This is a genomic window from uncultured Microbulbifer sp. (assembly GCF_913055755.1).
Taxonomy (GTDB): domain Bacteria; phylum Pseudomonadota; class Gammaproteobacteria; order Pseudomonadales; family Cellvibrionaceae; genus Microbulbifer.
Genome location: NZ_CAJXKH010000003.1, coordinates 57,672 through 112,219, shown reverse-complemented (window position 1 = coordinate 112,219; position 54,548 = coordinate 57,672). Strand labels below are relative to the sequence as shown.

General features: G+C 59.6%; 47 protein-coding genes and 1 tRNA gene (1 of these 48 only partly in view). 17 read left to right on the top strand and 31 right to left on the bottom strand.

From position 1 onward, the window contains the following. Window positions 1-76 (top strand) — tRNA-Asn (locus QZ511_RS01650). Window positions 77-271: 195 nt separating this feature from the next. Here QZ511_RS01650 and QZ511_RS01645 read toward each other — a convergent pair. The 14 genes from QZ511_RS01645 to gyrA all read right to left on the bottom strand — a co-directional run bounded on the left by QZ511_RS01645 (window position 272) and on the right by gyrA (window position 17,381). Continuing rightward, window positions 272-2,260 carry a nucleoside-diphosphate sugar epimerase/dehydratase gene (locus tag QZ511_RS01645; protein ID WP_295797987.1) on the bottom strand — a complete coding sequence of 663 codons (1,989 nt, stop codon included), beginning with the start codon at window positions 2,258-2,260 and terminating at the stop codon, window positions 272-274. Window positions 2,261-2,346: 86 nt separating this feature from the next. Then, window positions 2,347-3,237: a glycosyltransferase family 4 protein gene (locus tag QZ511_RS01640; RefSeq protein ID WP_295797982.1), complete on the bottom strand. Its 891-nt coding sequence runs from the start codon at window positions 3,235-3,237 to the stop codon at window positions 2,347-2,349. Beyond that, a complete protein-coding gene (locus QZ511_RS01635) occupies window positions 3,237-4,184 on the bottom strand; it encodes an NAD-dependent epimerase/dehydratase family protein (RefSeq protein ID WP_295797979.1) in 948 nt (315 codons plus the stop codon). Before QZ511_RS01635 ends, QZ511_RS01640 begins: the two co-directional genes overlap by 1 nt. Window positions 4,185-4,271: 87 nt before the next feature. Further along, on the bottom strand, window positions 4,272-4,568 hold the full coding sequence (locus QZ511_RS01630; RefSeq protein ID WP_295797976.1) for a ComEA family DNA-binding protein: 297 nt from the start codon (window positions 4,566-4,568) through the stop codon (window positions 4,272-4,274). Between the two features lie 146 nt (window positions 4,569-4,714). After that, on the bottom strand, window positions 4,715-5,431 hold the full coding sequence (gene pyrF / locus QZ511_RS01625; protein WP_295797974.1) for an orotidine-5'-phosphate decarboxylase: 717 nt from the start codon (window positions 5,429-5,431) through the stop codon (window positions 4,715-4,717). A 66-nt stretch (window positions 5,432-5,497) separates the two neighbouring features. Continuing rightward, window positions 5,498-6,688 carry a lipopolysaccharide assembly protein LapB gene (gene lapB / locus QZ511_RS01620; protein ID WP_295797971.1) on the bottom strand — a complete coding sequence of 397 codons (1,191 nt, stop codon included), beginning with the start codon at window positions 6,686-6,688 and terminating at the stop codon, window positions 5,498-5,500. A 1-nt stretch (window position 6,689) separates the two neighbouring features. Next, window positions 6,690-6,998: a lipopolysaccharide assembly protein LapA domain-containing protein gene (locus QZ511_RS01615; RefSeq protein WP_295797969.1), complete on the bottom strand. Its 309-nt coding sequence runs from the start codon at window positions 6,996-6,998 to the stop codon at window positions 6,690-6,692. Window positions 6,999-7,075: 77 nt separating this feature from the next. Beyond that, window positions 7,076-7,384, bottom strand: a complete 309-nt coding sequence (gene ihfB, locus QZ511_RS01610) for an integration host factor subunit beta (RefSeq protein WP_295797965.1) — start codon at window positions 7,382-7,384, stop codon at window positions 7,076-7,078. Between the two features lie 140 nt (window positions 7,385-7,524). Beyond that, window positions 7,525-9,204: a 30S ribosomal protein S1 gene (gene rpsA, locus QZ511_RS01605; protein WP_295797963.1), complete on the bottom strand. Its 1,680-nt coding sequence runs from the start codon at window positions 9,202-9,204 to the stop codon at window positions 7,525-7,527. 180 nt (window positions 9,205-9,384) lie between these two features. Further along, window positions 9,385-10,071, bottom strand: a complete 687-nt coding sequence (gene cmk / locus QZ511_RS01600; protein ID WP_295797961.1) for a (d)CMP kinase — start codon at window positions 10,069-10,071, stop codon at window positions 9,385-9,387. A gap of 53 nt (window positions 10,072-10,124) precedes the next feature. Continuing rightward, a complete protein-coding gene (locus QZ511_RS01595; RefSeq protein WP_295797959.1) occupies window positions 10,125-12,374 on the bottom strand; it encodes a bifunctional prephenate dehydrogenase/3-phosphoshikimate 1-carboxyvinyltransferase in 2,250 nt (749 codons plus the stop codon). Continuing rightward, window positions 12,375-13,478: a prephenate dehydratase gene (gene pheA, locus QZ511_RS01590; RefSeq protein WP_295797957.1), complete on the bottom strand. Its 1,104-nt coding sequence runs from the start codon at window positions 13,476-13,478 to the stop codon at window positions 12,375-12,377. It lies immediately after the preceding gene. Window positions 13,479-13,518: 40 nt separating this feature from the next. Next, window positions 13,519-14,598, bottom strand: a complete 1,080-nt coding sequence (gene serC, locus QZ511_RS01585; protein WP_295797954.1) for a 3-phosphoserine/phosphohydroxythreonine transaminase — start codon at window positions 14,596-14,598, stop codon at window positions 13,519-13,521. 191 nt (window positions 14,599-14,789) lie between these two features. Further along, window positions 14,790-17,381 carry a DNA gyrase subunit A gene (gene gyrA, locus QZ511_RS01580; RefSeq protein WP_295797952.1) on the bottom strand — a complete coding sequence of 864 codons (2,592 nt, stop codon included), beginning with the start codon at window positions 17,379-17,381 and terminating at the stop codon, window positions 14,790-14,792. Window positions 17,382-17,628: 247 nt separating this feature from the next. Here gyrA and QZ511_RS01575 point away from each other — a divergent pair, with 247 nt between their 5' ends. The 5 genes from QZ511_RS01575 to murQ all read left to right on the top strand — a co-directional run bounded on the left by QZ511_RS01575 (window position 17,629) and on the right by murQ (window position 22,489). Further along, a complete protein-coding gene (locus tag QZ511_RS01575; protein ID WP_295797949.1) occupies window positions 17,629-18,996 on the top strand; it encodes a TRZ/ATZ family hydrolase in 1,368 nt (455 codons plus the stop codon). A 195-nt stretch (window positions 18,997-19,191) separates the two neighbouring features. After that, window positions 19,192-19,896 carry a bifunctional 2-polyprenyl-6-hydroxyphenol methylase/3-demethylubiquinol 3-O-methyltransferase UbiG gene (gene ubiG / locus QZ511_RS01570; RefSeq protein WP_295797946.1) on the top strand — a complete coding sequence of 235 codons (705 nt, stop codon included), beginning with the start codon at window positions 19,192-19,194 and terminating at the stop codon, window positions 19,894-19,896. Between the two features lie 17 nt (window positions 19,897-19,913). Further along, on the top strand, window positions 19,914-20,579 hold the full coding sequence (locus QZ511_RS01565; protein ID WP_295797944.1) for an HAD-IA family hydrolase: 666 nt from the start codon (window positions 19,914-19,916) through the stop codon (window positions 20,577-20,579). A gap of 36 nt (window positions 20,580-20,615) precedes the next feature. Then, window positions 20,616-21,371, top strand: a complete 756-nt coding sequence (locus tag QZ511_RS01560) for a YciK family oxidoreductase (RefSeq protein WP_295797942.1) — start codon at window positions 20,616-20,618, stop codon at window positions 21,369-21,371. A gap of 185 nt (window positions 21,372-21,556) precedes the next feature. Beyond that, a complete protein-coding gene (gene murQ / locus QZ511_RS01555) occupies window positions 21,557-22,489 on the top strand; it encodes an N-acetylmuramic acid 6-phosphate etherase (RefSeq protein ID WP_295797940.1) in 933 nt (310 codons plus the stop codon). A 73-nt stretch (window positions 22,490-22,562) separates the two neighbouring features. Here the strand turns inward: murQ and QZ511_RS01550 are convergent, their stop codons facing one another. Next, the gene (locus QZ511_RS01550) at window positions 22,563-22,928 is read right to left on the bottom strand and encodes a hypothetical protein (protein ID WP_295797937.1); all 366 of its coding nucleotides are present in this window, start codon (window positions 22,926-22,928) and stop codon (window positions 22,563-22,565) included. 163 nt (window positions 22,929-23,091) lie between these two features. Between QZ511_RS01550 and QZ511_RS01545 the strand changes: the two genes are divergently transcribed. From QZ511_RS01545 to QZ511_RS01525, 5 genes are all read left to right on the top strand, one after another. After that, window positions 23,092-23,547 (top strand): hypothetical protein, encoded by a 456-nt coding sequence (locus QZ511_RS01545; protein ID WP_295797935.1) that lies wholly within the window; start codon window positions 23,092-23,094, stop codon window positions 23,545-23,547. 288 nt (window positions 23,548-23,835) lie between these two features. Then, the gene (locus QZ511_RS01540; RefSeq protein ID WP_295797932.1) at window positions 23,836-24,987 is read left to right on the top strand and encodes a sigma-70 family RNA polymerase sigma factor; all 1,152 of its coding nucleotides are present in this window, start codon (window positions 23,836-23,838) and stop codon (window positions 24,985-24,987) included. Between the two features lie 168 nt (window positions 24,988-25,155). Next, window positions 25,156-25,740, top strand: a complete 585-nt coding sequence (locus QZ511_RS01535) for an acyloxyacyl hydrolase (protein ID WP_295797929.1) — start codon at window positions 25,156-25,158, stop codon at window positions 25,738-25,740. Between the two features lie 232 nt (window positions 25,741-25,972). Beyond that, the gene (locus tag QZ511_RS01530; RefSeq protein ID WP_295797926.1) at window positions 25,973-26,989 is read left to right on the top strand and encodes a glycosyltransferase family 4 protein; all 1,017 of its coding nucleotides are present in this window, start codon (window positions 25,973-25,975) and stop codon (window positions 26,987-26,989) included. Between the two features lie 17 nt (window positions 26,990-27,006). After that, window positions 27,007-28,077, top strand: coding sequence for an ELM1/GtrOC1 family putative glycosyltransferase (locus tag QZ511_RS01525; protein WP_295797923.1), 1,071 nt, complete (start codon window positions 27,007-27,009; stop codon window positions 28,075-28,077). Here the strand turns inward: QZ511_RS01525 and QZ511_RS01520 are convergent. Then, window positions 28,053-29,201: a glycosyltransferase gene (locus QZ511_RS01520; RefSeq protein ID WP_295797919.1), complete on the bottom strand. Its 1,149-nt coding sequence runs from the start codon at window positions 29,199-29,201 to the stop codon at window positions 28,053-28,055. The genes QZ511_RS01525 and QZ511_RS01520 overlap by 25 nt on opposite strands. Window positions 29,202-29,346: 145 nt before the next feature. Here QZ511_RS01520 and QZ511_RS01515 point away from each other — a divergent pair, with 145 nt between their 5' ends. Then, on the top strand, window positions 29,347-30,303 hold the full coding sequence (locus QZ511_RS01515) for a TraB/GumN family protein (protein WP_295797915.1): 957 nt from the start codon (window positions 29,347-29,349) through the stop codon (window positions 30,301-30,303). A 124-nt stretch (window positions 30,304-30,427) separates the two neighbouring features. Continuing rightward, window positions 30,428-31,669: a porin gene (locus tag QZ511_RS01510; RefSeq protein ID WP_295797912.1), complete on the top strand. Its 1,242-nt coding sequence runs from the start codon at window positions 30,428-30,430 to the stop codon at window positions 31,667-31,669. A 97-nt stretch (window positions 31,670-31,766) separates the two neighbouring features. Here the strand turns inward: QZ511_RS01510 and QZ511_RS01505 are convergent, their stop codons facing one another. Beyond that, window positions 31,767-35,318 carry an indolepyruvate ferredoxin oxidoreductase family protein gene (locus QZ511_RS01505; RefSeq protein WP_295797909.1) on the bottom strand — a complete coding sequence of 1,184 codons (3,552 nt, stop codon included), beginning with the start codon at window positions 35,316-35,318 and terminating at the stop codon, window positions 31,767-31,769. A gap of 255 nt (window positions 35,319-35,573) precedes the next feature. Between QZ511_RS01505 and QZ511_RS01500 the strand changes: the two genes are divergently transcribed. Beyond that, the gene (locus QZ511_RS01500; protein WP_295797907.1) at window positions 35,574-36,044 is read left to right on the top strand and encodes an Lrp/AsnC family transcriptional regulator; all 471 of its coding nucleotides are present in this window, start codon (window positions 35,574-35,576) and stop codon (window positions 36,042-36,044) included. Window positions 36,045-36,251: 207 nt separating this feature from the next. On the opposite strand, the gene QZ511_RS01495 is transcribed toward QZ511_RS01500, so the two are convergent. Both QZ511_RS01495 and QZ511_RS01490 read right to left on the bottom strand, forming a co-directional pair. Continuing rightward, window positions 36,252-36,761: a shikimate kinase gene (locus QZ511_RS01495; protein WP_295797905.1), complete on the bottom strand. Its 510-nt coding sequence runs from the start codon at window positions 36,759-36,761 to the stop codon at window positions 36,252-36,254. Between the two features lie 22 nt (window positions 36,762-36,783). Further along, complete coding sequence (locus QZ511_RS01490; RefSeq protein WP_295797902.1) at window positions 36,784-37,506, bottom strand: acyltransferase; 723 nt, start codon at window positions 37,504-37,506, stop codon at window positions 36,784-36,786. Between the two features lie 154 nt (window positions 37,507-37,660). Between QZ511_RS01490 and QZ511_RS01485 the strand changes: the two genes are divergently transcribed. Further along, window positions 37,661-38,281: a class I SAM-dependent methyltransferase gene (locus QZ511_RS01485; RefSeq protein ID WP_295797899.1), complete on the top strand. Its 621-nt coding sequence runs from the start codon at window positions 37,661-37,663 to the stop codon at window positions 38,279-38,281. Here the strand turns inward: QZ511_RS01485 and QZ511_RS01480 are convergent. The 10 genes from QZ511_RS01480 to QZ511_RS01435 all read right to left on the bottom strand — a co-directional run bounded on the left by QZ511_RS01480 (window position 38,207) and on the right by QZ511_RS01435 (window position 48,609). Beyond that, a complete protein-coding gene (locus tag QZ511_RS01480) occupies window positions 38,207-39,307 on the bottom strand; it encodes a prenyltransferase/squalene oxidase repeat-containing protein (protein ID WP_295797992.1) in 1,101 nt (366 codons plus the stop codon). The two genes, QZ511_RS01485 and QZ511_RS01480, sit on opposite strands and share 75 nt — an antisense overlap. A gap of 8 nt (window positions 39,308-39,315) precedes the next feature. Further along, a complete protein-coding gene (locus tag QZ511_RS01475) occupies window positions 39,316-40,092 on the bottom strand; it encodes a class I SAM-dependent methyltransferase (protein ID WP_295797896.1) in 777 nt (258 codons plus the stop codon). Further along, window positions 40,092-41,483 carry a glycosyltransferase family 4 protein gene (locus tag QZ511_RS01470; protein ID WP_295797893.1) on the bottom strand — a complete coding sequence of 464 codons (1,392 nt, stop codon included), beginning with the start codon at window positions 41,481-41,483 and terminating at the stop codon, window positions 40,092-40,094. Before QZ511_RS01470 ends, QZ511_RS01475 begins: the two co-directional genes overlap by 1 nt. A gap of 314 nt (window positions 41,484-41,797) precedes the next feature. After that, window positions 41,798-42,580, bottom strand: a complete 783-nt coding sequence (locus tag QZ511_RS01465; protein ID WP_295797891.1) for an OmpW family outer membrane protein — start codon at window positions 42,578-42,580, stop codon at window positions 41,798-41,800. Between the two features lie 373 nt (window positions 42,581-42,953). Then, window positions 42,954-44,339, bottom strand: a complete 1,386-nt coding sequence (locus tag QZ511_RS01460) for a glutamine synthetase family protein (protein WP_295797887.1) — start codon at window positions 44,337-44,339, stop codon at window positions 42,954-42,956. Between the two features lie 64 nt (window positions 44,340-44,403). Next, window positions 44,404-45,753: an aspartate aminotransferase family protein gene (locus QZ511_RS01455; RefSeq protein WP_295797884.1), complete on the bottom strand. Its 1,350-nt coding sequence runs from the start codon at window positions 45,751-45,753 to the stop codon at window positions 44,404-44,406. Window positions 45,754-46,055: 302 nt separating this feature from the next. Continuing rightward, window positions 46,056-46,364, bottom strand: a complete 309-nt coding sequence (locus QZ511_RS01450; RefSeq protein WP_295797880.1) for a DUF6122 family protein — start codon at window positions 46,362-46,364, stop codon at window positions 46,056-46,058. Then, window positions 46,364-47,038, bottom strand: a complete 675-nt coding sequence (locus QZ511_RS01445; protein ID WP_295797878.1) for a GntR family transcriptional regulator — start codon at window positions 47,036-47,038, stop codon at window positions 46,364-46,366. Before QZ511_RS01445 ends, QZ511_RS01450 begins: the two co-directional genes overlap by 1 nt. A gap of 22 nt (window positions 47,039-47,060) precedes the next feature. After that, window positions 47,061-48,161 (bottom strand): hypothetical protein, encoded by a 1,101-nt coding sequence (locus tag QZ511_RS01440; protein WP_295797876.1) that lies wholly within the window; start codon window positions 48,159-48,161, stop codon window positions 47,061-47,063. Window positions 48,162-48,168: 7 nt separating this feature from the next. Further along, window positions 48,169-48,609, bottom strand: coding sequence for a VOC family protein (locus QZ511_RS01435; RefSeq protein ID WP_295797874.1), 441 nt, complete (start codon window positions 48,607-48,609; stop codon window positions 48,169-48,171). A gap of 167 nt (window positions 48,610-48,776) precedes the next feature. Between QZ511_RS01435 and QZ511_RS01430 the strand changes: the two genes are divergently transcribed. Then, on the top strand, window positions 48,777-49,874 hold the full coding sequence (locus QZ511_RS01430) for a hypothetical protein (protein ID WP_295797870.1): 1,098 nt from the start codon (window positions 48,777-48,779) through the stop codon (window positions 49,872-49,874). 61 nt (window positions 49,875-49,935) lie between these two features. Beyond that, window positions 49,936-50,682 (top strand): SIMPL domain-containing protein, encoded by a 747-nt coding sequence (locus QZ511_RS01425; protein WP_295797867.1) that lies wholly within the window; start codon window positions 49,936-49,938, stop codon window positions 50,680-50,682. A 65-nt stretch (window positions 50,683-50,747) separates the two neighbouring features. Here QZ511_RS01425 and QZ511_RS01420 read toward each other — a convergent pair whose 3' ends face one another. Together QZ511_RS01420 and QZ511_RS01415 are read right to left on the bottom strand one after the other, a co-directional pair. Beyond that, window positions 50,748-52,079, bottom strand: a complete 1,332-nt coding sequence (locus QZ511_RS01420) for an amidohydrolase family protein (protein ID WP_295797864.1) — start codon at window positions 52,077-52,079, stop codon at window positions 50,748-50,750. A 129-nt stretch (window positions 52,080-52,208) separates the two neighbouring features. After that, on the bottom strand, window positions 52,209-54,548 hold the 3' portion of the coding sequence (locus QZ511_RS01415) for a pitrilysin family protein (RefSeq protein ID WP_295797861.1). Its footprint extends 504 nt past the window's final position; the window shows 2,340 of its 2,844 coding nt (coding positions 505-2,844); its start codon lies beyond the right edge, outside the window; it ends in the stop codon at window positions 52,209-52,211.

Genomic DNA, 54,548 nt, shown 5'->3' with positions numbered 1-54,548 from the left:
TCCGCCTTAGCTCAGTTGGTAGAGCAAATGACTGTTAATCATTGGGTCGCTGGTTCGAGCCCAGCAGGCGGAGCCAAATAAAGAAACCCCGCTGTTCGCAAGAGCAGCGGGGTTTTTCTTTGCCGGATCACAAAGCTTCCCCCCTCCCTCTTCCAGCAAGCGCCGCGCTTCAGCGACAACCCGTACCGCAAAAAAATACCCCTGCGGCGGCACCGAGGGGCATCTTGATTGGACATGAACTCAGCCGCAGCGAAAGCTACCCGGCGGCAACTCAGACTTCCGGCATCTCTCCGGTCACCCGTCGCCCTCTGCCCCGGGGCCCCGCAGCCAACTGCCTGACTTCGGCGGTTTCCTGGGGTGCCGGCAAACCCTTTGTCCCCTGCATCCACACCGTGTCGATCAGGTCCTGCTTGGGGGCGTAATCCTTGACGGCTTCTATCAGCAGGCGGTGTACTGCCGCGCTATCGTGCCTGGTGCAAGCATCTTTCAATTCGCCGACCAGCAACTGCAGGCGCTCCGAGGTCAGCCGCTCTTCCTCCGCCCGCATAATCATCGGATGGTCGGTACCGGCGACCTTGTCCCCCAACAGCAACTCTTCGTACAGTTTTTCGCCCGGGCGCAGTCCGCTGATTTGAATCTCGATATCACCATCCGGGTTGGCCTCATCGCGGACGGTATGACCCATTATCTGGATCAGGCGCCGGGCAATATCCAGAATCCGCACCGGCTCTCCCATATCCAGCACAAACACCTCGCCGTTGCGCCCCATGCTACCGGCCTGCAACACGAGCTGGGCGGCTTCCGGAATGGTCATAAAGTAGCGGGTTACCTTCGGGTGGGTCACCGTTACCGGGCCACCGGCATTGATCTGGTCCGTAAATAGGGGAATGACCGAACCGGAAGACCCCAACACGTTGCCGAAACGCACCATGCATACACGGGTGCGACCAAAGCGACGTCCGAAATCCTGGCAGATCAATTCCGCAAACCGTTTCGTCGCCCCCATCACATTGGTGGGACGCACCGCCTTGTCGGTAGACACCAGCACAAACTGCTCGACACCAAAGGCTTCCGCCGCCTCCAGCACCGAAAGTGTGCCGAGGATATTGTTTTCAGCGCCGACCGCCACATTCTGCTCCACCAGCGGCACATGCTTGTAGGCCGCTGCGTGGTAGATGGTCTGCACCTTGAAACGCTCGATGATTTCGGCCACCCGTCTGCGATCGCGCACGTCGCCGAGCAGCGGTGTCACCGTCACGGAGAAGTTTTCATCCAGCTGCTGCTGGCGCAATTCCCGCTCGATCTGATACAGGGAAAACTCCGACGCCTCCAGCATGATCAATTGGGTCGGCCCCCACTGAACGATTTGCCGGCACAATTCGGAGCCAATGGAGCCGCCGGCACCGGTAACCAGTACCACCTTGCCTTCAATTGAGGCACAAACCAGATTTTTCTGGGGCTCTACCGGGGCGCGCCCGAGGATGTTTTCGTAAATCTGCGACACATCCGTCGCTCCGCGGCCGGCACCATCCACCAGCTCTTCCATGCCCGGGATTACCTTCACCACAATGCCCCGCTCACGCAGGCTGCGGGTAATCTCGCGGCGGCGGCGCTTGGGCACGCCGGGCATTGCCAGCAACACCTCGGAGATGTCGCGGTCGGCAATGACCTCGTGAATATTGGTCGGGCTGTACACCAGCACCCCGTCGATCAGGGTGTTCTGTTTGGAGGCATTGTCATCAAAGAAAGCCACGGTCTTGTACATTTCACCGTGAATCAACCCCTTGTACAGCTGCAGGCCGGCGGTGCCGGCACCGTAAATGGCAACTCGGGTTTTGTGGATCTCCAGCGCCATCTGGTAATACAGGCGCACCAGCCAGCGGGAACCGCCGACGGTAATCAGTGCAAAGCACCAGTAGATAACCGGGACCGACCGGGGAACCCCTGCATAAGTGAGATAGGAGGCCACCGCCAGCACCACGGCTGACGCGGTTACCCCCTGCAACACGGCGACAATTGCCTGCTGCCCCATGTAGCGGATAACCGTGCGGTAAAGACCGAGACGGAGGAAGATGAAGCTACTGGAAACCAGCGTCATCCCCAGGCAGAGCGCCATTGCCGGCTCGGCAATGAGATTTGCACCATTGAAGCGGACAGTCATGGCCAGCAGGAATGCCGCCGTGAGCATCAACAGGTCGAAGCCAAGCATCAATACCGGCTTGTAATTCTTCTGTGCAAACTTGTATAGGCGCTTCACCATCCCCCCAAAAAATTCCTTGCAGGCTCTTGCAGAGCCAGCCCTTGAACCAATTGTACAAACTCAGTTTTCACTAGCCGCAAGGCGATTTACGCCAGCCCCAATGCTACCACCGATATTGCAGCCAAAGACGTGCCCAGCATCACGGTCAGCTCAATTCCCAATGTTTTCCGAGTGCCGACACTGAGGGCGGAACGCTGGTAAAGGTGCTGCCGGTGCGCCTCCCACCAGCGCTCGCGGTTATACATGCGGCGCAATAAAGTGTAGGTGGCATCCACCCAGAACGGCGAAAAAATAATCAGCGGCACCAGCGGACTGAACACCGACTGCTGCCAGCCATAGACGCTGACCGCAAACACCGCCAGACCGATGGATGTGGAGCCCGCGTCCCCCAGGAAAATCCGCGCGGCGGGCCAATTGTAGTACAGGAATACCATGGAACTGGCCGCCATAATCCCGCAAATGCCCGCTAGCTCAGCCTCTCCCCGGAAAGCACTGATACCCGCCAGGGTACCAAAACCGATTGCGGTCATACTGCCGGCAAAACCATCCATGCCATCCATAAAGTTGTACAGGTTCACCACCCACACCCCTCCGATCAACAGGATCGGCATCAACCACCAGGCCAGACCCGGTGCCAAGTCGACCAGCAGCAGTGCCACCGAACCGGCCTGCACCGCAAAACGCAATCTCGCGGACACCGTGCGTAAATCGTCAGCCAGCGACACCGCCAGCAACAGCGCAAATGCAGTCACGGTCACGGCGCTCATCGCCACCGGTGCCCACAGCAAAGCAACAAATACGCCAACCACCATCGCCCAACCGCCGGTGCGCGGCACCGGAGTCTCGTGCAGAGACCGGTGATTGGGGATATCCAGCGCCAACTGCCGCAGGCGCGAAAGCAGCAACTGCAATGCCGCCAGGCTGGTCGCCACCGCCAGCAGGAGAGCCCCCCACCACGGATACCCAGTTTCTTCCATCAATAACCTCTTAGAAAATCCCGGTACCTGTCCCGGGCGCGCCAATTAAGTCGCGCCCGGGCACGGCCCGCGCTGTACAGCTCACTCCGCTCCAGCTCGAGCACCCGCGCAGCCAACCCGCGCTTGTGAAATAACCTGAAGGGCCACAGCAACAGCGCGGACAATACGCTACTACTCCTGACACTGGCCCCGCTCGCCGCAGTGATCAGCGCGGCGGAATCGTAAAATTTCGGCTCTGCGGCGATCAAAGTCTCGCGATCGCACGCGCTATCCTCGATCAGGCAAATCACCTGCAGGAGATCTGCCAGGCTGATAAAACTGCGAAACCCGGTCGCCGGCACCCAGGGAATCAACCCGCCCCAGCGCCTGAGCAGCCTGCGGATACCGTGCGCGCGCTTGCCCCGGGTCCCCTGCGCCGGCGATACAGCCCTATCGCCTTCACTCGCCGCAAGCGAACCGTAAACCGCCGCCGGCCGCAGGATGTTAAAGCGGCAGCGCACATTTTGCGCAAGCATTTTCCGCTCCGCTTGCCATTTACTCCGACCGTAGACGTCAGATGCGGGATTACCGCAGTCCTCCCCGGCAATCACACCCGATGGTGCGCTGCGGGCCTTGACACTGGACAGGTACAGAAAGGACTCGATGCCAGCGCTGTCAGCGGCCTGCAGCAATCGACTCGGCAATTCACAATTCAACCAGCCGGCTTCTGTGGGCCGCTTTCTGCAGGCCCCGGCAGAAGAGAGCCCCGCGGTGTACACGACCCGGTCTCCCGCTTGGAAAACGCCTTCAAACCCCTCTTCTGCAAACCGGGATAACTGCAAGTGATCACAGCCACTTGGGGCAAACGCGCTGCGGGAAATCGACAGCACAGGGGCACCGCGCTCCACCAGAAACTGACAGAGGGCGCTACCGATATATCCCGAACTTCCGACAATTACCCAGCGCATAAATTCTAGACAGCTACCCGTTCCACTTTGCAATTGGTCAATACATGAAAAAGAACAGCGCCCTCAGGCGCTGTTCTCGAATCGTTATCAAAGCTGGATACGTTCTTTGTTCTTCTCCAGCGTTGCCATGCCGATTCCCTTGATTTCGAGCAGCTGCTCGACGGAGGTGAACTCGCCGTGCTGCTCGCGGTACTGAACGATCAGTGCCGCACGGGATTCCCCCACCCCGACCAGCACTTCGGAAAGCTCCTCAGCGGTGGCCGTATTCACATTGACTACCGCCACCGGCTGCGCGGCAGTCTCTTCTGCGGCGTAACTCTGTACACCACCCAACAGAAACAACAGGGTGAAAAGTACTGCAAGCGGGTTTCGAATCATTTTCATGTGTAAATTCCTTTTTCCTATCCGTAGGTCTTCAATCCCTTGGGACCACATTACCTCCCCAAGCCCGCTGACTTTACCAGTTTGGATAGTAAATAGGGGACATTCTCCATTACACATCATTACACGCCCGCGATACCGCGGACGAATCAGGAGGCGCTTGCCTCGATATCCGCAACAATGGCCTGCAATGCCGCCATCGGCTCTGTTGCGCCGGTGATCGGCCGACCGATGACCAGGTAATCGGAACCCCGCTTAAGCGCATCCACCGGGGTGACAATCCGACGCTGGTCGTCTGCCGCGGAACCAGCCGGGCGAATCCCCGGAGTCACCAGAGCAAATTCGCTACCGCAGGCATTTTTAAGGGCCTCCGCTTCCATCGCCGAACACACAACGCCATCCAGGCCACTGTGCTTCGCCAGCTCCGCAAGCGCCGCCACCTGCTCCCGCAGGGGACGCTCGACACCGACATCGGCAAGCTCGTCTTCTGCGGTACTGGTAAGTACGGTTACCCCGATCAGCAGCGGGCGCCGGTCACCCAGCGGTGCCAGCGCCTCCGCAGCAGCCCGCATCATGCGCTCGCCACCGCTGGCATGTACATTGACCATCCAAACACCCAAGTTGGCCGCGGCCTTCACCGCCGCTGCCACGGTATTCGGGATATCGTGAAACTTCAGGTCAAGAAAAACCTGGAAACCGCGATCGACCAGCTGCCGAACCAGGTCTGGCCCGGCAATGGTGAACAGCTCCTTGCCCACTTTTACCCGGCACACCTTGGGATCCAGTTGCGCGGCCATGGCCAGGGCGGATTCGGCATTGTCGTAGTCCAGGGCGACGATTACCGGGGAAGAAACTTGCTCAGTCAAAGCATACCTCAATATTTTGCTCGCTCACGGAGAAGGCCACCTCAGGGGCAGCCATACGCGTTTTGATCACTCGCCCTCTACACCTTTTACAGAGCGCACACTGCCCCAGTGTTTGCAGCTTGGACACAGCCAGTGCAACTGGTTTCCGGAAAAGCCGCAATTTGTGCAGCGGTAGTGTGGTCGACTTGCAATCAGCTGATCGATCAGGCTTTTCAGAAGAAACAGATTTTCTTTCGCACGCCCCTCTACCGAGTCGCTGTGCAAATTCAGAAAATACCCAAGGCCGCGCAGGGATGGCCGCATTGCCAGCTGCTTGCCCATAAACGCGGCCGCAGCCGCCTCGTCCTGCTGTTTCTGGATGCGGTCGGTCAGCGCAATCAGCACACTGTTCGAAGGGTGCTCTTTCAGTAGTGTTTCCAGGTAGCGGCTGAGCCCCTTCTCGTCGCCGATCGCGTCGTAACAGGTGATCAGCAGCTCGAGAATTTCCGGAATATAGTCCGGATTCTGCCTGGGTATCCGCTCCAGTACGCGGATCGCCTCCTGCGGGCGCTCGAGGATATACTCCAGCCGCCCCAGCAGCAGATTTGCCCGCACCGAGTGGCGGTCATAATTCAGTGCCGCATCAATATGTTTGCGCGCACTCAGGTAATCCTTGCCGTTGATCGCCTCTTCCGCCAGTTCACAGCAGAAGTGCGCCTGCACCGGCGCCCATTCCGGGGACAGGCGCTTGAACCTGCGGCCGTGCAGCAGGTTGACGGCGTGAATCGCCTTGGCCCACTCGCGCTCGTCCCGGTAAACCTCAACCAGATATTCGAGGCTGGTATTGCGCAGCTCGCTGGAGGTTTCCACCAGCTCCTGCAACAGGCGCTCGGCGCGATCCAGCCAGCCTGCGGCAATATAGTCCCGCGCAAGTTCGAGCTGCGCCTTCTGCTGACTGATGCGATTCAGGCTGGGCCGCGCCAGCAGGTTCTGGTGTACGCGGATAGCCTGGTCGTGCTCACCGCGCTTGCGCAACTGGTTGCCAAGGGCCAGGTGTGTATCAAAAGTAGCGCTACTTACCTCCAGCGCATCAATGAATTTTTCGATGGCGTCGTCGTGACGCTCATTCAACAGGTAATTCAAGCCCTGGGCATAGGACTGCGCCAGCGCCCGACTGCGATCGTTCCTCGCGCTCTTTTTCTTGCCGCTCTTGCGTCCCAGGTACCAGCCGATGGCGATGGCGGCAAAAATAAAGATAAAAAACGTCAGGTCGCTCAAATCACTCTCCGGATACCTGACGACGTACGGTTTGCAGCTCGCGCTCGGTGCGCAGTAACTGACGCTCGAGCCCCCTCACCCGCCGGCGCTCGGTGTAATACGGCAGCAGGCTGGCAAGAAACCCGAGCAGTGCCCCCAACAGCAGAAAACCGATCAACCAGAAACCGACACTGCCGGAAAACAGCTGGTAGCCGCCAAAACGGGGGGCAATAATTTCAGGATTATCGACCGCGAAATACACACCAACGGCAATACACAGGAGGGCCAGCAACCCAAATATGAGACGCCAAAGCCAACGCAGAAATGACAAGAGAACCTCCGACCCCGGAAGGAGTGAATAATCAATAAATCCGTTACAGTGTTAGCCCACCGCAACCAGCCCGGCAATCACGCACTTTCCAGTGATTCCCGTTTCATCTGCTGGTTTACCCTATCCCTGAGTTCCTTACCCGGTTTGAAGTGCGGCACATACTTGCCCGCGAGCTCGACGGAATCCCCGGTTTTGGGATTACGCCCGGTGCGCGGCGCTCTGTAATGTAGTGAAAAGCTGCCGAAACCGCGGATTTCAATCCGCTCCCCTTCTGCCAGGACACCCGACATGGTATCCAGCATGACTTTTACCGCCAGCTCCACATCCTTCACCGGCAGCTGATCCAACCTCAGAGCAATCTTATCGATCAGTTCAGATTTGGTCATGCAGTCCGCAATCCTGTCTAAGTCATTGATTATTCTAGATTAGCGGCAATCATCTACTAGAAAGCCGGACTGGGCAACCCCAGTCCGGCTTTCGGATAGCCTCAGGCAATCAACCCGAGACTGTGAACAGCGAGAACCTATTAGTCCTTGTTGTTCATCTGGGCCTTGATCAGGTCACCGATAGTCGCCGGCTGAACCTGTTCAGCCTGCTTCTTGCTGTGATCCTTGATCGCCTGCTTCTCGTCGTCCTGATCCTTGGCCTTGATGGAGAGGCTGATCACGCGGTTCTTGCGATCCACGCTGGTGATCTTGGTCTCTACCTCTTCGCCTTCTTTCAGGGCGTTGCGGGCATCTTCCACCTTGTCGCGGCTGATTTCGGAAGCGCGCAGTACGCCTTCGACTTCGTCCGCCAGGGTGATGACAGCCTGCTTGGCGTCCACTTCTTTGATGGTACCCACTACGATGCTGCCGCGATCGTTGGTGGCTACGTAATCAGAGAACGGATCGGATTCCAGCTGCTTGATACCCAGGGAGATACGCTCGCGGTCGGAGTCGATACCCAGGATAACGGTTTCCAGCTCGTCACCTTTCTTGAACTTGCGTACGGCTTCTTCGCCAGCTTCGTTCCAGGAGATGTCGGACAGGTGAACCAGACCGTCGATGCTGCCGTCCAGACCGATGAAGATACCAAAGTCGGTGATGGACTTGATCTTACCGGAGATCTTGTCGCCCTTGGCGAATTTACGCGCGAAGGCATCCCACGGATTTTCCTGGCACTGCTTGATACCCAGGGAGATACGACGACGCTCTTCGTCGATGTCCAGAATCATTACCTCGACCTCGTCGCCAACATTGACAACTTTGGACGGGTGAATGTTCTTGTTGGTCCAATCCATTTCGGAAACGTGTACCAGACCTTCCACACCTTCTTCCAGCTCCGCGAAGCAGCCGTAGTCGGTCAGGTTGGTGACAACCGCCTTCACGCGGCTGTTTTCCGGGTAACGCTGCTTGATGGATACCCACGGATCTTCGCCCAGCTGCTTCAGACCCAGAGATACGCGGCTGCGCTCGCGGTCGAACTTCAGGACTTTTACTTCGATCTCGTCGCCAACATTCACGATCTCGCTCGGATGCTTGATGCGCTTCCAGGCCATATCGGTGATGTGCAGCAGGCCGTCGATACCGCCCAGGTCTACGAATGCACCGTAGTCGGTCAGGTTCTTGACGATACCCTTGATGGACATGCCTTCCTGCAGGCTGGCCAGCAGCGCTTCGCGCTCTTCGCTGTTCGCAGCTTCCATAACGGCACGGCGGGATACCACAACGTTGTTGCGCTTGGCGTCCAGCTTGATCACTTTGAAGTCGAGCTCTTTGCCTTCCAGGTGCGCGGTGTCGCGAACCGGACGTACGTCTACCAGAGAACCCGGCAGGAATGCACGGATGTTGGCAACGTCAACAGTGAAGCCACCTTTAACCTTGCCGCTGATAACACCTTTGACCACTTCGTCTGCAGCGTGTGCAGCGTCGAGGATTTTCCAGGCTTCAGCGCGCTTGGCTTTTTCACGGGACAGACGGGTTTCACCGAAACCGTCTTCTACCGCTTCCAGGGCAACCTGTACTTCGTCGCCCACCTGCAGTTCCACTTCACCCTTGTCGTTCTTGAACTGGTCCGCAGGGATAACGCCTTCAGACTTCAGGCCCGCGTGTACGGTTACCCAGTCTTTATCAACGTCGATGACAACACCAGTGACGATGGCGCCCGGTGCCATTTCGACGCTTTTCAGGCTCTCTTCAAATAGTTCAGCAAAGCTCTCGCTCATTACATTACCTATATAGTTGGACTCCACCGTTGGTAACTTGAAAGTTTAGTCAACCGCCAGTAAGAGCCCCACCGCGCTGCCAGTACGCGGGTCGAATTACAACAGCGGCCGGGCGATTCTGGCTGATCCCGGCCGCTGTTGTTAGAAATCAAAATGTTGGAAACTGGTTGCCAGTTTCGCTCAACCGATACGCTGATGTACCAGTTCGAGCACTTTTGTTAGCACGCCATCTATATCAATGTCGGTACTGTCCAGCACCACGGCGTCTTCCGCCGGTGCCAAAGGGGAGGCTGCGCGGTTCATATCCCGGTCGTCCCGGGCGCGGATGTCCTCCAGCAGGTCGCGGAGGCTAACAGAAACGCCCCTGCCCTGCAACTGGGCGAAGCGCCGCCGGGCGCGCTCTTCCGCGCTGGCGGTCAGAAAGATCTTGACCGGCGCGTCGGGGAACACCGTGGTACCCATATCGCGCCCGTCCGCCACCAGCCCCGGCGCGGCGCGGAAGTCCCGTTGCCGCTGCAGCAGCGCCTGCCGCACCGCCGGAACCGCGGCCACTTTGGAGGCCGCCATGCTGACCCGTTCCATGCGGATATCCCGGCTTACATCCTCCCCTCCCATCACCGCGCTCACCTCGCCGTTGGCGATATCGAAACGGATGTCCAGGTTCGCTGCCAGCTCTGCCAGCCGCGCTTCATCGGACAGGTCGACACCGGCATTCAGTGCCGCCAGCGCGGTCAGCCGATAGAGGGCTCCGGAATCCAGCAGGGCGTAGCCGAGCTTGTCGGCCACCAGCTTGGCAATGGTACCCTTGCCGGAGCCGCTCGGCCCATCAATGGTTACCACCGGGGTTGGGGAAGTTGCTTGATTCATAACTAATCGATACTGCTCAGGTTAGTTGCATTCAGGTCCGGGCGCGGTGCCAATCACCGCACCTCCAGGTGCATCCCCGCACGCCGGGACAGCTCGGCAAAGTTGGGGAACGAGGTGGCCACGTTCGCGCAGTGCTGGATACGGATATCTGCCGCTGCGCGCAGCGCGGCAACCGCAAACGACATGGCAATGCGGTGGTCACCGAGGCTATCCACCTCGCCACCGCCAAACACCGCGGCATCGCCCTGCCCGCCCTTGCCTTCGATGACGATGCCGTCCGGCGTGGGCTCGGCATCGATACCGAGGATCTTGAGTCCGTCGGCCATCGCCTGGATGCGGTCACTTTCCTTTACCCGCAACTCTTCCGCACCGGTCAGCACCGTGCGCCCTTCGGCGCAGGCCGCAGCCACGAAGATGGCCGGAAACTCGTCGATGGCAAGCGGTACCTGATCTTCCGGAATCTCAATCCCCTTGAGCGGCGCGTAGCGCACGCGGATATCCGCTACCGGCTCACCGCCCACTTCGCGGCGATTCTCTAGGGTAATGTCCGCGCCCATCGCCCGCAGAATATTGATCGCGCCGTCGCGGGTGGGGTTGATCCCCACATGCTCCAGCAATACATCGGAACCCGGGGCGATACTGGCCGCCACCATAAAGAAGGTCGCGGACGAAATATCCGCAGGCACATCGATATGGCAGGCCGCCAGCTTGCCGCCGCCGGAAACACTGGCCCGCGGGCCATCGCGGCGCACATCGTAACCGAAACCGGCCAGCATGCGCTCGGTGTGGTCACGGGTCGGCGCCGGCTCAGTAGTGCTGGTCTCGCCCTCGGCATACAGGCCCGCCAGCAGCACGCAGGACTTCACCTGGGCGCTCGCCATCGGCAGGGTGTAATCAATGGCATTCAGCGTTTTGCCGCCGTGAATTTTCAGTGGCGGACGACCGTCTTCACCGGTATCCACTGCCGCACCCATCTCCCGCAGCGGATTGGCAACGCGGTTCATCGGACGCTTGGACAGGGATTCATCCCCGGTCAGCACACTGTCGAATTGCTGCCCCGCCAGCAGTCCCGCCAGCAGGCGCATGGAGGTTCCGGAGTTGCCCACATAGAGCGGCCCCGGCGGCGCCTGCAGGCCGCGCATACCCACCCCGTGGATGGTCACGCGGCCATTATCGGGCCCCTCGATTACCACCCCCATGTCGCGGAATGCCTGCAGGGTCGCCAGCGCGTCCTCCCCTTCCAGGAAGCCCTCCACTTCGGTGACTCCCTCCGCCAATGAACCCAGCATGATGGAACGATGGGACATGGATTTGTCCCCCGGCACCCGCAATTCGCCATTGACCGCGCCGCCCGGCTGGGCAACAAAAGTTACTTCCTTCGCTTCCATAGTTTCCGTGTACGCTTTTTTGGCCAGCATTTTGGTGAAATGATCCCGCGCCGCCTTGGCCCGGGTAAAAACCCCCATCAGACGTTCACTGTCGCCGCTGGCTATGGCACTGCGCAGTGAACCCAGGTTGGAGGTGTACAGATCGATGGATTTGAGAATCGCATCCCGGTTGGCGAGCATGATGTCCCGCCACATCACCGGGTCGCTGGAGGCGATGCGGGTAAAGTCGCGGAAGCCGCCGGCAGCGTAGCGAAAAATATTTTCATTTTCCGCATCGTGGGCCAGGGTATCCACCAGCCCGAAGGCGATCACATGGGGAAGATGACTGGTGGCCGCTAGCACCTCGTCGTGCTCCACCACCGGCATGAACAGCACCTCAGCTCCCACGATCTCCCACATGGCCTGCACGCGGCGGACATGCGCAGCGGCAGAGTTTTCCAGTGGCGTGAGAATGATGCGATGGGCAATGTACAGGTCATCCCGCGCGGCAGTCACGCCGCTTTGCTCGGAGCCCGCGATGGGATGCCCGGGCACCAGAAATTCCGGCACCGCACCCCAGACCTTTTCCGCTGCGGCGATCACACTGCCCTTGACGCTGGCCCCGTCGGTTACCGTCACACCTTGCGGCAAACGGTTTTTCAACTGTGCAAACACGCCCTCGACGGCCAGGGTGGGCACGGATACAAATATCACATCCCCGGCTTCCAGCTCCGGCAGGATATCCGCAATATCCGTCACCGCGCGATCCACCACCCCCAGTGCCACCGCCTGCGCACAGGTCTGCGGCCGGCGCGCGACACCGATGACCTCGCGACAACCACTGGCGGCCTTCAGCGCGAGCGCCAGGCTGCCGCCGATCAATCCGATACCGACGACCACCAGGCGACCGATTCCCTTCTGTCCCGCATTCGCCATTTACAGCACTCCGCGGGGGTAGGAACCCAGCACCTTCATATCGGATGCGCCGGCACCCACTTCCCGCAGGGCCGCGGCGACATTGTCCTGATCCCGGTGACCAATAAAATCGATAAAGAATACATAGGTCCAGTTGCCGCTCTGGGCCGGACGCGTCTCCACCCGGGTCAAATCAATCTTGTGGCGCTGGAACGGCTCCAGCAGGTCGTGCAGCGCACCGGGCTCATTGCGCATGGACACCATCAGCGAGGTCTTGTCATCGCCACTGGCCGGCACCGCCTGGGAACCAATGATCAGGAAGCGCGTGGAATTATCCGGGCGGTCCTCGATTTTCTCGTTGAGAATTTTCAGGCCGTACAGGTCTGCGGCCATATCGCCGGCGATCGCCGCCGCGTTCCATTCACCTTTTACCCGCTTGGCCGCTTCCGCGTTGCTCGCCACCGCCACCCGCTCTACATTCGGGTAGTAGGAATCGAGCCACTTGCGGCACTGGGCCAGGCTCTGGGCGTGGGAGTATATCCGGGTAATGGAATCCTGACGGGTGATGTCGGAGATCATCAGGTGCTGGTGAATACGCAGCTCCACCTCGCCGCAAATCAGCAGGTTCGAGGTCATGAAATTGTCCAGAGTGTGATTGACCACCCCTTCGGTGGAGTTCTCCACCGGCACCACACCGTAGTTGACCGCACCGGCTTCCACCTCGCGAAACACCTCGTCGATGGCCGCCAGCGGCTTTGATACCGCCGACTGGCCGAAATGCTTCAGTGCCGCCTGCTGGGTAAATGTACCCTCGGGTCCGAGGTAGGCCACCTTGATCGGATCTTCCAGGGCAAGGCAGGCCGACATGATTTCGCGGAACAGCCGCGCCATTTCCTCATCGGTGAGCGGGCCGGGGTTGCGCTCCATCGCCCGGCGCAGCACCTGGGCCTCCCGCTCCGGGCGGTAATACAGGGCATCTTCGCCGTTGGCCTTTTTGACTTCCGCCACTTCCAGCGCACAATTCGCACGCTCGGAGATCAACCGCGCAATATCGCTGTCGATATTGTCGATGCGATCCCGCAGCTCCAGCAGGCGCTCGTCCTGCTTCGGTTTTTGTTCAGACATAACTCTCGCCTAAATTCCTTGTACCCGCTCTTTTCCCGGACTAGCCATTGCGCTGTTCGAATTCCGCCATAAATGCCACCAGCGCCTCCACCGCCTCCAGCGACACGGCGTTGTACAGCGAAGCCCGCATACCACCCACGGAGCGGTGCCCCTTGAGGTTCAGCAGGCCGGCCTCTTCCGACTCTGCCAGAAACTGCTTGTCCAGACGATCATCCGCCAGCACAAACGGTACATTCATTCTGGAGCGGCTGCTCTTCTCCACCGGACTGGAGAAAAACTCGCTGCGATCGAGGAAATCGTACAGCAGCGCCGATTTCTGCTTGCTGAACTCCGCCATCGCGGCCACACCGCCCTGGGCTTTCAGCCACTTGAACACCAGCCCGGAGAGATACCAGGCGAAGGTGGGCGGCGTGTTGTCCATGGAGCCACCTTGCGCGGCGATCTTCCAGCTGAGGCTGCGGGGGATATCCGGCAGCGCGCGGTCCAGCAGGTCGTCACGCACGATACCCACCGCAATGCCGGAGGGACCGATATTTTTCTGCGCACCGGCGTAGATAAATCCGAACTGCTCCACCGGAATTGGCTGCGACAGGATGGTGGAGGACATATCCGCAACCAGCGGGCTCTTCACCTGCGGGATATACGGAAACTCCACCCCGCCGATGGTCTCGTTGGGCGTGTAGTGGAAATAGGCGGCGTCGGCACTTTCCTGCCAGGCATCGGCCGCCGGCGCATAGGAGAAGTTGCGATCTTCCGCGCTGGCAACAATATTCACCTCGCCGTAACGGCGGGCTTCCTTGATGGCCTTGTCCGCCCACTGCCCGGTATGGATGTAGTCCGCCTTTTTGCTGCCGGCACCAAACAGGTTCCAGGGTATGGCGCTGAACTGACCGGTAGCCCCCCCCTGCAGGAACAGCACCCGATAACTGTCGGGGATATCCAACAGGTCGCGCAGATCCTGCTCGGCCCCTTCAGCCACGGCAGTAAACTCCGGGGAACGGTGGCTCACTTCCATCACCGAACAACCCAACCCTTGCCAGTCCAACAACTCTTCCTGCGCCTGCCGCAATACCGGTTCCGGCAACGCCGCAGGACCCGCACAGAAATTAAACTTCCTCATTGATTCACTTCCACAGAAGAACACAGACTTGAATTACAACTTTGCAAAAAGAGTGACCGGGCGAGAACCCGCGACCTCAAAATCGCGAGCGTCTATTACAGACCTTTCGCCAAAGGCACAAACTTCCCCGCCAAAGTCAAAAAAGGCCGCGAGTGATCGCAGCCTTTTTTCGGATTACATCGGACCAGTGGTTACTCCCCGGCACCGCCGTCATCAGCGGCGGCGGCTTCGTCGCCACCTTCACCTTCTGCATCCTCGGTTTCCTGGATCCGCGCCAGTCCCACCAGGTTCTCACCATCCTTGAGGCGGATTACGCGAACCCCCTGGGTATTGCGACCCAGTACGGAAACCTCATCCACCCGGGTGCGCACCAGGGTGCCCTGGTCCGAAATCAGCATGATTTCCTCACCGGGGTGCACCTGACAGGCGCCAACCAGCGCGCCGTTGCGCTCGCTTTCGGCAATGGCGATCACGCCCTGGGTACCGCGGCCCTTGGTGGGGAAATCGCTGGTAGCGGTGCGCTTACCATAGCCGTTTTCCGTCACCATCATTACCGAGCCGCCCTCTTCCGGGATCACCATGGCAATAACGCAGACGCCGTCGGCCATGCGGATACCACGCACACCGCGGGAAACACGCCCCATGGAGCGGACATTTTCCTCGGCGAAGCGCGCCGCCTTGCCGGCACTGGTGAGCAGCAGGATGTCCTGACTGCCATAGGTAATCGCGGTCGCCACCAGGCGGTCGCCCTCTTCCAACTCGATCGCCCGCAGACCGACGCTGCGCGGACGGGAGAAGGCGGTCAGCGGGGTCTTCTTCACGGTGCCGTTGGCAGTGGCAAAGAAGATGAAGTGATTTTCGTCGTACTCCGATACCGGCATCAGGCTGCTGATCCGCTCGTCGTCTTCCAGCGGCAGCATGTTGACCATCGGGCGACCGCGGGAAGCGCGACCGGCGGTGGGCACCTCGTAAACCTTCAGCCAGTACACCTTACCCTTGTTGGAGAAACACAGGATGGTGTCGTGGGAATTGGCAATCAGCAGGTGCTCGACGAAATCCTCGTCTTTCACCTGGGTGGCGGACTTGCCCATACCGCCGCGGCGCTGGGCCTGGTAGTCCGCCAACGGCTGGCTCTTGGCGTAGCCGCCGTGGGAAATGGTCACCACCTTGTCTTCCGGGGTGATCAGGTCTTCCACCGACAGGTCCTGGCGGGAAGCGACGATATCGGTGCGGCGCTCGTCGCCGTATTCCTTCTCCAGCACTTCCAGCTCTTCACGGATCACCTGCATCAGGCGCTCCGGGCTGCCGAGGATTTCCAGATATTCAGCAATCTGTTCCAGGCGCTCACTGTATTCCGCCAGCAGCTTGTCGTGCTCCATACCGGTCAGGCGATGCAGGCGCAGCTCCAGAATGGCCTGGGCCTGGGCCGGGGACAGGTAGTAGCTGCCATCGCGCAGGCCGAATTCCGCCGGCAGATCATCCGGGCGACAGGCATCAGCACCGGCGCGCTCGAGGAATTGCTGCACCTCGCCCACCGGCCAACCCTTGGCCAACAGCGCCTCGCGGGCATCCGCCGGGGTCGCCGAAGCCTTGATCAGCTCGATCACCGGGTCGATATTGGAAATGGCGATCGCCAGACCTTCCAGAATATGCCCGCGCTCGCGCGCCTTGCGCAGCAGGTAAACGGTACGGCGGGTCACCACTTCCTGGCGGTGGCGAATGAAGTATTCCAGCAGCTGCTTCAGGTTCAGCAGCTTCGGCTGGCCGTCGACCAGCGCGACCATATTGATGCCGAATACACTTTCCAGCTGGGTCTGGGAGTAGAGGTTGTTCAGAACCACATCACCCAGCTCACCGCGCTTGAGTTCGATTACCACGCGCAGGCCGTCTTTGTCGGACTCGTCGCGCAGCTCGGAGATACCCTCGATTTTCTTCTCTTTCACCAGCTCGGCAATGCGCTCGATCAGACGCGCCTTGTTCAACTGGTAGGGAATCTCGTGAATGATAATGGTCTCGCGGCCGGACTTGTCATCCCGCACCACTTCCGCCTTGGCGCGGATGTAGATGCGACCACGGCCGGTGCGATAGGCCATCAGGATACCGGCGCGGCCATTGATGATGGCGCCGGTGGGGAAATCCGGACCCGGGATGTATTCCATCAGGTCGTCGACGGACAGCTCGCTGTTGTCGATCAGCGCCAGGCAACCCTTCACCACCTCACTCATATTGTGCGGCGGGATATTGGTCGCCATACCCACGGCAATACCGGAAGAACCGTTCACCAGCAGGTTCGGCACCCGCGACGGCAATACTTCCGGCATCTGCTCGGAGCCGTCGTAGTTGTCGATAAAGTTGACGGTTTCCTTGTCGAGGTCCGACAGCAGCTCGTGGGCGAGCTTGTCCATGCGGATCTCGGTGTAACGCATGGCAGCCGCGCTGTCACCGTCGATGGAACCGAAGTTACCCTGGCCGTCCACCAGCATGTAGCGCAGGGAGAACGGCTGGGCCATACGCACGATGGTGTCGTACACCGCACTGTCGCCGTGCGGGTGGTATTTACCGATCACGTCACCCACCACACGGGCGGACTTTTTGTACGGCTTGTTCCAGTCGTTCTTGAGTTCGTTCATGGCGAAGAGCACGCGCCGGTGCACCGGCTTCAGACCGTCGCGCACGTCCGGCAACGCACGGCCCACAATCACGCTCATCGCATAGTCGAGGTAGGACTGCTTCAGCTCTTCTTCGATATTGATCGGAGAAATTTCTTTGGCTAATTCGCCCATATTTTCAGGCATTCCTTATCGTTAACGCCGCCCGCGGGGCAGGCCCCGGCTTCGCCCGCCACCACCACCCTTCTATGGGAGAGCACAGCAACAGACTGGGAAACTATTGGGGCCAGATGGTCACAGACCCCGATCAAGCGGGCGATTCTACCACAACTGGCGCGCGGTAGGACGACTTGTAGAGACTTGTTCACGCTTCCATGCACCGCTAAAGTCTGCGCCTTTCCCCCGGAACAAAAATCGACCAATGGCAACTGCAAGCACCCCCGAAAACACCTCAAATTCGAACAAAAAACAGACAATCGACAGCCTGATTCACGCCCGCTGGATCATTCCGGTGGTACCGGAACAGCGGGTGTACGAAAATTGTTCGCTCGCAGTTCACGACGGAAAAATACTCGCCATACTCCCCCAGCGCGAGGCGCACAATCGCTACCGTGCAGCGGACGAGCACAACCTGGGCAACCAGCTGCTGATCCCCGGCCTGATCAACACCCACAACCACGCCGCCATGAGCCTGCTGCGGGGCTTCGCCGACGATCAGCCGCTGATGACCTGGCTGGAAAAACATATCTGGCCAGCGGAGCAGCAGTGGGTCAGCCCGGAGTTCGTCGCCGACGGCACCCGCCTCGCCATGGCAGAAATGATCCGCAGCGGCACCACCACCTTCTCCGACCAGTACTTCTTTCCCGAAGCCACCGCCGCTGTCACGCGCGACGCCGGCATGCGCGCCCAGATCGCCTTCCCGGTAATCGACTTCCCCAATCCCTGGTCCAGAAACGGCGACGACGCCATCGAAAAAGGCCTCGCCCTGCGCGACGACTACCGCTCCCACAGCCGCATCGCCCTCGCCTTCGCCCCCCACGCCCCCTACACCGTGGGCGACGAAACCCTGAAAAAGATCGCCATCTACGCCAACGAACTGCAGATGCCGGTACAGATGCACCTGCACGAAACCGCCGGTGAAGTAGAAAGGGCCATCGCCGACAGCGGCCAGCGCCCGAGCGAGCGCCTGCACAACCTCGGCCTGCTGTCCCCGCAGATGCTTTGCGTACACATGACCGCCGTCGACGACAGCGACATCGCCCTGCTGCAGAAAACCGGCGCCCATATCGCCCACTGCCCCCGCTCCAACCTCAAACTCGCCTCCGGCTTCAGCCCCGTGGCGAAACTGTTGGAAGCCGGCATCAACGTCGCCCTCGGCACCGACGGCGCCGCCAGCAACAACGGCCTCGACATGCTCGCCGAAACCAACACCGCCGCCCTGCTCGCCAAAGCCGTTGCCGGCAACGCCGCCGCCCTCCCCGCCCACCAGGCCCTGGCCATGGCCACCATCAATGGCGCGCGCGCCCTAGGCATTAATGATGTCACCGGCAGCCTGGAAGTGGGCAAAAGCGCCGACCTCTGCGCCATCGACCTCAGTGAACTGGAACAGCACCCTTTGCACGATCCGCTGTCACAACTGATATACACCGCCAACGGCCACCACGTGCGCAACGTGTGGGTGGCGGGAAAACAGCTGCTGAAAGAGCGCAAACTGACCACACTGAATGAGGAAGAACTGCGGCAACGGGCGGGTGTATGGCGTGATAGAATCGCCGGTCGCGCAAACTGACTTACTGCTAACGAAGTCTGTTACCAAGAATTGAAGGTGGCGATCCCGGGAACCGTTTCCGGGACCTTCACAGACATGGATGTCTGTGCAGAGCCCCCACGGATGGGTTTACGGCGTGTCCCGGAAACGGTTCCCGGGAGCGTCAACGCCACTCAAGGTGGGAAAAACGGACCACCCAAAGAGATCAAGGCCAAAATGACCAACGTAGACCCGGCGGAAATCGCCAAATTCGAACAACTGGCCAGCCGCTGGTGGGACCAGCAGGGTGAATTCAAACCCCTGCACGAGATCAACCCCCTGCGCGCCAACTACATCGACGAACGCGCCCCCGTCGCCGGCAAAAAACTCCTCGACGTCGGCTGCGGCGGCGGCATCCTCGCCGAAGCCATGGCCCAACGCGGCGCCGACGTCACCGGCATCGACCTCGGCGAAGCCCCGCTGAATGTCGCCAAACTGCACGCATTAGAGAGCGGCGTCAGCATCGACTACCGCCGCATCGCCGTCGAAGAACTCGCAGCCGCAGAACCGGAAAGCTACGACATCGTCACCTGCCTCGAAATGCTCGAGCACGTGCCCGATCCCGCCTCCGTCATCCGCGCCTGCGCCAAACTCGTCAAACCCGGCGGCCACATCTTCTTCTCCACCATCAACCGCACCCCCAAAGGCTGGCTATTTGCCGTAGTCGGCGCAGAATATGTACTGCGCATGTTGCCCAAAGGCACCCACGAATACGGCAAATTCATTCGCCCGTCCGAACTCGGCCGCTGGGCCCGCGAAGCGGCCCTCGAAACCCGGAATATCACCGGCATGACCTACAATCCCCTCACCCGCAGTTACAAACTCGACCCGCGGGATGTAGACGTCAACTACCTGATGCACACCGTGCGACCGGCCGAATAACCCCAGAAGTACCCCACATGAAAGCTGTATTATTTGACCTGGATGGCACCCTGTTCGACACCGCACCCGACTTCGTCGTGGTGCTGAACAAACTGCGCGAACAGGAACAACTGCCACCTCTGGCCGACGCCACCATTCGCGAAGTGGTCTCCAATGGTGCCCGCGCCATGGTGCGCCTGGGGTTTGGCGTCGACGAAGGGGAAGCGGGATTCGACGACTACCGCCAGCGCCTGCTGGATCTCTACCTGGCCCACCTCGCCAGCCACACCGAGCCATTTCCGGGGATCGAACTGCTGCTGAACCAGCTGGCGGAAAACCAGATTGCCTGGGGCGTGGTAACCAACAAGCCCGCGGCCTATACCATCCCCCTGCTGCGCGCCTTCGCGCACCTGCCCACGCCCGGCGCCATTATCTGCCCCGACGACGTCGCCAAGCGCAAACCGGACCCGGAACCGGTACTGCTCGCCTGCAGCCGTATTGGCTGCCTGCCCACCGAGGCCATTTACGTGGGCGATCACGAGCGCGACATCATGGCCGGGCGCGCCGCGGGTATGCCCACCATTGCCTGTAGCTACGGCTATATCGATTGCGAAGACGACCCGGAAAACTGGAACGCAGACCACCTGGTACACAATGCCGCCGAAATCTGGCCGCTGCTGCAACAGCACTACCTGAAGATCTGAACCACGCACTGAAGCATTCTGAAATCACGGATCCCCATGTCAGAAACCGTAACCAATTACAGTCCCCGTCCCGACCTGCTGAAGGACAAAGTCATCCTCGTGACCGGCGCCGGCGACGGCATCGGTCGCGTCGCCGCCAAAACCTATGCCGCTCACGGAGCCACCGTCATCCTGCTGGGGCGTACGGTGCCGAAACTGGAGGCGGTATACGACGAAATTGAAGCCGCCGGCTGTGCCAAGCCGGCGATACTGCCAGTGGACCTGTCCGGGGTGAAATGGGAAGAACTGGAATTTCTCGCGGAAGGTGTGGACCAGGAATTCGGCCGCCTTGACGGACTGCTGCACAACGCCAGCCTGCTGGGCCAGCGCACCCCCATCGCCAACTATCACTACGCCACCTGGCAACAGGTGATGCAGGTGAATGTGAACGCCGCTTTCGGCCTCACCCGCGCCATGCTGCCCCTGCTGGAACAGTCTTCCGCCGGCTCGGTGATCTTTACCGGCTCCGGTGTCGGCCTCAAAGGCCGCGCCTACTGGGGCGCCTACTCTGTGTCCAAGTTCGCCACCGAAGGTCTGATGCAGGTGCTGGCGGACGAAGTGGAAGGGGTATCCAATATCCGCGTCAACAGCATCAATCCCGGCGCCACCCGCACCAATATGCGCGCGGCCGCCTACCCCGCCGAAGACCCGAAAACCGTCACCATCCCTGAAGAGATCATGCCCACCTATCTCTACCTGATGGGTGAAGACAGCATCGGTGTGAACGGCAAGCAATTCAACGCCCAGAGTTGAACTCCCCACCCTGATGGCCCAACCCGCCACGGCGGGTTGTCGGCGATCTGCAAAAATCCCAGGCTGCTATAGAATTCCACTACCGCCGACATATTTTTTACCGGCAGCGTAACCTGATTCAGATTTATCGGATTTCTCCCGAATGGTCTCGGCCACAGGACAATCCGCCCGCCAGCGAAGGGGATATGAAACAGTCACACCCGGAAGAACTCGGATCGCTGACCAGCGAATCGCGCAATCCCGACAGCGAGGACATCGACCTGCTGCCGGTGGCCGCGATACTGGAAAAGATCAACCACGCAGATGCCCAGGTACCCACTGCCGTACAGCAGGTTTTGCCGGATGTTGCCAAAGCGGTAGATGCAGTGGTGCAGGCGTTTCGCGACGGTGGTCGACTGATCTATATGGGCGCCGGTACCAGCGGGCGTATCGGCCTGCTGGATGCGGTGGAGTGCCCGCCGACTTACGGAGTTCCGGAAGGTATGGTGATCCCGCTGATTGCCGGTGGCGAAGCCGCCGTGCACCGGGCCCAGGAAGGCGCGGAAGACGATCCCGGGCTGGGCATGGCGGACCTGAAGAATATCGATCTCAGCAGCCGTGACGTGGTGGTTGGTATCGCCGCCAGTGGCCGCACGCCCTATGTGGTCGGCGGCCTGCGCTACGCCCGCAGTCTCGGCTGTACCGCCGTTGCGCTGGCCTGCAATCGCACCGCGGCAATTGCCGACGAGGCGGATATCGCGATCTTGCCGGAAGTGGGTCCGGAAATCCTCACCGGCTCGACCCGGATGAAAGCGGGTACCGCGCAGAAACTGGTGCTCAACATGATCACCACCGCCAGCATGATTCGCCTGGGCAAGAGTTTCCACAACCTGATGGTGGATGTGAAGGCCACCAACAACAAACTGGTGGACCGCACCCGGCGGATCGTGATGGAGGCCACCGGGGTCACTTTTGCAGAGGCGGACAAAGTGCTCGATCAGTGCGATCAGAATGCCAAGCTGGCCATCATGGTCATTCTCAGTGGACTCGAACGCGATGACGCGGAAACAGCACTGGCAGATGCGGGCGGTTTCCTGCGGCGGGCGCTGCAGGAAACCGGCAAGACGGGGACTCGGTAACAGCCGGTAACAAAGTGACAGACAAAAAAATACCCGGGGAGGACCCGGGTATTTTTTTGTCGCGGGATCGCGCTTACTCTTCCGCGTGATCGATCTCTTCCGCGGCTTCCACCACTTCATCCATGGCATCTTCCGCTGCGTCAGCCGCCTCTTCCACCATGTCCCCGGCTTCGTCAGCTGCGGCCTCTACAGTGTCTTCCGCAGACTCCGCCGCGTCTTCCATGGCCTCGGGAACGTCAGCAAAAACGTCGCCATCGGCAGCAGCCATCATATCCTCTGCCGCGCTCGCAGCCTCGGCCCCTGCAACTTCCGCCTCGGCTACCGCAGCATCCACTTCACTGGCAATGGCACTTTCCGGTGCCGCCGGCTCCATGTTGGTGTAGTAGAAATAGCCACCAATTGCTGCAATGACGATTGCGGGAATAATGATTTTTTTCATAGCCAACCCCTGACTGTGTGATGTTATGGTTGTTTTTAAAGCTAAAAGCCCGTCAATTCTTCCACGGTGCCCACCTGAGTAATGTGACCGGCAACACAAATTGATTTGTTCGCGCCCGCGCAGTCGGGCAAAATCCGGCAAAAGACAACCTTGGAGTTTCCCCATGAAGCTGTTCTTGCGGCCACGAGTGAACGTTTCCCTGCCTGCCCTGGTGTGCGTCGCCAGCCTGCTTGGCGCCGCCCCCCTGTCCGCACAGACGCTTCGGGAAGAGCTCAAAACCTGCGCCCAGTTCAGCGACGACCGCAAACGGCTGCAGTGCTTTGACAAGCTGGCTGCCGGCCTTCAGCAGCACGCGGAAAAGCAGTTCGGCCAGGAAGCCCAAAAAGTCATCGAAGAGGCGCCAGATTCCATCACCGCCACCATTACCGAAGTCACCAAAGGAGCCTATGGCAAGTACACTTTTGCGTTGGACAACGGCCAGGTCTGGCGCCAGACCGGCAGCAGCCGGGTCATCTGGAAAGGCGGGGAGCAGATAGAACTGGAGCGCGGCGTCCTCGGCGCCTTTTTCATGCGCAAGGTCACCGGCGGTCGCTCCGTCAAGGTCAAGCGCGTCCAGTAATTTTGCCCTGCCCCGCCCCGCCTACCCCCACTTTTCCCGGCGGGGGTGCGGCTGTACAGCGTTGTCACCCGGACCATTCGGCGGAAATCGCCGCAATTTCTCCCAGTAAAACCCCGCAGTCCCATTTCGTACGGCGCAGTATTCAACCCTCGTCTATATTCAGTGTGTCCGTATGGCGATTCTCGCGCCATGCGGTAATCCTGCGCAGGGATGACGCCGGTGGTTTTACGGCATGCTGAATGGCGCAGGATTGCTGCACCGTTCAGCCTCAGCATAAGGTCCAGAATCTTGTCCCGAGTCAATATTCACACAAGGGATGATGAATGGCTGAAGGAAAATAGCACCAACCTCTCCGGGGAAGACTACGCCCGGGATGATCCGGATACGGCGATGTCCGCATCGGATGCTCGCGAGGACAGCCCGTCCTCTGACGAGGAATCCCTGGGAGAAAGTGTCGGCACCCCGATGCAGAACTATCTCAAACACCTGTACCGTCTCGATCTGCTCACACCGGAGGATGAGCACGCGACGACCTGCATGCTGCGGGAACTGGAAGACAAAATCATCGCCCTGCTGCAGAAGCGCGGGGTCACCCTCGTCGACCTGCGCAGTGAGGGCGTCGAGCAGCGCGGCAGCACCGGCGCCTATGATCACGGCCTGATCATTGCCAAGGCGGAAGAGCTGCTGGCGGGAGAAAACATCTCCCGCCGGGACCGCAGTTCCCTGCAAAGCCTGATGAAGCGGTTCAAGGCGCAGCGCAAAAAGCTGATCCAGTGCAACCTGCGACTGGTGATCGCTATCGCCAAGCGCTTTCGCAATCCATCGGTGCCCTTTATCGACCTGATCCAGGAGGGCAACGTGGGATTGATGAAGGCCATCGAGCGTTTCAAGCCACAGATGGGTTACCGCTTCTCCACCTATGCCTACTGGTGGATCCAACAGGAAATCCAACTCACCCTGCGGCGCAATGACGACCTGGTAAGGCAACCCGCCAACGTGCAGGATGACCTGCGCAATATTTACCGGGCCATCAGCCAGGTGCGCGCGGAGGGATTGCCCGCATCGGACGATAACATCGCGCGCAAAACCGGTCTCGATCTGGAGCGGGTGCAGAGTCTGCTGAAATTGCCCGGCCCAACCGGTTCCCTGGACGACCCCATATCGGATGACCAGAGCAGCACGCGCCTGGACTATGCCCCGGCGAGCGACCTGTTCAACACCGATGAACTGGTGTCAAACCAGGAGTTGGCGGAGCGGTTGCGGGAAGCCGTGGCCAAGCTGCCACCGCGGCAGCGTACGGTACTGAGCCTGCGGTACGGCCTGATATCCGATCGCGACTGCTCTTTCCGCGTCATCGGCGAACAGCTGGGGCTCAGCCAGGAGCGCGCGCGGCAGCTACATTCCGATGCACTGAGGCAACTGAAACGGCAGTGGCGCTAGCGCGCGCCCCTGCGTCACTTCCAACATTTCAACCACCACGGGCGCGCAATGTCGCGCCCGCGGTGCTATCTGCTTGCCGCGCACAGGTTTGCGCTTCAACGGTTTCCGGCTAACCTTAATCTGCACAATGCAGACAGCCTCTAAATTCAATAACCGGCGAATTCATTCATGCGTGTACCCGGCTCCGCATTCACCCCTGTAGTATTGAAAGCCATTTTTATTGCCGCACTGGGCGCACTGTATGCGCTGCCCGCGCAGGCGGAAAAAGGCGATCAGGAGTGGATATTCAGCGCCGGCAAAGGGCTGGGCGATGCACTGATCCAGCAGAAATCCATTGCCGGTGCCGGTATGCTGGGGGCCAACTATGCCTATCAGTTTTACGATTACCCGGGCCGTCACCGGATTCAGTGGTGGGCGCAGGGCAGCTACTCGTTTATGCAGAACGATTACCGCGGCCGCGACCAGACCCAGCATATCTGGGAACTGAAACCGGTATTGCGCTGGTATCCGCGCCCCCAGGCAATCCGCTGGTTTGGCGAGGTGGGCGTGGGTGCAGCCTACCTCACCGAGCGCAGCTTTGGCCCCATCGAGCTCTCCACCAACCTCAATTTTTCCCTGCACTTTGCCGGCGGCTATACCCTGCAGAACGGGCAAACCCTGTCACTGCGTTACAGCCATTTTTCCAACGGCTATACCAATACTCCCAATCCGGGATTTGATTTTGCGTCGTTTAACTGGCACATCGCCTTCTGATTGCATTGGCATCCAGTGTTGTTATCGCGCACTAATATCAAGCCGCTGCAATCAAACAGTCACAATTCAATAAACCTTTCGTCACATTCTGCCGCAACAATACGTTCAATCCCGGTCGCACCTGCGATCACCAAGTAACGCGCTGCAACTTATCCCGCTCCCATAAATGCCCACCAACTGGCGGTGGACCACAGAATAACCGGCGGCGCCACAATCGCGGACGTGCAGCCGAATGATCAGTAATATCTGCCACCTTATCGCCAGCCGGGAACACGGCGGACTGGAAAAGCACGTTGCCGACCTGTCCCGCTGGCAGGCACACAATACCGATGCCCAGGTATCCGTGATCGCGCATCCGCGCTACCTGCAGACCCTGGATGAAAAGGTCCAGTTCATACCACTGAATACCGACCGCAGTCGCCATCACCCCAACCTGGTATGGCGGCTCGCCAACTATATTCGCAAAGGCGAGTACCAGATAACACACGGTCACGGCAGCAAGTCCGCACAGTTACTCGCTGCGGTCAAACCCTACACGGAATCACTTCAGGTCATCACCCGTCACAACGTGCGCCATCCCCGGGACAAACTCGCCAGTAATTTCGATGCCCGCATCGCCATCAGTGAAGGTACCGTTGCCAATTCCAAACTGAACTGGAACATCATCCCGAATGGCGTCGAGCTGCGAGCAGCTGCCGCCAGTTCAACGGTGGTTGACGGGAGCGCGGAAAATCAGCCGGTACTACTGGTCACCGGGCGCCTGATCAAGGGGCGCGGAGTGGATTGCCTGCTGGCCGCCCTGGCAGATTTGCCGCGGGTACAGCTGGTGATACTCGGAGACGGTCCGGAAAAGAATACCCTGCAGAAGCAGGCGCAGACCCTTGGCATATCGCAGCGGGTGTCTTTCTTTTCCGCCACTAACGCACTGGCAGAATTTCTGCAGGCTGCGGATCTTGTGGTCATTCCCGCCCTGGGTGAAGGCGCGCCCTACACAATGATCGAGTCATTGCTGCACCGGCGTCCGGTACTGTCGACACCCGCCGGCAACGCCGTCGAATACCTGCCGCAAAGGTACATCCTGGAAGATCCCACAGCGCAGGGTCTCGCGCAGAAAATTGCCTGGATTCTGGACAACCGGCAACAAATGGAACGCGACTTCGCGCCGTTGTATCAACGGGCCAGCGACGAACTGACTCTGGACTCCATGGCCCGGGCAACCTGGCAGGTCTATACCCAATTGATTGCCTGATTCCACAGAGGTAGACGATGCATATTGCCATTTTGAGCGACGGTATCCCCGGCCACCTGAACCAGAGTCTCGGTCTGCTGGCCTGGCTGCAAAGCGAAAACAACCGTGCAGTTACCCACGAAACTCTGGACTGCCAGTTGCAACGGAAATGGGCGCGCCGGGGCCTCGCGTCTGCGTGTAACCAGTTGCACTACCTGCCCGCTCTCGCCACCTCCATTCTCAGCGCCTATAAGCTGCAGCAACCGCAGAAAAAGCCGGACCTGCTGATTTCCGCCGGAGGCAATACCAGTTATGCGAACTGCGCGCTCAGCAACCGCTGGGCGTGCCCAAACCTGTTTTTGGGCTCACAACGACGGTTGCGTCCGGGCAACTTTAGCGGGCTACTGACCCTGGAGCCCACACCCGTTGCAGACAGCAGCAATATCGTTATGCCATTCGCCCCCTCACCGGTCGCCGCAGGTGCCGGGCACCCGCCGCGGGAAAATGTCTGGGGACTGCTGCTGGGGGGCGATGGCAGCGGCTATGAATATCGGGAGCAGGACTGGCAGGCCCTTTTGGGCTGGGCTGCGGCGATACACCGTCAGTACGGCATTCGCTGGGTGATTGCGACATCGCGCAGAAGCCCGCAGATGTTGCGCGGGGAATGCCAGCGAGTGCTGGGTGATACGGCAATTTTCGCCGGTTGCTGGGCCGGGCACGCAGGCGCTGCAGATTTCGCCACCAGCCTGCCCGACGCCGGGCGCATATTCTGCACCGAAGACAGCATGAGCATGCTGAGTGACGCCTTCAACCTTGGGCGGCCTGTGACCAGCTTGCGACCGGACAGCGCAGCGCCGCCCGCGCGCTACCAGGCAGCCCTTGCCGCCTTTGAAGCGCAGCAGCTGTTAGCCCGCTGGAATATCGCGGACCTGAACACGGACGCCCTCCAACTGGTTGGCGGCGCGGGGACGCAGACACTGGCCAGTGAACGCCTACTGGCAACCCGCCGCCAGGTGATCCGGGCCATCGCCCTGCGAGTGCGTACAGTGCATGACCGCGCTGCCGGCACAGTCCACCAAGCGGGTCAGCCCATACTCGCGGCTTCCTGACCTTGCCCCCGCGTCAGGCTTTCATATAACGCCAGGGTCCGCCGGGTGGAATCCTGTAGGGTAAAACCGTCGAAGCAGATCGGCCGGGGGGAATCCAGAATCTCCAGGCTGGCATTGACCAGAGCATCGGTGGTGTTTTCCGCGATGACCCCTTGCGGGAAGCAGTGTCCAGCAATTTCAGCCCCCGCGCCGCTACCCGCCAGGGTAACCGCCGGGCAACTCATGGCCAGTGATTCCGCCACAACCCGGCCAGTGCCATTCGCGACTTCCGCGAGGTCATAGGTTATCCGCGCACTGGCATAAAACTCACGCATGTCGCGGCGGCGCCCGAGAAACAGCACGTGTTCGTGCAGCCCCATCTGTTCGGCCAGGTTTTCCAGTTTGCGAGCGTACTTGTCACCACCGTCGGGAATATCCCCGAGGACGAGCCCAAACACATCGTCCCGTTGCAGTCGAATGGCGGCCAGCATTTCAAGGAATTGCTGCTGCCCCTGCCCCGGCGCTACCACTGCGGGCAATAGCAACCAGTGCTTGCCTTCCAGCTGGGGGAAATCATTCAGAATCCGCTGATGCCAGTGCCCGGATACCGGTGCACTGCCGTCCAGCTCCCGGGTGTTCACGCCGCGGTGAATGACCTCAGGCGGCAACTGCGCAAAAGCGGACGGATAGGTTTGCTGCAGGCATGTGGCCAGCGCCGACGAAGCCGCAATAACCCGCTCGCCCCGACACAATGCCGCATTGCTCAAGCGGCCGCGAAGTAGACCCCGACGGGGTTTTTCATGAATCGACGTCACCAGGTGCGGCCGGTACCCGGCGGGAATTTTCCTGATCGCTGAAAAAGACAAACGCGCCGGCAGCGGCCCCCGTGCGTGCACGATATCCGGTGCCAGCTCCTGCAGCAGTGCCCGCAACCGGCCCACCAGCACAAATGTGCGCAGCGAGGATTTTTCCACCGCCAGCCGCAGATGCTGGCTCCCGTGCAGGTTCAGGCGCGAAACCAGCTCCCCCCCTGCCGAAACAACAATCGACTCGTGTCCCTGCTTGACCAGCTCCTGGGCGAACTCCAGCGCGGTCAGCGCCACTTCCCCAGTTTCCATCGAGGGCAAAATCTGCACAATTCGCATATCTGATACTCAGCATCCCCGCCGTATCGGCTCACCATTCCAGATTGACTATTCTACCGCTGAAATCAACGCCACAGCGCACAAAATTCACAACAACCACAAAGGGTCACAATTCCTGCGCGATGCAGTAGCATGGAGTGGTGTGATGAAAATGCGCACCGGTCGAACCGGCCTGACTTCTCCGTTAATAAAGGATGTCCTAAACACTATGAAAATTGGATTCAAATCATTCTGGTTTCTAGCCTTTACGCTGTTGATGGTCGCCGTGCAACCGGCGCTGGCAGCAGAAGATCAGGGCCTGTTACTGGAAGCCCGCAAGGGCGAAAAAACGGTGTACTTGCTCGGCTCCGTCCACCTCGCCGATGAGAGTTTTTACCCGCTGCGCAAAGACATCAAGGCCGCCTACGATCGCAGCGATGCGCTGGTGGTGGAGGCAGATATCCTGAAGGCGGAATCCGACATAACATTGCAGCAGCAAATCATGACGGAATCTCTGTACCCTCCGGGCGACAACCTAAAGAACCATATTTCCCCGGATATTTACCAGCAGCTGCAGGAATGGCTGAGCCAGCGCAATATTCCCGAACCCATGTTCAATCGGCAGCGTCCGGCTATCGCGATGATCACCCTCAGCATGGTGGAGATGCAGGCTCGCGGTCTCAACCCCCAGCTCGGCATCGATCGCCATTTCCTGTTGCAGGCACACAAGAGCAACAAGCCGGTCCTCGAGCTGGAGAGCGTAATAGAACAGCTGCGCATGCTGAACAGCCTGGAAAATCCTGATCTGTATTTGAAACAAACCCTGGAGCAGCTGGCAGAGATGGATAGCTTCGTCCCCAGGATGAAGCAAGCCTGGAAGCAGGGAAGCACAGACGAACTCTACCAGCTCGTCATTGCGGAAGGACTGGAAGAAAATCCCGAGTTCGCACCGCTGTATGACGCCCTCTTCTTCAAGCGCAACCGGACCATGGCGAAAACCATTCAACAGTTGAGCGGCGACCATCAGTCACTGTTCGTCATCGTCGGTGCCGGACACCTTGTTGGCGACCGGAGTGTGACAAAACTACTGCAAAAGCAGGGATTTCAGATCAACCAAATATAACCGCCCGCCTATTGCACCGGTTACCGCTTGCGGGCGGTAATCGGCTGCTAAACTCCCTCTGACCTGTTCATTCAACAACCGAATTTCGACAACCTGGTTGCCGGACGAGGCGGAGGATCTTGTGATGAAATGCCCGGCAGTATTGTTTGCCACGGGAATAGCGATGGCGTTTGCGCCGTCCTTGAGTTTTGCCGATGAAGCCAGTACCAAGGGCGGCCTGAAGATCGAAAGCGCTGACGGCAATTATTCCGCCTCCCTCGGCGGACGTATTCATTTCGACCTGTACCTGTTCGATGAGGATCTGGAAGATCCGGTGAGTTCCACAGATTTCCGCCGAGCGCGCGTTACCGTAAAAGGCAACGTTTACGACTGGCGCTATATTCTCGAACAGGATTATGCGGGCGGCGATACCCTGAGTGGCTTTCGCGATGTGTATGTCGCGCGGAAATTTTTAAATGGAGAGGTGCGCATCGGTCAGTTCAAGCCGTTCCGCTCCATGGCGGAAATGACCAGCTCGAATGAAATCACCATGATGGAGCGCCCCTTCTCGAGTTCTACGGGGCTGTATGACGGACACCAGTTTCAACAGGGGATCGGCTGGACGGGCGTGGAGAACTGCTACACCCTGGGATTCATGGCCTTCAACCTCAGAGATGCCGGCACCCGGCGGAATGAAGGTGTAGGCGCTTCAGGCCGGCTGTCCTGGGCACCGATCAACGATGATCTCAGTACACTGTATTTCGGCACCTCCATCAGTTTTGAAAATGCCAACCAGAACACCCCCGACCTGATAGCCGAAGCCGACTATGCCGGGCGCCGCGGCCCTTCACAATTGATGGCACTGACTCCCGGCGACCTGGGGGGAGATATGAGTACCTTTTCGCTGGAATTTGCCGGGAGTTTTGGTCCGGTTTATTTCCAGTCCGAATACGCAATCGGAGATTTCGACGGCGACTATTACCTCACCGAAGAGGAGTTTTTTGACGAGTTCGGCGCGCCCCCTCCTTTCTATTGCCCCACGGAAGACGACTGCTATATTGGCGACCAGACCGTCCACACCTGGTACATACAGGGCAGCTGGATGCTGACCGGAGAACACAAGACCTATAACAGCAAGCGCGGCGCCTTCAATTCCGCCAAACCCTCGGGCTCGGGCCTGTGGGGCGGTACCTGGGAACTCACAGCCCGTTACGACACCATGGAAAACCGCGATATTCGCGGCCTCGAGGCCAGCAGTGCCATCCTGGGGCTCAACTATTACGCCAACAACAATGTGCGCTTTATGCTGAACCTGGTATTCGGCGACGACGACTTTACCGGAGATGGCACCAACCAGCTGGCGATACGTACCCAAATGCGCTGGTAGCACTGTGAACGCGTCGCTGCACGCGCAAAAACGATGGTTACGGAAATAAAAATGGCGAGCCAGGCTCGCCATTTTTATTTCCGATCATGAGACCAGGTCACCCCACCTGCTGCGCCTTGGCCGGGTCGAACACTTCCACCTCCACTACCTTGCCTTTGGCGGCGGCCTGCGGGTTGTAGAAACGATCCAGTGCCTGGGCGCGGAAGCCGGCAGCCTCTTCCACATTGGCGTCCTTGATCAGCCCGTAACCACGAATGCGATCCGGGTAATTCAGCAGTTCGATGGCTGCCCCGTGGTTGTCCGCATTCAGCTTGCCAACCACTTCGTCCACCAGCTGCTCATACTCGGCAATCAACGCCCGCTCCATTTTGCGCTCTGCGGTATAGCCGAAAATATCCAGTGCGGTGCCACGGAGGAATTTCAGCTTCGCCAGAACGCCGAAAGCCTTGTGCATCCAGCCACCGAATTTCATTTTGCGCGGGCGGCCCAGATCCTTGTCGAAACGGCTGAGTAGCGGTGGCGCCAGGTTGAATTCCAGCTGGTAATCGCCGTCGAAATTCTCCTTCAGCGCATCCATAAAACGGTCGTCGGTATACAGGCGGGCCACTTCGTACTCGTCCTTGTAGGCGAGCAGCTTGGCGTAATTGCGCGCGACCACTTCCGCCAGTGCCTCGCTGCCGGGCACTTTCAGGATTTCCGCATCCTTAACCTTGTCCACCAGCATCCGGTAACGGCGTGCCAGCGCTGCATTCTGGTAGCCGGTCAGGTGGGCTACGCGGTGCGCCACCACCGCCTCCAGCCCCTGCGGCAGGGACACTTCTTCGTCCTGCGCCAGCAGCGCATCCAGCACGCTGCGGTCCTGGGCAGCAATACGGCCGGCCGCCAGGCCCTGCAGGTTGGCTTCCACCGCCACGCCGTTGAGTTCAATTGCCTGGCTAATGGCATCCAGCCCCAGCGGAATCAGGCCTTTCTGCCAGGCAAAGCCCAGCATGAAGATATTCGCTGCCAGGGTATCCCCCAGCGCGGCCTTGGTCAGCTTGTGGCCTTCCACCACATCCAGCTGCAGCACCGCATCCTTGATGGTATCCAGCACTGCCTGCGGGGAGTGGATATCCTCACGGCCCAGTACGGATGCCGCGGTTGGGCTCAGGTGGGTATTCACCACCGCGCGGCTGTGGGTCTCGTCGAGCTTGGCCAGGCTCGCGGACAGGTTGCCGGCGGCGATCAGGTCGCAGGCCATCAACGCATCGGCGCGGCCGTCGGAAATACGCACCGCCTGCAGCGCTTGCGGCTTGTCCGCGAAGCGCACGTGGGAGTAAACCGCCCCGCCCTTCTGTGCCAGACCGGTCTGGTCCAGGGTGCTACAGGCCTTGCCCTCGATATGCGCCGCCATGGCCAGCAACGCGCCGATGGTGACAACGCCGGTACCACCGACACCGGTAACCAGCAGGTTAAACGGCTCCTGCAGTTGCGGCAGCTGCGGCACCGGAAGCTTGTCCGCCGCCTGGCACAGGGCATCACCGACACCGGCGCGCTTCGCGAGCTTGCCGCCCTTGACGGTGACAAACGACGGGCAGAAACCGTTGACGCAGGACATGTCCTGATTGCAGCTGGTCTGGTTGATGCGTCGCTTGTCCCCGAGCGCGGTCTCGACTTTTTCCACCGCAATACAGCTGGACTGGGTCACACAGTCACCACAGCCCTCGCATACCAGTTCGTTGATGAACGGGCGACCCTCGGCTTTCGGCAGCAGGCCGCGCTTGCGCTTGCGGCGCAGCTCGGTGGCACAGGTCTGGTCGTACACGATCACGGTACAGCCCGGCTCTTCGCGCAACTCCTTCATCACCATCGGCATATGGTCGCGGTGGCGGATTTCCACTTCTTTGGGGAATGTGAGCGCGTTACCGTATTTACTGGTGTTGTCCATTACCAGCACAACCTTCTTCACCCCTTCTGCCAGAACCTGGCGGCAGATCATATCGGGGGCGAGTTCACCGTCGTGAGGCTGACCACCGGTCATGGCCACAGCGTCGTTGAACAGAATCTTGTAGGTGATGTTGACCTTGGCGGCCACCGCCGCGCGGATCGCCAGCAGGCCCGAGTGGAAATAGGTTCCATCGCCCAGGTTCACGAATACATGGGGTTCGCTGGTAAATGCCGCCTGGCCAATCCAGTTGACGCCCTCGGCGCCCATCTGGGTAAAGGTAAAGGTTTCCCGGTCCAGCCACTGGGCCATATAGTGACAGCCGATTCCCGCCAGTGCGCGACTGCCTTCCGGCACCCGGGTAGAGCGGTTGTGGGGGCAGCCGGCGCAGAACATCGGCAAGCGCGCAACGCTGGAACCCGCCTGGGTGGAAATACGCTCCGCCAGCGCATCGAGACGCATCAGGCGGTGCTTGGCGCGCTCGTTCAGGCGCTCGTCCCCCAGCAGGTAACCCAGCACCTGGGCGACTACCGCCGGTGACAGCTCGCCGTACATGGGCAGCAGCGGATTGTCGTGTTCGTCCACCTTGCCGAGAATGCGCGGGAAGTGCGGGTCCCGCAGGTGCACGTTGTACAGCTCTTCTTTGAGCTGTACTTCCATCAGGCTGCGCTTTTCTTCCAGCACCAGCAGCGAGTCCAGCCCGCGGGCGAACTCCTGGATACCCGGCACATCCAGCGGATAGGTCATACCCACCTTGAGAATACGGATGCCCAGCGCCCTCGCCTGGACCTCGTCAATCCCCATATCCTCGAAGGCCTGCATCAGGTCCAGGTGCGCCTTACCGGTGGTAACAATGCCGAGGGTGGCGTCTGGGTTGTCCAGCACCAGTTTGTTCAGCTGGTTGGCGCGGGCGAAGGCCAGTGCCGCCGGACGCTTGTAACGCCACAAGCGCTCTTCCTGCTCCAGCGGATTGTCCTGCTTGCGGATATTGAGGCCGCCCGCGGGGCGCTCCACTTCCGGATATTCGAAGGTGACACCGGCGGGGTTCACCTCGACTACAGACGAACTGTCCATGTTCTCCGCAAGGGTGATCATCGCCACCCAGCAACCGCTGAAACGGGAAAGCTCCAGGCCATACAGACCGTAATCCAGCACTTCCTGCACAGTGGAGGGGTTCAGCACGGGAATATGCATGTCGACGAAGGCAAATTCGGACTGACCGGGGTAGGACGAGGACTTGCAGCCGTGGTCGTCACCGGCAATGATCAGCGCCCCGCCCCTGGGGGAGGACCCGGCGGCATTGGCGTGGCGGAAAGCGTCACAGGAGCGGTCGATACCCGGGGTTTTGCCGTACCAGATACCGCAAACGCCATCCACCTCAGCCCCTTCAAACAGCCCCACCTGCTGGGAGCCCCACACGGAAGTGGCCGCGAGCTCCTCGTTGACCCCGGGCACAAAGCGGATATTGTGCTCATCCAGCAGTTTTTGCGCGCGCGCAAGCTGCTGGTCATAGCCCCCCAGGGGAGAGCCGCGGTAGCCGGAAATAAAGGTGGCGGTGTTGAGACCGCGGGCGCGGTCGATCCGCATCTGGTCGATGGGAAGCCGTACCAGGGCCTGAATACCCGATAGCAGTACCGGGCCTTGCTGAGTGGTGTATCGATCGTCCAGAGATACCGGCTTGGCTGTTGCTGCCGGAGATTCCGTGGTCACTTTCTGCTCGCTCATACGCCTACATCTTCTGCTGGTATACGAATGCCCGCTACCGGGGCGGGCATTCAATAATTATTGTGATTCGAGGCGCGCATCGCAGGTCCGGGCGGCAATTTTTTGCCTGAAAGGCCAGCGCCCGGAATTTGCGACGGCGTGGTCAAGTCATACTAGTGCTTAAAGCGCAATGAAACATTGCTTTATTTGCACGCTTGCGCTTAAAATTATGATAGCCATCTCGGCCAAACAAGAATATGTAGGATAGGAGTTTATATGAAGCGCTCAACGGACCTGGATGATTTCGACCGCAAGATTCTGCGGGCGCTACAGGAGAACGCCGATTATTCCATGGCCGAGCTGGGAGACAAAGTCGGTCTGTCTCATACCCCCTGCTGGCGACGCATCAAGCGCCTGGAAGCAGAAGGCATCATCCGCGGCCGCGTCACCCTACTGGACCCGCGCAAACTTGACCTGGGGGTCACAGTATACTGCTACGTGACGATTCACAACCACGATGAAGATTCTCTGAACAATTTTGAGAATGCGGTGCAGGACGTTCAGGAAGTGGTTGAGTGTTATTCAACCAGTGGCGACAAGGACTATGTACTGCGTGTGGTGGTAGACAGCGTGGAACACTACGAGCAGCTGCTGAAGCGCTCCCTGGTACACCTGCCCAATGTGGCTTCGGTGAACTCTACCTTTGCGTTGAAGCAGGTTAAGTACACTACTCAGCTACCGCTCTGATTCCAGCGCCTGGTCCCGGGAGCTTTGATTGATGTCCGTGGCGGCCAAGCACTGGGTGTGCTACGAAGGTGCCGATTGCGGGGACAGCCTTGCCAGACCTTCACCGCCATGGATGGCGGTGCAGAGCCCCCGGGGATGGGTTTACGGCGTGTCTGGCAAGGCTGTCCCCGCGGACGGCGCCGCCACTGGTATTTACTAACCCACCTATCAGCGGGCTTTCAGCTTTTCCAGCACCTGCTCCAAACCCTGCTGCAGGGTTTTCCCATCACAGTCCACCACAATATCCGCATACCGGCGGTAGAGTGCCTGTCGTTCCTCAAATAGCTCTTCGAAACTCTGCCCCGGCGCCTTGGCAATCCCCCGGCTCTCGTAATTGTGGATCCGGCGGCGCAGTTCATCCGCAGAGCAGTTCAGGAATACCGCGGGACCAAACCGCAGCAGGTTGCGCATCCCCTCCTCGCTGTAGACCGCACTGCCACCGGTGGCAATCACATGATTGGGCAACTCCGCCTCGGAGATCACCTCACCCTCGATACGGCGCAGATTCAGGTAATCCGACTCATTCATAATCTCCTGCAGCGTCTTGTCTTCCCGCAGCTGGATCAGAACATCCGTATCCACAAAATCCTTCGCCAGCTCCTTCGCCAGCAAAACCCCCAGCGTACTCTTGCCGGCACCCGGCATACCGATCAGTACCACACTACCCTGTTTATGCATTGTTATTGAACGTCCTACTTCGTTAATCCCCCTGCCGCGGCAGCAACAGCGACCGCAGCCAACCCCGCAGGCTGTTGCCCGCCAGCAGCATTTTATCCAATTCGTCCAGGTTATGCGCCTGCCGGAAGCTGTCGGCAAACAGGGCCTCGCGGGTGATCATGCGGCGGCGGGGATTGATTTCCTTGATCGGCCGCGCCGGGTTGCCCGCAACCACCGTATTCGCCGGTACATCGCGGGTAACCACACTGCCCGCCCCGATTACCGAGTTCTCACCGATGGTGACCCCCTTGCAGACAATCGCACTGTCCCCGATCCAGACATTGTTGCCGATGCTGATGGGCGCTGTGCAGCGGAACGGGCGCGCGCGGTTGTAGATACCGTGCCAGTCGGAATCCGAGATATACACGTTGGCGGCAAACATACAGGCGTCGCCGATGGCAATCGATTCCGCCGCGGAAATACGCACCCCCGGGGAGATCAAAACATAATCGCCGATGGTGATGCGTGCATCACCACCCCGGTGTCCCATGGCGGTAAAACGGATACAGTTGTCCGGGGTGGAAATCAGGTGCGGGAAATCCCCCAAGCAGATATTGCGCCCGAATACCTTCACCGAACCGGGATCCATGATTTCGGGTTCGCGGCCGATGGCATCAAAGTGGGGCAGCAAAAAGTGACGCGTGCGCCAGTGCCGCCACTGCAACTGCAACCGCTTCAGCCAGTAAGGCCTATGATCCTTGCGCATCCTCAGGGGTGCCTGTTTTATTTTCTGATCACATCAATAAACACGATGCTATTGATGCACGATTAATATCACCAATGCTGACCGCACAGCACATTGCATTCAAGCGATCGTCGGATTACCTTCCGCAATAACAGCAGATTACAGATTAAACACCATGGAAATGACCCTCCCCCTCGATATCGAAACCGTCAAAGGCTTTCTCAACCCGAAGGAAGGCGAAGCGCTCTACCGACTGGCGGCGGATGCCAGCGACCTGGGGCCCTGCCTGGAAGTCGGCAGCTATTGCGGCAAATCCACCGTGTATATCGGCAGCGCCTGCAAACTGATGGGCAATACCCTGTTTGCCCTGGACCACCATCGCGGCTCGGAAGAACACCAGCCCGGTGAGGAGTATCACGATAGCGAACTGTTCGACCCCCGAGCCCAGTTAATGGACAGCTTCCACAGTTTTCGCGGCAACATGCGCCGGGCCGATCTGGAACAAACCGTGGTGCCAGTCGTGGCTCCGTCAGTGGTGGCCGCACGACACTGGAATACCCCGCTGGGACTGGTATTTATTGACGGCGGTCACTCCCTGGAAGCGGCACTCACAGATTACCGCAGCTGGACCCGGCATATCGTGCCCGGCGGCTTCCTCGCCATTCACGATATTTTCCCCAACCCCGAAGACGGCGGCCAGGCACCCTACGAGATTTACCAGTTAGCGCTGAACTCCGCCCAGTTCGAGCTGGTCGAGATGGTGGAAACCCTCGGCATCCTGCGGCGCATCCAGTAAATTTACCCGGGTAAACAGCGTGCTGGCCGGGGTCAGCCCCGCCAGCGCGTCCGCCGCCAGCAGCATGGCACCGACGGTCCAGGTGGTTTTTTCTTCCGGCCAGACGGCGCTGTCACGATACACATATCCGGTCCAGTAACCGCCATCGCGGTCCTGCCAGCGGTGTAATGCGCGATAGATTTTCAGCGCCTTGCCCGGCTCTCCCGCTGCCAACAGCGCCATGGTGAGTTCGCAGGACTCTGCAACGGTCACCCAGGGCTCGTCGTTGACACAGCGGCATCCCAGGCCTGCCACCACAAATTCATCCCACTTTTTCTGCAGCCGTCTGCGCGCACCCCCGCCACTGACCGCTCCGGTAAGCACCGGGTAGAACCAGTCCATGGAGAATCGTGCCTTGCTTTCCCAGGTGCGATCAAACCGCTCTGGCCTTTCCCGCAATGCGACGCCGAGGATGCGGCGGCCTTCCACCCAGTCCGACCGCTCGATCCCCAACGTGTGCGCAATATTGATGCCGCACTCCAGACTTTTGAAGATGGAGGAGCAGCCGGTAATCAGCGCATCCTGCATCGGTACGCCGTCTGCATCAACAGCCCACTGGATATCGCCGTATTCCGACTGCAATGCGAGCACAAAATCCAGCGCCTTTTCTACCACCGGCCAGAAGCGCAACAGGAATTCCCGCTCACCGCTGATCAGGTAATGGTGCCAGATACCGGTGGCGATATAGGCCACAAAATTACTTTCGCGGCGCTCGCGATTGTCGACCTTGCCATCGCGGTATGCCGCCCACCAACTGCCATCCGGCAACTGCCGTTGTGCCAGCCACTGGTAGGCCTTTTCGGCCGCGCCCAGCTCGCCGGCGATGCTCAGCCCCATGGCCGCCTCGACGTGGTCCCACGGGTCTGCGTAGTGTCCGGAAAACCAGGGAATGGCACCATCCGCCAGCTGTTGCGACAGGATATATTCGGCACTGCGACGGAGAAAGTGTTCGGGAAATATTGCGTTTGGCTGCGCTGCCACTACCATCTGTTCACTCACGCCGCCACCTCCAGCGCGGAGCGATCACTGGCGGGCACAGGCCGGCCCGCGGGCAGGCCCGCACAAGCCGCGGGCTTTACGAAATACAGCGCGATACTTTTTCCCAGCAGCGGGTTCAACAAACGCTCGAGCCAGCGGGTCAGTAACGGTTTCTGCATCATGTCCCACACCAGCAAGCGGTGGTAGGCGCGTACAATGACGGCGTCTTCTCGCCCCCACAGCAGACACTTCAACCACCAGAAAGGCGCGTGCAGTGCGTGGGCCTTGTGACCGCTGAAATAGCGCAGCCCAAACCGTTCGATACTGCGACGCAGCTGACTTTCACGAAAAATACGAATATGCCCACCCTCTACCTGGTGATAGGCATCGGACAGCTTCCAGCAAACCCACTCGGGAAAAAACGCCGGGACGGTTGCCGCAAAAATACCACCGGGCTTCAGTACCCGTTCGATCTCTGCCAGCACACCCTGGAAATCGGGAATATGCTCCAGCACCTCAGAACAGATCACAACGTCAAAACTGTCATCGGCAAAGGGCAACTGTAAACCGTCCCCCACCCCAAACAGTAAACGCCCGCAGGTTTCCGGCGATGCCATAAAGGGCTGCGCCTTTTCGCTGGCAGCGCGCACATCCTTCAGGCTGAGGTCAAAGCCGTATACATCCACGGGATCGGTGATGGAGAGGTGGATCGTATGCCGCCCCTCGCCACACCCCAGATCAAGCACTTTCTGGCCCGGTTTCAGGCTGAGCAGCTCTGGTTTAACGGTAATCATCAGGCCGCCTTCCCCCGGTTCTGTTCCGTCAACAGGTCTTTGGCAGAATTCGCCGCACTCTCCCCGGGGCGCGGCTTTTCCGAAAAAGAAATATGGTTGCTGCCCTCGACACCGGAGCGCTGCGCGATGATACGGCGATAGTAATTCCCCAGGTGCTGCGCGGCCCGGGCCCAGGAAAACTCCTGCTCAATTCGTTCACGCCCCTTGCGCGCCAGCGCTTTACTCAATTCTGCATTGCCGAGCAGCCGATCTATGGCCCGGGAAAGCGCCCCGCTATCCCCCGCCGGAACAACGATGCCGGCATCGCCGACCACTTCCGGCAGCGCGCCGCCGTCACTGGAAATCACCGGCACGCCACAGGCCATGGCCTCGCCAGCGGGCAACCCGAAGCCCTCGTACAGCGAAGGACATACCACCATGCCCGCAGTCGCGTAGTACTCCACCATTTCGCGATTACTGATGCCGGAAACAAACTGCACCGTATTTTCCAGCTGCAACTCCCGCAGCAATTGTTCCGTTGCACCTCCGGTTTTCAGTTTGCCCACCACCAGCACTTCCAGCTCCGGGTACCTGGGCCGCAACAGTGCCACCGCCTGCAGCAGGAAGCGCAGCCCTTTTAGCGGCTGGTCCGCCGATGCGGTGGTCATGATGCGCATCGGGTTGCGCGCAATTTCTGGTAGCGGTCGAAAAATTTCGGTATCGATGCCGTTGTAAATCAGCTGCAACTGCGAACGCTGCACCCCGAACTGCGCAACGATATCGTTGAGGGATTGGCTGGATACGGTAACGATGTAGCGCAGCCTGCGGGAAACCCGAATCTGCATGCCCAGAAAACTGTGCCAGCGGCGCACCAGCAGGCGATAGAACCAGTCCGGGGCCGCGTCCAGCGCCAACTGGCGGTCGCGGGTGATCGGGTGATGGATGGTGGCAACTACCGGCACGCCGGATTTTTCGATATCCAGCAATCCATAACAGAGGGACTGGTTGTCGTGGACAATATCGTAATGCCGGCCGTGCCTGCGCAAATAGCGCGCGACGCGACGGCCAAATGCATAGGGCTCGGCAAAGGCACCGGTCAATTTGCCAAACCACTCGTAAAAGTCGGCCCAGCTCAACAGGTGGCGGGGGCGCAGTGCGCGGGTGGGATTGGCATGCTCGTAGAGGTTGAGTCCCGGCATCTTGATCAGGCGCACCCGCGGGTCGAGTTCCGGGTAGGGTTGCCCGGAAATCACGTCCACAGAATGACCGGCCTCAACCAGCGCTTTACTCAGGTAATGCAGGTATACACCCTGCCCACCACAGTGGGGATGGCTGCGATAGCCAAGCAGGCAGATATTCAGTGGCCGCTCTGCGGCCGCGGGACCGTCTGATAACTCTCCCAAGGCGGTCATAATTTCCCCGTATTTATTGTTCTGGCAAAGGCTCTCAGCCGGACGCCGATAAGGCGAAGAATACACCGGCGCAGAAGTGACTGCCAGACACTATCCGTCCACAAACGGGGCAAGACCGCTCAGTCGCCTCTTTCCTCAAATGATCGCCCAACACTGTGGCAGCGCTGTGACAGGCGCCTGGCGGCGATGCAAAACCAGACACGGCAGGTGATCGCCCGGGAGCAACTCCGTCGGAGTTCCCTCCCGCACAAGACAAAGCCCCGGTCCTGCAGTGCTGCAGAGCCGGGGCAATGGTGTCTGGAGCAACGGTCAGATCAGAAGCTGAACTTGTAACCAACACCCAGGTTGAAAATCCAGGAGTCGTATTCCAAATCGTCCTTGATGCGAATGGTATCCACTGCCCCGGTATCCAGGTCGAACGCGTCGAAGCCCAGCTCCAGTTCGGGATCCGCATCGATATACATGGCCGAGGCGTTGATCAGCCAGTTGCTCTCACGGCCGAAAGTCATATCCACACCGACCTGCGCGGTCCAGCCAAAAGAGCTGCCGAAGTTGAGCAGGCCGTAGTTGGTTGACTCATCCACAAACACCGGGCGCAGCCAGTCCTGGTCGATATCGGTGTAATTCACGCCTACACCCACGTACGGTTGAATCCAGGATTCCACACACACCGGGTACCAGTCGACATAAAAACTGGTGACACTGGTTTCAAAATCACCGATGCCGTCGGTACCACGGAATTCAGCATCGGGCGTTATCACAAAGGTGCTAATGCTGGCATCCAGGTCGGCGCTGTTCATGTGGTACAGCTCGACCGCCCAGTGATCGGCCAGGAAAAAAGTACCGTTAATAAACCAAGTGGTCTCATCATCGAGATCCAGCGACGCACCCGCCTCTACGGGGATCACGGCATCCGGATCATTTGGATCCTCGACGTCGACAAGTACGGTATCTGCCAGTACAGAGGTATCGTCGGTCTCCATAAAGGCAGCACCGACACGTACGATAACGTCGCCGCCATTAAAATCGGCGAAGGCCGGCGCGGTGGCACTGGCGGAGACAATCGCCAGCGGGAGAAGAAGGGACTTGGTTCGCATGGGTAACTCCTTGTAACTCTGAAATGCTCCATGGCCGCTGGGGATACACAGGTTCCAACGTGACCCCGGCACGCGGTTATTTTCAGTATAGGTGGAGTTTTAATGGAAACAGCAAGTAATGCCTAAGCATTAACCCGCATATAGGAAGAAATTTCTGCTTAAAATTTCTGCCCAAAAAAAATGCCCGCCAGTTGGCGGGCCAGGTTTCTCGAACACACTTTCAGGAGGAGAGTTTGCGACACACTGCGATGCCGCAGATGTCTGTTTTTAGGTATAGCAGAGCATTTCACCCCATCTTTATTTCTGACACAAATCCCCTTGAATAAAGGTCGCAAACAACGCCGCGGTTTCCGGTGGACTCCGGCGCCGGTGCTTACACCCGTTGCAGGTAGCTCTGGTATTCCACATCGGTTACGCGGGCGGCGATTTCCGCCTGTTCCTGGCGCTTCAGCAATACAAACAGCTCCACGAATTCCGGGTCCAGGTACTCCCGCCACAGCGGGCTGGCATCAAATCGTTCCAGCGCCCCACTCCAGGTATTGATCAGCTGTTCACTTTCCACCTGGTAGGCATCCCCGGATACCGGCTCTGGCGGTTGCAGCTGGTTTTCCAGGCCGTGGCATACGCCGGCGAGAATGGCTGCCAGCACCAGGTATGCATTGACGTCGGCGCCGGCAATGCGGTGCTCGATGCGACGCGCCTTGGGCTCACTGGCGGGCACCCGGAAAGTTACCGTGCGGTTGTCGTAGCCCCAGCACAGATTGAGGGGCGCGTGACTGCTTTCCTGGAATCGGCGATAGGAATTGCTGTGAGGCGCAAAAACTGCCATGGAATCATTGGCTGTCGCCATCATGCCCGCCACCGCGTGGCGCAGCAGTTCCGATCCGGTGTCACTGCCGTCGTCAAAGACATTGTTGCCGTCCTTGTCCACCAGGCTCATGTGCACATGCATACCGTTGCCGGCGCGGTCACCAAACGGCTTGGCCATGGCACTCACCCGCAGGCCATGGCTGCGCGCCACCCCCTTGAGCAGGCGCTTGAACAACAGTGTCTGATCGGCAACCTTCAGCGGATCGTCACAGTGCAGCAGATTGATCTCGAATTGCCCGGGGGCGCACTCGGAAAGAATGGAGTCCGCAGGAATCCCCTGCTCTTCACAGGCTGCCCGCACATCGGCAAAAAAGTGCCGCTGGGAATCCAGCTCGGCCAGGTCATACACATCGGTGGACGGCACCAACTCGGAATCGTTGTCGCTTACCGGACGTGGGTGGCCGAGTTCGTCCACGTCGTCCTGCAACAGGTAAAATTCCAGCTCGGTCGCACACACCGCCTTGTAGCCGAGGGACGCCAGCCTGTCGACCACCTTTTGCAGCTGTGCACGGGGGTCGGCGTAAAGGACGGAACCATCGGCCTCGAACAGTTGCATATGCAGCTGTGCGGTTTTTTCCCGGTGCCACGGCGCCAGACAGATAGGCGATACCGGCTGGCAGACACCGTCACTGTCGCCACTGGCGAACACCAGCGGGCTGTCTTCAATATCCCGCCCCCAGATATCCAGGCTGACAGCACTGCGCGGCATCTGCAAACCGCCGCCGAGCAGTTTGTGCGCGGAGTCGGCCGGCAGCCATTTGCCTCGAGGCACGCCGTTGATGTCGAAGGCAAAGCCCTCGATCCACTTCAGGTCCGGGTGTTCGGCGAGAAAAGCTTCCGAGGTTTCCAGAAGCGCACTGGACGGCTGGTATTTTTGTTCTGTTGCCATAAATTGACTTCGTATTTGCTGCAATTGTCCCACCCCGCACTGCGCGGGGTGGTCACTGTGGATCTTACGCCATTGCCCTGGCGGTATCATCCAGCGCGCGACGGGCTTTTTCTACCAGTTCATCCACCTGCTCGGTGGTGATGATCAGCGGCGGCGCGATGATCATGGTGTCTCCGGTGGCACGCATTACCAGCCCGTTCTTGATACTCATATCGCGACAGACACCACCTGCGGTGCACTTGTCGTCAAAGCGGGCGCGGCTGCCCTTGTCTTTCACCAGTTCCAGCGCACCGACCAGACCGAGACTGCGGGCCTCGCCCACCAGCGGGTGATCCGCCAGCTCCGCCCAGCGCTTGGCCAGGTAAGGGCCGGTTACATCGCGCACATTCTCGATAATCTTTTCATTGCGCAGGATGTTGATGGTCACCAGGCCCGCCATACAGGCCGCCGGGTGCGCCGAGTAGGTGTAGCCGTGGGTGAACTCACCGCCTTTGGCTTTGATCACGTCGGCAACGCGGTCGCTGACCATGGTGCCACCCAGCGGGAAGTAACCGTTGGTTACCGCCTTGGCGAAGGTCATCAGGTCCGGCTGCATGCCGTAGTAGTCGGCGCCGAACCATTCACCGGTGCGGCCAAAGCCGAAAATCACTTCATCCATCACCAGCAGGATATCGTATTGGTCCAGGACCTTTTTCACTTCCGGCCAGTAGGTCTCCGGCGGAATGATCACGCCGCCGGCGCCCTGGATCGGTTCGGCAATGAATGCGGCCACTTTTTCCGGTCCGAGCTCCTGAATTTTCTCATCCAGCGCGCGGGCGGCATGTACGCCGAACTCTTCCGGAGACATGTCACCGCCTTCGCCGAACCAGTATGGCTGCTGGATGTGTTCAATGTAATCCAGCGACTGGAACTGCTTGTGCATGCCGCTCATACCGCCCAGGCTGGCACCGCCGATGGTGGAACCGTGGTAGGCGTTGGTGCGGGAGATGACGATACGTTTTTCCGGCTGCTCTTTCAGATCCCAGTAGCGGCGGATAATACGCAGGTTGGTGTCGTTGGCTTCACTGCCGGAGCCGGTGAAAAACACATTGTTCATGTGCGCCGGGGTCACCTCTGCCAGCAGGTCTGCCAGCTCGATGGAGGGAACCGTGGTGCACTGGAAAAAGCTGTTATAGAACGGCAGCTTGTTCAGCTGCTGGTAGATGGCCTCGCTGATTTCGCGGCGGCTGTAACCCAGGTTACAGCACCACAGCCCGGACATGGCATCGAGCATGCTGTGGCCGTCGATATCAGTGATGTAGGCGCCCTCGGCACTGGTGATAACCCGGGTGCCCTGTTTGCCGAGATCGCTGAAATCGGTAAAGGGGTGCAGCAGGTGCTCGCGATCGTGTTGTTGTAATTGGCTTTTGTTCATGACCTCACTCCTGAATCACTGATTCGTACCCTTGGTCGCCATCTACCGGCAACCGAAAAATGTGATCACATTCTAGGGGCTGCTCAGCGGGTTGCGCAAGGGCTATCGGCAAGAACGGTGGATTGCTGCGCTAACACTATAGTCGGGGACGCCGCTCCGGGAGCCCGGATCACAGCCAATGACACCGGTGAATTTCCGGTCGGAGAGAGTAAAGCGCAGGAATCGGGAGAAATGAGGGAAGTTTCAGGGCGATCGCAAAAATTTACCATCACCCCGATAGCGGCCGGATAACTTTCGGCCAATCAGAAGCCGCAGTCGAGCGCGTCCAGCAGCATATGAGTCACCAGGCCAATACCCAGCCAGCGCACCGGTTTCCACGGCAGGAACAGCATGGCCCCGTAAAAAGAAATCGGGAACATGGTATGCAGCGGATGGGTATTGATGCTGCAGCGGTTGGGATCGTATACCGGATTCGCCCACAGGTGATCCAGGTCCACCAGGTTGGCGGCGAGCATGATCAGTGCGGCCTTTTTCCACTCGGTGCGAAAGAAAAACCAGGCAATAGCCAGCGGCACCAGAAAGTGCAGTGCGATATGAATGTAGCTGAACATCAGGACGGCATTAACTCTTCAGCGGAAATGGAACCCAGGCCCTCTTCGATATCCTGGCGGATGGCGGTGCGTACCCGCTGGACATCACGGCTCTCGATGGCGGCAATCAGGTCCTGGTGGCGGTCGGGCAACTCCTGAACACCAAAGCGCTGAAATACCAGGTGTTGCAGTGGCGCGGTCTGCAGCCAGAGACTTTCGATCAGGGACAGGATGATGTGCGGGCGCCCGAGTTTATACAGGGTGAAGTGGAAGTCCAGGTTACCGGTCACATAGGCCTGCATGTCGTGTTCGGCCAGCGCCTGGGTTACCCGGTCGTCCAGCGCGCGCAGCTGTTCCAGCTCGCTGTCGCCCACGAACGGCAGCGCCTGCTCCGCAGCCTGGCACTCCAGGGCAACCCGCGCCGCGCAGATTTCATCGAGCTTTTCCCGGGTCATACTGGGCACGGTCACCCGCCGGGTGTCCGACAGCTCCAGCGCCCGCTCGGAAGTCAGTCGCCGCAGCGCCTCGCGCACCGGCATCGGGCTGCAATCCAGCTCCGCCGCCAGGCCGCGAATGGTGACCGAGTTGCCCGGCAGAAACTGCCCCCGCAGGATGGCGTCTCGCACCTGGTAGTAGACCCGCTCCTGGGTAGTGCGGAACTCTTCCTGGGGCTGGTTGAATGCGGCTTCAGTCATGTTTCGGTTCCGGGCTGCGGTCTCAGGCAGTCAGGGCCAGCTCGTGCGGCGCCTGGTTTCCGCCAACTTCAATCATCTCATCGGCAATCGCACCAGTTTGCCACAATTCGAAGAAATCCTCCGCCACTGATTTGCCCGCCTCGACCACGGTGTTCCAGTAACGCAGGCGCTCCTCGGTGGTCAGTTTGACGAAATCATCCCGGTCCGGGATCTTGCCGTAGGGCAGTTTCGCCACCCATTGCGGCGATGGGGCCACCAGCAGCACGTTCTGCATGGCCCCGCCCCGCACCCACCGCCAGCGGAAGCTCTTGTCGAACCAGCCGGGCACCAGGTAGGGGAAGAAGTGCGGATAGAGCACCAGGCCCTGCGGGTGGTGGAAGCCGAGGTCGAAGTGGTAATCGGTGATGCCGCCATCGCGGTAATTACCCGCGGGCGCCCCCGGCGGCGTCTGCACCCCGGCCATGACCAGCGGAATGGAGCCGCTGGCCAGCACCGACGGGCAGACGTTGTCGGCGCTGAGACGGGTGTTTACCGTAGTCAGGTTGGCGAAGGTGACCGCGGGCTGGTCGCCGGCGTGGAATACCACCCGGTCCCAGAACGCCCGCAGGCTGCTGCGGCTGACCGCATTGGCCAGTGCCGATGCCAGCAGCGCCGGCGCCAGCAACAGTTTTTTCTCGCTGCCCAGCGGGCCCCGTCCGCGCACGGTGACAAAGTGGCTCTGCCATACGGGGTTGCTTGCCACCTCATCGGCACCGGTGCTTCCCAGCACTTCCTGCAGGATCTTTTCCCCGGCGGCGGTTACCTCCCCCGGGGTCGGGCGGTCACTGGCGTAGGTCTGGTTGATATAGCCGTATTCCAGCTTCTCCAGTGCCGCCAGCGGATTGCCGGTGGCGTAACACATATTGCGAAAGCTGCCGATGGACGAGCCGAGCGTCGCGATCGGCATCTCGCGGTCGCGGAAAAATTCGCCAATCAGTACCCGGTCCAGCTGGCTGATGGACAGCCACTTGGGCCCCCCTGACGCCCCCACCAGGGTCGCTACCTGATGCGGGTGCAGCCCCTCTTCCCGCACCCGCCGGGCCGCGTTGGCGCCGGCGAGTACTACACAGCTTCTCTGTTTCACTGACTGCTCACCACTCTCCGGTATTTTCCATGGAAGCCCAGGGTTCCTGCGGTTCCAGCGCATCGCCCTTCTGCAGCAACTCGATGGAGATATTGTCCGGGGAGCGCACGAACGCCATATGGCCATCCCGCGGCGGCCGATTGATGGTCACCCCCATATCCATCAGGCGCTGGCAGGTTTCGTAGATATTTTCCACCCGGTAGGCCAGGTGACCGAAATTGCGCCCGCCGGTATAGGTCTCCGGATCCCAGTTGTAAGTCAATTCCAGGCAGGGACGCTTGTCCTGCTTGGCAGAGCCCTCATCCCCCGGCGCGGCAAGAAATATCAAGCTGAAGCGGCCTTTCTCGTAATCATTGCGACTGACCTCGATCAGGCCCAGCTTGTCGCAATAAAACTTCAGGGATTCATCCAGATCGGTGACTCGCACCATTGTGTGTAAATATTCCACTGCAACACCTCCTTTGCGGGATTACAATCCCGGGACTTCATTCAAGTGGCCACTTTAGCCACTACAGACCAAGTTACCAGAGCGAAATGTACCAAAAATACTATCGACAATTTTTACAGGCCGCCCAAAAAGCAGCCTCACCCCAGTGCGACCTGCCGGTTTTGCACATGGCATGCCACTCTCACCACTATTGGCCGGACGCTACCCTGGACGCGGTCAAGGACTACTGGCAGGACGCCGCGCTGATGGCGGATACCAAGTGGGACAAGATCTTCGGTGAAAAAATACCCACCTTCCAGCGGGAGATCGCCAGGGTATTGAATTTGCCGGCACCAGAGCAGATTGCACTGGCACCCAATACCCACGAGCTGGTGTACCGCCTGATCAGCAGCTTCGACCTGAGCCAGCCCCTGCGGGTCCTCACCACGGATGGCGAATTCTACAGCTTTGCCCGCCAGTTGCTGCGCCTCGAAGAGCTGCCCAACGTGGAAGTGGTGCGCGTGCCCACCCAGCCCTTCGCCACCCTGCCCCAGCGCTTTGAGCAGGAACTGGTGAATGGCAATTACCAGTTGGCCTACGCCAGCCTGGTGTTCTTCGATTCCGGCATCGTATTCCCGCAACTGCTGAAAATTGCAGCGCGCAAACCGGACGCCACACAGATGGTTATCGACGGGTATCACGGATTTTTTGCCCGCCCCATCGATCTGTCGGCGATCGCGGACAAGGTATTCTTCACCGCCGGTTCCTACAAGTACCTGGGGGCGGGTGAAGGCATGTGTTTTATGAGCGTTCCGCGCGGCTGCACCCTGCGACCACTGAATACCGGCTGGTTTGCGGAAATGGCACAACTGGAAAACCGCAGCGAAGGCGTCGGCTTCGGCAACGACTGGCTGCGCTTCGCCGGCGCCACCATGGACTATTCCCCCCTGTACAAGGCACTGGCGGTACTCGCTCTGTTCGAAAACCAGGGCATTACCGTGGACAGGATCCACAGCTATGTACTGAGCAACCAGCAGCGTTTTCTCGCCGCCATGGACACCGCTGACCACCCGCTGTTCAACCGTGGCAATCTGCTTTACCACGACCTGGAAAATGGCCACGGCCATTTCTTCACTTTCCACTGCGGTTCTGCAGAAAAGGCCGGACAACTGCAGGAGGAGTTGCGTCTAAAACACGTTCTCTGTGATCGACGCAAACATCTGCTGCGCCTGGGCTTCGCGATCTATCATCCGGCGGAAGAGACATTCGAGCGGCTGTTCACGTGATATTCATCTTTACACCCCCACAATAGACCGCGATGTATCACTGGCAATACAAGGATTCGCCATGAATAAAACGATCAAACTGTTTCCCACCGTACTGTTCGCAAGCCTGCTCGCCACTACCGCGGGCTGCGGCAATGACATCAACGGTTCCAAACCTTCCGGCACGCTGATTTCCATTTCTGCCCAGGGAGAAGCGAGCCAGGCGCCGGATACTGCGGCTATTTCCGCCGGCGTGGTTACGGAAGCGGAAGAAAGCAAAGACGCCATGCAGGCCAATGCCGAGCAGATGGAAAAGCTGATGAAGGCCATCAAAAAGGCCGGCATCGATGAAAAGGATGTACAGACCAGCGGTATCAGCCTGATGCCCCGTTACAGTTATCCGGATAATTCTGCGGGCAGTCCGAATCGCCCCGAGCGCCAGATCACCAGTTACATTGCCCGCAATACCGTCAGCATTACCGTGCGCAAACTGGACGACCTGAGCGAAGTCATCGATGCGATGACCGCGGCGGGTGCCAACCAGATCCACGGCCCCAGCTTCTCTATTGGCGAACCGGAACCGCTGCTTGCCGAAGCGCGGGAAAAGGCCCTGCAGCAAGCGCGGGCCCGCGCCGAGTCCTACGCAAAAGCACTGGATACCAAGGTGCGCCGTATCGTCAGTATCTCCGAGGGCAGTCACGGCGGTATGCCCCGGCCGATGATGCGCGCGGAAATGGCCGCGGCCAAAGACAGTGCAAGCACGCCGATTGCACCGGGAGAGACTACCGTTTCCGTGAATCTGGAACTGGTTTTCGAACTCGAAAAATAGGAACCGGAATACTCTGGTCCGCAAACAAAAATCCCGGCTACTGCCGGGATTTTTGTTGCCAAGATTTATTCAGGTTGCTTGTAAATCTCGCCGCCCTTCATCACAAACCGCACCCGCTGCAGCGTGGTAATGTCCTCCAGCGGATTGCCCACCACCGCCACAATGTCCGCCCACTTGCCGGGACTGATGCTGCCGAGCTCATCCTGCGCATTCAGCAGATGTGCCGCATTCCAGGTTGCCGCGCGAATCGCATCAGCCGGCGCCATCCCCCCTTCCACCATCAACGCGAATTCCCGGGCATTATCGCCGTGACGGCTAACCCCGGAGTCGGTGCCAAACGCAATATTCACACCGGTACGATAGGCGCGACCAAAAGTATCCTGCAGTAGCGGCCCGATCGTCGCCGCCTTGGTGCGTACCATTTCCGGGAAAAAGCCGTCAACCGCAGATTTTTTGGTAACCCACTCCCCCGCCATCAGCGTCGGCACATACCAGGTATCGTGCCGCTTCATCAGCGACATGGTTTCATCGTCCATGTAAGTACCGTGCTCGATGGAGTCCACCCCGGCGCGAATGGCCCGCTCCATCCCCTCCTGGCCATGGGCGTGCACCGCCACGGTATAGCCATAATCCTTTGCGGTGGCCACGACGGCCTCCAGCTCGTCGTCCATAAACTGCGGATTCTGGCCGCTCTTGGCCACACTCAGCACCCCTCCAGTGGCGGTGATCTTGATCAGGTCGGCGCCGTCTTTGTAGCGCTGACGCACCGCCTGGCGGGCACTGGCGGGGCCATTGATCACCCCCTCAGCCGGACCGGGGCTGCCCATCAGGCTGTGGCGGTAACCGTTGGTGGGATCCGCATGGCCGCCGGTGGTGGCGATAGCCTTACCCGCGGTAAATACCCGTGGACCCGGGATATCGCCACGCTTGATGGCATTGCGCAGACTGATGGTGACATTGCCGCTGTCGCCGAGATCGCGCACCGTGGTAAAGCCGGCCATCAGGGTGCGCTCGGCGGTATTGACCGCGCGCAGCGTGTAATCCGCCGGGTTCCAGGAAAAGGTTTCGGTGTAGGTACGCGGGCCGTATTCATAGGCCAGGTGGGTGTGCATGTCCATCAGGCCGGGGAGCACGGAGAAAGTGCGCAGGTCGATAACCCGTTCGCCGTCGCGATGGTTGAAGCCGCGCTCGACCGACTCAACCTTGCCATCCACGATGTGTACCGTGCGCTTCTCCAGCAGGCGACCGGACTCACTATCGAACAGCCAGCCGGCCTGAAGTGCGAGGTTTTCCGCCTGCGCCCAGCTCCCCCACAGGGCCGCCACGGCGATATACGCCAACCGGCAAGCGAAGTTGGAAGTCTGACGAAGTCTGGAAGAGATGCGCGATGCGGTCATGGTCGCCCCATACTCACTCGACAGGACAGCGGGCCGATTGGCCCGCCGAACGCCGGTGTATTGTTGCTATTTTTCAGGAAAGAGGCGGCCAATTTACCGCATCTACCCCAGACAGCAACAGTGAGGTCGTCATTCTTTTCCGGGCAAAACCTCGACCGGTCCGAGATCCAGTGCCTCAATTTCCTTCTGGATCTTGCTCAAATCCCCCACAACCACCCAGGTGAACTGCTCGGGAGCAAGATTGGCCTTGGCCGCGGCCTCTACCCCCTCTTTGGTCAGTGCACTGACCCGCTGGGGGTATTCGGCAATATATTCTGGTGGCAGGCCCTTCTCCCGCTGCCACGCAATACTCGACAGCAACTGGCCCTTGGTCTGGAACTGCGCGCTCTGCTTGAGCAATTCATCATCCCGGTAGTCCGCGAGCTCCTCTTCCTCCACCGGGCGGCTGGACAGAAAAGCCTGATACTCTTTCAGAATCTCGCTCATGGCCTGCGCGGTCTTGTCCGTCTGCACCGGGGCAAACACAATATAAGGGCGCTGCCCCTGCGCATCCATGGATACTGCGCGCGCACCGTAAGACCAGTGCTTTTCTTCCCGCAGGTTCATATTGAGACGGGAGGTAAACTTGCCGGCGATGATGGACGCCATCGCATCAAAGGCCTCGGCCCCCTCCGGCTTCCAGGGCGGCATCACCAGACCGGCCATGATGTAACTCTGCTGCGCCCCGGGGCGGTCCAGCAGAAAGATGCGCGAATTTTCCGGGCGCGCCACTTCCGCCAACTGCAGTTCCGGCAGCGCCTCTCCCGGCGCCTTCCAGCCACCCAGGGTTTCATTCAGCAGGCCCTTGATTTCCTCCTTGGTCACATCCCCCACTACGGTGAGCATAGCGTTGTCCGGGCGCAGCCAGGTGTTGTGGAAACTCACCAGGTCATCACGAGTGATGGATTTGATCGCCCCGACGGTACCGGAACCGGTCAGCGGTGCGCCGTAGGGATGGTCCTTACCGTATAGCAGCGGTGGCAACTCCCTCATTGCCAACCCCTGGGGTTGGGACTCCTCCTGGGCAATGGAATCCAGCCAGTTGGACTTGACCCGCACCAGGTCCTGTTGCGGAAACGCCGGACTGGAGATCACGTCGCGCAACAGTTCCAGCGACGGCTGCAACTGGGTTTTCAATGCGGTGAGATTGAGGGAGTTGTAATCCAGGCCGCTGGCGGCGCCGATACTGGCCCCGAGTTCCTCCTGGCGGGCACTGAATTCGAGACTGTCGTAACTGCCCGCCCCCTCACTCAGCATACGCGCCACCACCGAGGCAAGCCCGGGCTGCTCACCGTCCGCCGATGCGCCACTGCGATACTGCAGGCTCATGAATACCACCGGGGTGTCGTGGCGCTCCGCCAGCACCACCCTGAGGCCGTTGTCGAGGGTAAACGCCTGTTGCTCCGGCAGTTCCAGTTCAACGGTTTTATCGATGGCGGGCAGCTTGCTGCGATCTACGTCTTCACCGCTTACCGCGTATTTATCCTCGGGCTTGATGATCAGGGTGTAGTGCTCCGGGCGCAGCCATTTCTGGGCCACATCCTGGACTTCTGCGGCGGAAACTTTGGCGTAATCTGCCAGCCCGTTTACCAGTGCCCCGGGATCGTCGTAATAAAACTGTGAGCGCGCGAGAATATCGCTCTTGCCGCCAAATCCACCGATTTTCTCCAACCCTTTCACCAGGCTGGCAAATTCGCTCTGTTTGATGCGGCGGATTTCTTCGGCGCTGACCCCGGACTTGGCGAAGGCTGCCAGCTCTTCATTCAGCAGTTTCTCCACCTTTTCCAGCGACTGCCCGGGCTTTACGTCAACGATGACAAATAGCTGCCCCGCCAGCTGCCTTCCGTAGTAAAAGGCACTGACGCTGGTGGCGACCTGCTCGTCCCGCACCAGGCGGCGGTACAGCAGCGAGTTTTTGCGATTGGCCAGCAGCGAGGTGAGAAGATCGAGCGCATTTTCCTCATCCGAGCCAATGGCCGGGACGTTCCATATATAGTAAATACGGGTCTGCGGCACCTGGTCGGTTGTGACTTCGCGCTTGTTCACCTGGGTCGGCAGCTCCCAGTTTTTCAGTTTTGGCGGCACCTCGGTGCTGGGAATATTGCCGAAATACTGCCGGGCCTTGGCCATCGCCTCTTTTACCGATATATCCCCGGCAATCACCAGAATGGCGTTGGCCGGCTGATAGTAGTCGGAGAACCACTTTTTCACGTCTTCCAGGCTGGCGCGGTCCAGATCTTCCATCGAGCCGATGGTAGTCCACGAGTATGGATGGTCCGACGGGAAGGTAGCCTTGGCAATCATTTCGAATGCCTGGCCGTAGGGCGCATTTTCCGACTGGCGCTTTTCGTTTTTCACTACATCCCGCTGCTCATCCAGCTTTTCCTGGCTGATGGCACCCTTGAAGTGCCCCATGCGGTCAGACTCCAT

Excerpts from the sequence above, each read along its gene's own strand:
- QZ511_RS01495 (WP_295797905.1), bottom strand. The coding sequence starts at position 36,761 with ATGCATAAACAGGGTAGTGTGGTACTGATCGGTATGCCGGGTGCCGGC.
- QZ511_RS01530 (WP_295797926.1), top strand. The coding sequence starts at position 25,973 with ATGATCAGTAATATCTGCCACCTTATCGCCAGCCGGGAACACGGCGGA.
- QZ511_RS01500 (WP_295797907.1), top strand. The coding sequence starts at position 35,574 with ATGAAGCGCTCAACGGACCTGGATGATTTCGACCGCAAGATTCTGCGG.
- rpsA (WP_295797963.1), bottom strand. The coding sequence starts at position 9,204 with ATGAGCGAGAGCTTTGCTGAACTATTTGAAGAGAGCCTGAAAAGCGTC.
- QZ511_RS01510 (WP_295797912.1), top strand. The coding sequence starts at position 30,428 with ATGAAATGCCCGGCAGTATTGTTTGCCACGGGAATAGCGATGGCGTTT.
- QZ511_RS01560 (WP_295797942.1), top strand. The coding sequence starts at position 20,616 with ATGTCAGAAACCGTAACCAATTACAGTCCCCGTCCCGACCTGCTGAAG.
- QZ511_RS01525 (WP_295797923.1), top strand. The coding sequence starts at position 27,007 with ATGCATATTGCCATTTTGAGCGACGGTATCCCCGGCCACCTGAACCAG.
- ihfB (WP_295797965.1), bottom strand. The coding sequence starts at position 7,384 with ATGACCAAATCTGAACTGATCGATAAGATTGCTCTGAGGTTGGATCAG.
- QZ511_RS01595 (WP_295797959.1), bottom strand. The coding sequence starts at position 12,374 with ATGGCGAATGCGGGACAGAAGGGAATCGGTCGCCTGGTGGTCGTCGGT.
- QZ511_RS01550 (WP_295797937.1), bottom strand. The coding sequence starts at position 22,928 with ATGAAAAAAATCATTATTCCCGCAATCGTCATTGCAGCAATTGGTGGC.
- serC (WP_295797954.1), bottom strand. The coding sequence starts at position 14,598 with ATGAGGAAGTTTAATTTCTGTGCGGGTCCTGCGGCGTTGCCGGAACCG.
- murQ (WP_295797940.1), top strand. The coding sequence starts at position 21,557 with ATGAAACAGTCACACCCGGAAGAACTCGGATCGCTGACCAGCGAATCG.
- pheA (WP_295797957.1), bottom strand. The coding sequence starts at position 13,478 with ATGTCTGAACAAAAACCGAAGCAGGACGAGCGCCTGCTGGAGCTGCGG.
- QZ511_RS01465 (WP_295797891.1), bottom strand. The coding sequence starts at position 42,580 with ATGCGAACCAAGTCCCTTCTTCTCCCGCTGGCGATTGTCTCCGCCAGT.
- QZ511_RS01455 (WP_295797884.1), bottom strand. The coding sequence starts at position 45,753 with ATGAACAAAAGCCAATTACAACAACACGATCGCGAGCACCTGCTGCAC.
- QZ511_RS01460 (WP_295797887.1), bottom strand. The coding sequence starts at position 44,339 with ATGGCAACAGAACAAAAATACCAGCCGTCCAGTGCGCTTCTGGAAACC.
- QZ511_RS01420 (WP_295797864.1), bottom strand. The coding sequence starts at position 52,079 with ATGACCGCATCGCGCATCTCTTCCAGACTTCGTCAGACTTCCAACTTC.
- QZ511_RS01535 (WP_295797929.1), top strand. The coding sequence starts at position 25,156 with ATGCGTGTACCCGGCTCCGCATTCACCCCTGTAGTATTGAAAGCCATT.
- QZ511_RS01450 (WP_295797880.1), bottom strand. The coding sequence starts at position 46,364 with ATGTTCAGCTACATTCATATCGCACTGCACTTTCTGGTGCCGCTGGCT.
- QZ511_RS01515 (WP_295797915.1), top strand. The coding sequence starts at position 29,347 with ATGAAAATGCGCACCGGTCGAACCGGCCTGACTTCTCCGTTAATAAAG.
- QZ511_RS01505 (WP_295797909.1), bottom strand. The coding sequence starts at position 35,318 with ATGAGCGAGCAGAAAGTGACCACGGAATCTCCGGCAGCAACAGCCAAG.
- QZ511_RS01485 (WP_295797899.1), top strand. The coding sequence starts at position 37,661 with ATGGAAATGACCCTCCCCCTCGATATCGAAACCGTCAAAGGCTTTCTC.
- QZ511_RS01480 (WP_295797992.1), bottom strand. The coding sequence starts at position 39,307 with ATGGTAGTGGCAGCGCAGCCAAACGCAATATTTCCCGAACACTTTCTC.
- ubiG (WP_295797946.1), top strand. The coding sequence starts at position 19,192 with ATGACCAACGTAGACCCGGCGGAAATCGCCAAATTCGAACAACTGGCC.
- QZ511_RS01640 (WP_295797982.1), bottom strand. The coding sequence starts at position 3,237 with ATGGAAGAAACTGGGTATCCGTGGTGGGGGGCTCTCCTGCTGGCGGTG.
- QZ511_RS01630 (WP_295797976.1), bottom strand. The coding sequence starts at position 4,568 with ATGAAAATGATTCGAAACCCGCTTGCAGTACTTTTCACCCTGTTGTTT.
- QZ511_RS01430 (WP_295797870.1), top strand. The coding sequence starts at position 48,777 with ATGGCATGCCACTCTCACCACTATTGGCCGGACGCTACCCTGGACGCG.
- QZ511_RS01545 (WP_295797935.1), top strand. The coding sequence starts at position 23,092 with ATGAAGCTGTTCTTGCGGCCACGAGTGAACGTTTCCCTGCCTGCCCTG.
- QZ511_RS01475 (WP_295797896.1), bottom strand. The coding sequence starts at position 40,092 with ATGATTACCGTTAAACCAGAGCTGCTCAGCCTGAAACCGGGCCAGAAA.
- QZ511_RS01520 (WP_295797919.1), bottom strand. The coding sequence starts at position 29,201 with ATGCGAATTGTGCAGATTTTGCCCTCGATGGAAACTGGGGAAGTGGCG.
- cmk (WP_295797961.1), bottom strand. The coding sequence starts at position 10,071 with ATGAATCAAGCAACTTCCCCAACCCCGGTGGTAACCATTGATGGGCCG.
- QZ511_RS01565 (WP_295797944.1), top strand. The coding sequence starts at position 19,914 with ATGAAAGCTGTATTATTTGACCTGGATGGCACCCTGTTCGACACCGCA.
- QZ511_RS01445 (WP_295797878.1), bottom strand. The coding sequence starts at position 47,038 with ATGACTGAAGCCGCATTCAACCAGCCCCAGGAAGAGTTCCGCACTACC.
- QZ511_RS01635 (WP_295797979.1), bottom strand. The coding sequence starts at position 4,184 with ATGCGCTGGGTAATTGTCGGAAGTTCGGGATATATCGGTAGCGCCCTC.
- QZ511_RS01645 (WP_295797987.1), bottom strand. The coding sequence starts at position 2,260 with ATGGTGAAGCGCCTATACAAGTTTGCACAGAAGAATTACAAGCCGGTA.
- gyrA (WP_295797952.1), bottom strand. The coding sequence starts at position 17,381 with ATGGGCGAATTAGCCAAAGAAATTTCTCCGATCAATATCGAAGAAGAG.
- QZ511_RS01490 (WP_295797902.1), bottom strand. The coding sequence starts at position 37,506 with ATGCGCAAGGATCATAGGCCTTACTGGCTGAAGCGGTTGCAGTTGCAG.
- QZ511_RS01425 (WP_295797867.1), top strand. The coding sequence starts at position 49,936 with ATGAATAAAACGATCAAACTGTTTCCCACCGTACTGTTCGCAAGCCTG.
- QZ511_RS01470 (WP_295797893.1), bottom strand. The coding sequence starts at position 41,483 with ATGACCGCCTTGGGAGAGTTATCAGACGGTCCCGCGGCCGCAGAGCGG.
- QZ511_RS01575 (WP_295797949.1), top strand. The coding sequence starts at position 17,629 with ATGGCAACTGCAAGCACCCCCGAAAACACCTCAAATTCGAACAAAAAA.